This window comes from Erwinia typographi, from assembly GCF_000773975.1.
Taxonomy (GTDB): domain Bacteria; phylum Pseudomonadota; class Gammaproteobacteria; order Enterobacterales; family Enterobacteriaceae; genus Erwinia; species Erwinia typographi.
This window is the reverse complement of the sequence record NZ_JRUQ01000076.1, coordinates 1-56191: the sequence shown is the minus strand read 5'-3', so window position 1 is coordinate 56191 and position 56191 is coordinate 1. Positions and strand designations below refer to the sequence as shown.

Below are 56191 nucleotides of genomic sequence, written 5' to 3'. Positions count from 1 at the left end.
CGTCCAGGTAGCGATATATAACTGATAGTCAATGCTGCCGTAAGTCATGGTCACCGGCATGCCGACATAGGGATTGATTTCAGAAAGAAAGTCACTCGCCAGCACGCTGTAACCTGACGATGAGCTGACGTTAAATGTCGTCGGAGCAATGATCTCAACTGTCGCCCCTTCCACCCATGAATCCGGCAATGCTTCGTCATCTTCGTCGGTATCATCGTCATCGTCAGTATCAAGCCCGGTAAAGGACACACTGGCCCCGGACACCGTCATGCTGTCAGCAATGATGTCATCCGCTTCCGGCGCGGTCTGCGCCATATCCAGCCCTGATCCTGACGAAGTTCCGCCGACTTCAGTTGACGAAAACCAGTTTTCGCTGCGCTCATCACCGGAAACACTGGCTCCTGGCTGATACACGGTATAACTGAAACCGGGCAGCGACGACACAGGCGTATCGCCAACCCTGATATCACCATCGGTAAACGCAAATTTCCCCATCCCAATAGAGATCAGCATACTGACACGCATAATCGTTGGATCAGTGGCATCAAACCGGGTAACCGGCGATACCACGTAATCCGGGTACAGGCGCGTGCGGCCGAACACCTCACGTATCGCATCACCAAGTTTAGCGGTGTTGGCCTCTGCCGGATTAAGATCAAGGCTTTTACCAGTGGAGGATGTGTAAGAGCCAGCGTCCAGACTCGACAGCATGAAAACAGAATAGGCGGCGGCGGCCACTGCGACAGAAACGGCGACCCAGGCCGCAATCTCAAGCCCTGTGCCGTAAGGGACAGGATAGATACGCACGTCACTGACAGGCGAAATATGGCAGTCGAACCAGGCTGAAGGCGGTATATTTTTGCCGTCAACATCAATACTGATGGGATGAGTCCGGTCAGGGTGAAATTCCCTCACATTTTTTGACAGCCAGCCCTGAAGGGTTGTCTCGCCATGCTGATGAACCTCCAGTGGCTCACCCGGCAGGCGGGATGGATAGATTCTTATTGTCACCGCCAGAACTCCACTTTAACGAATCGTCGCCTGAAACGGGAAAGCGGCAGGAACGTCACATTAGTTCCCGGATTGCATTCAGCAACATGCAACAGGCCGTTAATTTCCACCACAATACCCACATGCGTAACTGCTGAGCCGGAATAACAGGCAACACCTGCCCCGGCCCCTGGATCACAGCGTTCAAGTGAAAGCATCAGTTTCCTGGCTTCCCGATCCAGTCCGTTGCCATCTTTTGTCACGCCGGAAAAATCCGGCCATTCCAGAAGTTCAAGGTCGCGGCGTATTTCGTTAACGATGCCGAAACAGTCGAGCTCCGGGTATGCGCGTCCGCCCTTCAGCCAGGTGACTGAACGGTATTTATCCGGGTTGAACACGGGAGACTCCTTAGCTGATATATCTGAGTCCGGGGTAATATGGCAGGGTGTAACGGTAGCGCGGCCACGCGGTATCGAGAATATTCATATAGCCCGCCTTTATCTGCACCTGTAATGCAGTCCATGAGCCAGATTTAACCGCCAGCGTATACGGCGTCGACGCCGGTGCTGTCAGGTCAGTGGAAATGTAGTTGCGGTACTTAAGAGTAGCGCTGCTGAGTTTGTCCAGCGCATTCCTGATAGCGGTCGACACCTCACCATCAATATTGCTGATGGCAAACTGCAAATCCTGAGTACCGTCGCTGTTTCTGGCGGGCAGAGCAATATCAATGGCGCATGCAGTAAACGTCACAGTATCGCCGGCTTCAGTCATTGCGGTAATATCCTCGTACCCTTTGCAGAGATAATGGATGTCATCGCCGATATTGATCTGCAATGTTTCGATTATAATCTCATTACCTGATGAGGCGTAAAGCCGGTTAAGCACCGTCATGATTTAGGCCACTCCCTGTTTATTGCCAGATCAACAATATCGCCGTTAACCACATAGTCAGGGAAATCAGTCCATTCTTCGGGAATCAAAGGACGTTGCCACAGTTCAAGCGTGGCTGTGTATTGCCAGAATTTACCCGCCAACAGCATTGGACCATCATAAATATCAGTGAACCGGCATTTATAAAGTTCAACACCGAGAGGTGTTTTTACTTTCATATAAAACCATGATTCACCATCAGTCAGTCGATCTCTGAACCAAGCTTCAAAATACTGAGCCATTCCCGGTTTTTTAAAAAACCACTTTACCGCCACCTGCGTTGGGACAGAAGTATACAATCGCCTCTGTCTTGCCCGACCTGATGTTAAATCAGTTCGAAGAAATGGACTGACTGGTTTAAATGACAGATCTGACTGAAGAGGCAGGGGGAGATAATCATGGGGATAGTAAATATCAGACATTTATCCCTCCAAAAAAAGCCCATATAGATTGAACTGCCCCCGCAGTGATAGATGCGGGGGTTATTGAGGTTTCCCAAGCAAACCTAAAGCATATTGGCCAGGAAATTTAACGAAACTCGGCAACTCGTTGACCTGACACCCTTGCCAGAGATGACAAATTACCGTTTAAAACTCACGGGACAATGTCAAATATCCATTAAATCGGACAGAGCACTCATCGTTATTTAACAGGCTGGAAACAATATAAACATTGCTAGCGCCTTTCACGTTGGTATAGGTGTACTTCGCCGTCAGGTTCATTGCGCCGTTATCATGGTAAATGCCGTAGTAATCTTTGACCGAAAGACCATTGCCGTTTTTTGCGTCAAGCTGCGCGAACTGACGTGCTAACGCATCGGAAACAGGAGAAAGATTCAATACTTCAACCGTCGTTTTACCATGCTCGATTCCCTTAACCCCATCTTTAGTCACTACAGATAAAAGCATCTCTTCCGCATAATGGCCTCGCGCGGCGCATTCGTTACTTGTTGCTTCAACAGCGTGGCCAGCGAACGGCAAAATGACCAGCGTTAATCCATAAGGCCGAATCACCGTACCACCTCAAGGATTGCACCGCGATCTTTGCTGACCAGTAAACGTGTTGATGGCCCCATGATAATGCAACCTTCGGAAGCAAAACCTTTGATACCGTGACGCTTATCACCGTGCATCCTGAATGTACGCATATCACGAGCATAAGAGCTACCGCTGATGTGATTCAGCGTAATTGTTAGTGGACCTTTGCTCGTTCCAGTACTGCCGATTTTCCACATGCCACGAGGGATAGGCCCCATTCCGCGAACCTGTTCACGATCAGGATTATTTTTATTTGTTAGTATACCGGAATAACCTGTTTCGATTAATTTCCCATCGAGATATAACTCGCCCGTACTTTGCTTGTAAAGCCATTTTGCCACGATATTCTCCTTATGCTGTTTTCCGATCGTTCCAGCTATCGGTGTGTTTAATATTTCCATCTGTATAATGCCAGTCTATTTTTTCATAACACAGCCCGACATGCTCTATGTGTCCGTGCTTTACAAAGTCCGGATCTTTGGTGTCGTACATTACAGTTACAACATGGCACACCTTCACATTTTCTAGCGTCGTAACGAAATATTCTTCTTCTTGGCCGTTGTAGTTGATGCGGTAGAACTTAAACACCGCTTTAGCCAGCGTTTTCCCTGTTGTGAGTGCCTTATACAACAGCGGTGATGAGCAATCTGTCAACTTTTCAAATGTATACGCTTCATGTCGTCGCGTGCCTATCGCTGCACCTGTTGCATCGTCCGTTGGGATAAACAAATCATGCTGCATTCCGGTTAGTTCGATACTTCCTTCACGGCCCGATACATCGACAGAACCTTTTAATAACTTCCCTTCTTCTTCGAAAATCCACAGATATACTGGTATAGACATTCAACAAACTCCCTCATCATAAGAAGTGGGAAATTATCTTCTGCTCACCTGTTATTACGAAATATTGAATGATGTTTAATTGATGGAAATCAATAAAAACACACTTTCAAGTTACAATCAGCTCACACATCTTTTCCTCTGCGATCAAGTTGCTACTTGTTGAAGTAATCTGAATTCAATTGGGCTAAGGCCATTAAGGCGCAAACTGAGGCGTTCATGATAGTAGTCGTGGATATAGCCTAACTTTTTCTTCTTCCAGTGCTCCACCCTGCCGATAATGCTTTAGAAACTTTCCCTCTACCGGTAGCAATGTGTTCAGTTATCAGTTGATAAGTGTTTTTCCCCCCCTGCTCAACCGCGTCCTGCATCATCTGCAGGGTTCGCTGATCAGGATCACCATTAACCTGGATGGTGGGTGCATAATGGAAAGCATTTGCACTGGCCGATTCCTGTTGCTGATCACGCAGGTTCTGAAGCGTCGAATCCAGTTTCGCAGATGTCTGGGCTGTCACGACCCTTTCACCTTTTTTCAGAAGCCAGGTTCCAGTTTCTGGCACCGTATCAATACCGTCGTGCGCCATACCGGTCAGGGCTACCGACTGAATATTAGAAACGATACTTGCTGTCGCTGCTGCTACAGAAGCCATAGCCACCAGATTATAGGGAAAAGGATTCGCGGCGGCCTGAGCAATGCCCGTCTGAATGGCCACCATCGACTGAGCAATTGCGTACGCTTTATCGGCGATAAAGGCAGCTTTATAGATAGCTGATTTTTCACCGAAGGCCGTTCTGGTTATATCGACAACGGAATCCAGGCTGGACTGGATAGCCTCAGAGATGATTTTATTTTTCTGATCCTCAATGCTTTTCTCGGCCTGTGCGTGCTTCTTCTGCAATGCCTGCTCTTGTGTATCCCACTGCGCGTTGAGGTCAGCACGCTGCTGACGGTATTGAGCCAGTGAAGCGAGGTTGCTCTGATACCATTTTTCCAGCTCCGCTGATTGCTGATCCAGTTGCGACAGCTGGTTGGCATCCCCGGCAAAAGAACCGGATAATGCGCCACCTGCTTCGCTGGATTTCCTCACAGACCGCTGGATATCCCTGGGCATATCGGTGATCGACTTTTTCGCAACGTCGCGTGAAGTTTTATCGTAATCTGCCGGGGATATTCCGCCATCGGCCTTCAGACGGTCCAGTAAATCGAGCCGCTGCTTCGTCAGATTAAGCGTTTTCTCTTCCTTACCGCGCAAATCTTCCTGAAGTTTTGCCAGGGCCTGCTGCGCGACAATTTGATCACCCAGCTTCGCGTTAACTTCAGCCTGGGCGATGACCTTATCTTTACTGGCAAGCAGTGACTGCTCATCTTTGCTCAGGGTGCGATTTTTGGCGGCGTCCTCAAGAACATTAAATTTAGCCTCGGTTTCCCACAGGGCTTTACGCTGCTGGCTGATGGTGTCATTAATACCCGCATGCTCCTGCAGCACCTTCAACTGAGTTTGCAGTGCAAGCGTTTCAGCATTAACAGAATCAGCCGCCTTGTCCCCGGATGAAACGCTGTACCCTTTTTGTTTAGGGGTTTTAGGGTCCTTATATTTTTCCTCAATCCCTTTTTTGATCTGCGCGATTTCTTCATCGCTCAGCGACTGATTCAGCTTTTTTCGTTCCGCTATATACTGATTCAGTCGCTTATATTCAGCCGTTCTCTGCTGCTCTTTAGTCAGACCGGCAGCAGAGACAGATTGAAAGTGTTGCTGATTTAGCAACGAACTTTGCTCAAGCGTTGCCTGCTTCTGCTTTTCTTCCGTTTTCTGCTGTTCAGTATGCAGTTGATCAGTAAGGGAGGAGACCTGTTGACGGGCCAGATCACGGGCATTTTCAAGTCCAACACGCTGCTGGCCCTGTGCGCTGGTAGTCCTCAGAGCCTGATCAAGTTCATAGAGCTTGTCGGTGGCGTCAGCCAACTGAGACTGGAGCGATTTTGCCCGTCCAATATCCAGTAACGCATTCCACATGGACTTAAAAGCATCGCCAACTTTGTCAGCCGCAGTTTCCAGCGTCCCCATGTTGTTCTGGATATCACCAGCCATCGTCCTGAACCCCTGCGCCGCCACGCCATTGGCGTAACTCAAGGCATCCGTATACTTTCCGGCGTCCTGCAGGGATTTAACGTAATCCAGCTGCCGGGCTGTGACCTGTCCGTACTGCTGCGCCATCGCAGTAAGACCACTGGTGGGATCGGCAGTAATTTTGCCAAAAACCACTGCCAGCTCGGCAACTTTGGTGCCTGTTGCATCTGAAAGCGTTGCGATTGACTCAGCCACGCCCTGATAGTCATTCCCAAGGTTGGCGCCTGCCTGAGCCAATGCGGTAATCGCGGCAGTAGCACCGCTGAAAGAGCTGCCCCCTTTTTCCGCTGCCTCAGAAACAAACAACAAATTATTTGCTGTCTGTCCTGAGCGGAATCCCGTCATTACCAGCGCTTTATTGAACTCACTGGTTACAGCCTGACCTGTTGCAAAAGAGTAGGCCAGCGCACCTGCCGCCACGGTAAGCCCCACGACCCCAGCCATGGCCGGGTTGATGGCACCCAGTAATGCGCTGAACGTCGGGCGCAGCCCACCAAAGGAATCCTTAATCTGCCCGCCCTGTTGTAACAGGATCAACCAGGGACTTTGCCCACCCGCCAACTGAGTGGCAATATCGGTGAACTGTGCGGGCAGTGTACGCATTGCCTGCTTATACTGACCAACGGAAATCCCGGCCCGTTTTGCCGCCAGTTCCTGACGGAGGAATGCCTGCTCACCCAGATTACCGGCTGTGGTTTCATCCTTCCCCAGCCCGTTAAGTTGTTTGCGCGCGAAAGTCAGCTGTTCGTTGAATTTCGCGGCGTCTGCATCAAGGCTGACGACCAGATCACCGACTGCCTGCACCATAACGTATTCCTCCGGTAATACCTTCAGCGAGCAACATCAGTTGATCATCGCTCGGTTCAATATCTTTTTTATCAGGGTGCAGCAAACTGAAACTGGCAGGCGTCATATCGTTTTTGCACATCAGGGAAATCACCAGGTGACTGAGATTTGCGAAATGCGCATCCAGAAGATGATCGTTAAAATAATGGTCACGATAAAACAGTGACCATTCCTGAAGCTCAGTGGACGTCATGCCGGACAGCATTACCCGCCAGTCCGGGCGGCTGAACTCCCTGGCTAACCGCATCACGAACCTCAGTTCCCCGGCTAAGACTTTTCCGCAGTAACGGCCTCAGCGCCAGCCACGTTTTCGGTCTGTGGTTGTTCGTCCTGTTCCGGCGGCATCATCCCTGAAAGGGCTTTAATCTTGCGATCAGCCTCTCCGAGAGCGGTAACCGGCCAGGTGGCGAGGATTTCGTCATAAAGTTCCTGTACTGAAGGCCCTTTCCTTTCTGCGTGCCAGACCGACATAGCCACCAGCATGGCGCTGGCCCGGATACCCATGGCCACCAGCTCCGCATGCCGGATGCTGGGGTCACTGTCAGACTGAGAGGATTTTTTTTCTATCTCAGCCAGGTAGTTCAGATATTCGATGCGCTGAAGTGCCGACAACTCATAAAGCGTCAGATTTTCATCACTGAAGCTGAATTCTTCCGTTTTCAGAAACATGATTTCTCCTTAAGAGCCGGATTCAGACAGCTGAACTTCAGCCAGCAGCGGCTTGCCTTTGTTCGCAATTTTTACCGTACGGGTGATCACCTCATTTGCCGCCACAGCTTTACCCAGGCTACTCACCCAGCCGGTAAAAACATCCACCACGCCGTTGGGGTATTTAATTTTGTAAGGCTTGTCACTCCCTTCCTCAAACCACGTAATCAACGTCTGCTGACCTGTCTCGCCGGGTTTCCATGCCAGGGTAAAACTGGCTTCCCCCGCTGACTTTTGCCCTTGCGTGGTGGACGCCCAGTCAGCGTTATCATCATCAAGGAAAGAATCATCATAAGAATCAGCAGTCAGCTCTGCAGGCGTTAGGTCTTTAATTTGCGCCAGACGGGTCCAGTCATCATCGGATGTCGGGCTGGCGTATGCATCACCGGTTCCGGTATACATCCAGAGTGTGGTGCGTGCACCTTTAACGGGTACGGACGGATCAGTAGCAGCCATAATGTCCTCACAGGTAATAAGTCAGTGTGTGGCGGAGATCAGCAGATCCCCACGTTGCCATTTCATCGTCGCGCTGGTAGTCGTAACCATCCGCAACAATCATTTCGACCAGCGCCGACAGCGCAGGCATAGCTGAAAACGCCGGATAGATGTTGTTCTCCATCCAAGTATCCAGTGCAGAGTCAGGGCTGACAGCCTTCAGAAAAACTTCCACATGCAGCACAGCACGCCATTCATCTTCATCCAGCATGCCACCCGTAGGCTGTGCATCCGTGAGATAAACAGCCAGGGCGGGCAGTTCTTCCGCATTGAGTATTGCCGGACGACCGTCATACCAGCGCACAGAGGGGTCGGTGATGACCTCTTTGAGAGAATTGATGACGGCCTGCCGGATAAGGGTGTGTTTATTCATCGCTTAATGATGATCCTGAGCTGATTTTTAAGGGCGGAGGCCATTTCCCTGGGCATGTCACTTTCCATCAGCTTCGGAAGCTGATCTCTGAAAGCTGTTGTCAGTGGCACAGACATCGGGATTTTGACCACTTCAACCGGATAGCGGGCTTTGCCGGTACGCTGCAAAACATGCCATCGCCCGTTAGCCAGCCTCTGGATAAATGCATGTGGGAAGGAATAGCGGCCAATCTTCAGCACACTGTTTTCACCGCGCACGCGTCCGGCCCGCCGGGATAGCTGCACCCGGGCCGCGCCCAGCTTGATAGCAGGAAGATCGCCACGGTTAACGCGCAGGGTGGCGACGGGGTTTTTCACAGACGCTTTTTTCAGCTTCGAACGCTGCATGACCAGCTTTCTCTGTACGCGGGTTTCACGCGATACCACCGTGCTGCTCCGCCCGATTGCCCGGACAGCAATACGGTTAACGGCCTGCGAGGACGCGCGCGGAACGGCGGTCTTGCTGATGCTGTTCAGGTTTGCGATCGCCTGTTCCAGTCCCTTTATGCTCATTGATCATTCCAGCCATATTTGCGACTTACCGTTGAACTTAGCGTGACGAGTCACGCTGTATTCATCGCCATTAAATGTGACCACGTCGCCGGTCCGGGCACGGTAATCCGCATCAAACACAACCAGAGAAAGGCCATCCCCTCCGAGCGCGCCCATTTCAGGCAAAAAATGACTTTCAACCGCGATCATTTCTGTACCGTTAATGGTGACTTCACGCCCTAACCGGCTGGCAGTCACGGAATCCATACGTACGGCCAGCCGGTCAAAGGGGTTAGCTGCCACTTTCGGTAGCTTCCGTTGCTGCTGGTACCGCACCCACGTTGATTTTCACATTAACCACCGTGGTGCCAGCTGGCGCATCTTCCCAGGCAATACCGGCATAAATGCCACCTTCAGCGCTGGCCTGTGCGGTGCCGTCACTGATAAATACCGCTGCCCCTTGTGACAGGACATCCGCACTGATCTTTGGCAACTGGAAAACGCCATCAGTAAAGCCGTCTCCGGTGCCCTCCACGGCAATATCGGTGATGGCAATCGCCACAATATTACCGACCACTACGGCATCACCGCTGGTGATCACTTCTGAGCCCGCATTGGTAACGGGGATGGTATTGCCATTCTGAACAAAGTTCTTAGCCATCTTCTGGTCTCCATCCGGCCATCTGGCCGGATTTCAGATATAAAAAAAGCCCTTACGGGCGGTTAACTGCTGGAGGATAATCAGGAACCCTGCTCACCGGTTGACCTGACCAGACCACGCCAGTCAAGTGGGGAAACACCAGCATCAATGCGCACCTTGGTGGCAATACCGTCAGTGTTGAACCCCTCCTGCTGATCGATATAAGGCGCTTCCACACCATCCAGGTAGGCCACTTCGATGGTGTCCATACCCTGCGCCGCCGCCAGATACCACTGAACTGCACTTTTATCGTCCAGGCGTGGTTCGGCGATAATGGTAGCGAAGTTCTGGATCGGGTTGATGATACCGGCGTTGACGTCCGCCCCCTTCACGCTTGCAGATTTCACGGTCTGGCTTGCCATGGTTTCCAGTGCGGTTGGCACCAGCAGAAAAGCGGGGCGAATGTTCAGCGTGCGTCCGGTTGTTCCTTCTTTCTGCGTACGCATCAGCTGACGTGCCGCATCCAGTCCGCTCACATCAATGCCGCTGGAAGCCATGTTGCGGTGGTCAGAACTGAACAGAGCTTTCCCGTCTGACATTTTCGGGTTGCTGGTCAGAATGGTGTACACCAGATCGCCGATTGTCGCTTTTGCAGCGCGCCCCATTTTCAGCGGCACGTCCGTCAGCTGATTCAGGTCATCGTTAATGATTGCCTGTCGGGTAATGGAGAAGATTTCGCCGTAGGTTGCCAGGGCAATCGGCTCGCCCCGATCGGAGGTGGTGACGTACTTATATTCCGCCCCTTCCCGCACTTTACGGAGTGACGGGAAGCCGCCAAGACCAACACGATGCGCCGTTTTGAAGTCGGAAAGTTGGCCTTTTTTAGTCCACTGTTCAAAGGTCTCATCCGCCTCTTCCCAGCCCTGAAGAATAGACTTGTTGGCTACATCCAGCAGGATATTACCGAAATCTGAGGTACTGTGAGTCAGCGCCAGTCCCACCATCTGCATCGGATTATACGATGCCACCCCGATTCCCCGCTCGGTCAGGGACATGCGCGCATACTCACGCATCGACATAGCGTTGTAGGGGTTGCTGTTATCGCGGTTTTCATAACCTGCACGCGCCATCAGCGCCTGGCGAATACCGTCACCGGTAATATTGCCGTTACCTGCATGAATGTGATTCGCTGCCGCAGGGCGATTTGTCGGCGTGGACTCCTGACCCAGTGCGGCCAGCAGCTTATCCTTCGCCCGGTTAACATCGCATTCGATATCTTCGATACATTCAGCCTGAAGTGCCTGATGGCGACCGCCAAAACCGGCAAACAGATCACGGATACCGGTCACGCGAGCGCGTTGCTCGGCAATAACCTGTGCACGGATAGCATTTTCATCCGCAATTGCTGCCGGAGCCGGTTGTGGTACGGCAGGCGCGGGTTGTGGTGCTGGTTGAGGAGCCGGTGCCGCTGAGGCTTTCGGCGGAGTGATCATATGTTTAAGGTTACGTGGCATAGCGTTGAATTCCTCGATTCGTTTTGAATTTATGCGGGCCATCGCCTGCACTGCGGGGGTTAACTGATCGGCAAAGCCGTGCTCAATGCATTCCTGCGCCGTCATCCAGGTCTCTTCCCCCAGCATGTCAGCCAGTTCATCTGTGGTTTTTCCGGTCTTTTTGGCATAGGAAGGAATGAGCACCGTTTCTACCTTATCCAGCAGGTCGGCGTAATCACGCATATCGTTGGCATCACCACCGGTGACGCCCCATGGCTTGTGGATCATCATCATGGCATTTTCCGGCATGATGACCGGATTACCGACCATTGCGATCACGGAAGCCATTGACGCAGCAAGACCATCGATATAAACGGTTTTACTGGCTGAATGACCGTTCAGCAGGTTGTAGATTGCGATGCCGTCAAACACATCGCCGCCTGGTGAATGAATGTGAAGATTGATATGATCGAGGTCGCCAAGCGACTTCAGGCTCCCGGCAAACTGCCGCGCAGTAACGCCCCAGTAACCAATCTCATCGTAGATATAGATATCCGCCTGACGATCGCCGCTGGCTTTCATGCGAAACCAGCTGCGATCGCCGGATGATCCGCGCGGAGAACAGCGCGTATTACTCTTTTTCTTGCTGACCACTGGTCGCCCCTTTGTCATTTGCCGGATCGGTATCAAAGACCAGCCCCAGCTCTTTGTTTTCATCCACCTCCGCCTTACGGCGGCGCTTAATTTCGCCCGGATTCGCTCCGCGTGCGCGCACCCAGTCACTCTCGGTTGCGGAACCACCGCGGATCATGGTTCGCCAGGCGTTTGCCTCTTTCTGCGGGTCAATCCACGGCATTACCGGACCGCTGTAGACCGCATTCATCAGCGTTTCACGGGCAACATCAGCAGGCACCTTAATAACGCCGGAAATGATTGCCATATTCAGCCAACTGCGATACATCGGGCGCGTGACGGCCGCGACAAATGCATCCTGGAGGATGCTGTAACCTTCGAATGACTCCACCAGCTCCTGACGTTGCGAGCTGTAGCTGCCATCGTAATTACGGGAAATGCTTGAAAAACTGCTGCGACTTCCGGCGGCCACGGCCCGGAGCTGGCCGTTACGGAAAGACTCCAGGTTGGAATTGGGACGGTCAGACTTGATCATGCCGATATCTTCACCAGGAAGGAGCTTGTCAAACAGCATACCTGGCTGAATATCCAGTTCACGGGTGTCTTTCCCGTTCGCTTCGTCATACGACATCCCGTCACCTTTGCGGATGTACATACCCAGCGCCGCAGCGATGCGCGCTGCGGTCAGCTCTGAATCTTCGTACTCCTTCATGGCACTCAGACGGATCAGGATGCCGGAAAGCAGGCTGTTCCCCCGGACCTGATGAAGACGACGCATAAATTTGAGGTGAAGCATATTATCGGCATTGACCTGCTTCACATCGCCAAGCGCTATCCCGGTTGTGATGAGGTTTTTACAGACGGCATATTTCAACGGGCATCCCCAGTCGTTGAGGAAAACGCCCTGAACCAGGTTATTGCCCTGATCGCTGAGTTCAAGTGGCACGAAATCAGGCTCCAGCGCCTCTATCCAGAACGGGATGCCGTTTGAAGCCTCCAGACCGCTCGCATTACCCTGTACAAGCTGTGCAAACACTTCACCATCACGCAGCCAGGTACGCGCCATCAGGCGCTCAAGCACCGGACGGGTAAACTGGCCTGTCACATCGGGGTTAACCGACCATTCAGCCCAGGCGGTACGGATTTGCCTGGAAAGATCATCGGCCAGCAGGCCGGTTTTTAACATCGGCTGTGGGTCCACGACGATGCCCCGTGAACCAACAATCCTTTCTTCCAGCTTGTCGAGCAGGCCGATGACCAGATCATGGTTATTGTCCAGCCACCGGGCCTGTTCGCGAATGGAGCGGCCACCTGACTGGGTCAGCTGATTGGCGTTGCGGTTCTCGCGCTTTGCCCTGTGTGTGCGTGTCGGCATTGCCGCTTCGTAAGCCCGGATTTGCAGCCGGGACCTCAGTCGGGCAGCTTTCCAGCCAGGAGAAAGCAGGCCGATAGCGTTATCCAGTAATGTCATCGCCGAAACCTCGCCAGGCTATACTGTGGCCGACGGAGGCGGGCGTCGGTAAATTGCTGCAACCGGCGCTCCCACTTTTCCCGACCCGCAATAATTTTGTCCAGATTCTCCATCGTCATCGACTGGCCGTTAATTTCCACGGATTTACCGTCGAGCACGGCTATTTCCGCCTCAATATACTTTTGCAAAACACGTTCAATATCGGCCTGATTCACAGCCAGCCTCCGTTAGATGCGGGCGCCCACGCAGAAGGCGATGAAGCCTGGCGGGTTTCCGCTGGTTTTGATTCAGGTTCGGTTTGCCGGGACACCGGCTGAGATTGCCGGATTTTAGGGACAGAAGCTGATCGGTCTGGTGCACGCGCCCACTCTGGTGGCGCATCCCAGTTGATTCGATCGTATCCGCGCAAAATGACTACGGCATGGGCATACACCATAAGGTCAAACGCTTCGTTAGCCCCCTTGCCAGGTTTCTGCCACTTGCCATCTGTGCCGCGTTCTTCGTAAGTCAGTTCGTCGTAGAACCACTCACCCAGCCAGTCAGGAAAATGCACATAATTTGGGCCGGGCATGTCCCGCTGCAACGCATTGCTGATCCGATCTTTGAGAAGGTTGGTCTGCAAAAGATATAGCGGAACATCACCCCTGGCTTCAGCACGGCGACTGGGCCGATCAGTATTGTCAGGGAAGGTTTTTGTCACCAGCTTACTGCGGCTGGTACTGTCCCCCTTGAAGAGATAGACACGTTTGTGAACGCCGTCCCTGCGGCACTGACGCCAGAATTCGTACGCGTTGCCGGTAACACCATCCTCACCACCAGAATCGACGGCCATCGCCAACACCGGCAGTGTGACAGAAGGATCTGATGACATCGCCCAACGTTTATCCAGCACATCTGTTCGCAGCAGAGACCAGTCCTCCAGATATGCATCGGGGGAAATGGGTAGACTCTCTCCGTCCGGTCCACTGCGCAGTGAGTAGCGGATATTGTAACGGTCTACAATCCAGCGCTCGCCGTGCGCACCATATCCGGTCACCTGAACAACAAAACGTTTGTTTTTCCCACCCTGGACGTCTACCGTCGCGACCAGAAAATGCACACCGTCCGGTACAGTGCGACGGTTTACCGCCTCAGCGCGGGCCATCAGAGTTTCAGCTTTGCGGGTGTCCGTTGCGGAACGGGGCAGATAAGTTAATCCCCAGTCGGTATTGATGACCGCCTTCAGCGTTTCCTCACTACCGGTCATCTCATACTCAAGTTCGGCAGTCAGTAACTTGTAGGTCAGTTGCGCCCAGGTCTGATAGGCTGCAGCGGGACCTTCCATCCAGAACGATGCAATACGTGACCGCCGGGCCTCGCCTGTCCGGTTGCCAGCGGCGTCTATTTTTTCACCTTCACGTAACCAGACATGCGCTTTATTTAATTCACGCTTTTTGTCAGCAGTGATCATACCGTTGCAATGCGGGCAGCTAATATGCGCAGCCTCACTGGCTTTTACCGGGTCGGACTGGTCACGGTAGCCAGTCATTACTTCCATTGAGGGCTGAAAATATTCGCCACAGTGAGGACATGGCCAGTACAGGCGGCGGCGATCCCCGCGGTTATACAACGATGAAATCCCGGTTGCCGGCGGCGCTTCATGCGGTGACTGGCGCCGCCATTTAGTGTCAGATATTTCCCGCCCCGGGCTGCTCTCAACCAGCGTCATACCCGATGACATGAAGGTTGTTGTACGTTTGGAGGCCAGCGAAAAACCATCACCCTCCCCGTCTATGTCATCCGGCCAACGGTCATAGTCCGTGAGAGCAACAAACCGGTAATCCGATGATGACATGATGTTAATGGACGGCCAGCCAATTTTCAGGTAGTTCCCGGCCCGAAAGGTCCGGTCATGAACGTTATTATCGCTGGCGCGCGGACTGAGGCGTCTGGCAACTTCCGGGCTACAGCGAAACGCGCGATCCAGTCGTTTTTTGGAGTGCTCGCGCGCCTTTTCCTCTGTCATCTGTATCAGCAGAAAATCAGCCGGGTCACAAACTACAGAATAAATGATCCAGCCATCTATCAGCCCGAGGGTTTTGCCGGTTCGCGCAGGTCCGACAAACACAACTGCATCATAGTTACGTGATGCAAGGCAGTTCATTGGCTCTGTAATATAGGGTGTAAGTGTGGCATCCCAGGGCAGCGAACTACCGCCCCCCAGCGGTACACGCATATACCGGGAAACGGCTTCAGCTACTGGCATACGCCGGGGGGCTTTCAGGAGCTCTGACACATCACGCCGGATGGCGCTGGCAGACGCATAACTCATTGGTCTGAATCCTCTTCCTCACCCACACTGTTAACCTCACCGGCCAGCACATCGCGCATTTCATCAATGATATCCTGCGCTTCCGCTATCTGTTCCGGTAACCATCCCCGGTCTCGTTCCAGACGATCGGGCCAGGTATCCAGCACCTGAAGGACGGATTTCGCCATAGACGCCATCTCACGATGGACCTCATCAGCGGGAACGAGTTGCTTAAGGGTGGACTCCAGCTTCACCCGCTCATTTTCAGACTGAAACCAGTCTTTACGGGATTTGGGGTCCATCCGGGAAGGATCATGCAGGGACTCAGGTTCGTTAAATTCTTCAGAGACGAACAACGCAGGGCCGACATCTTTTAGCGCATACACCGGGTTACCTCTTACTGTGTCTGCCGCCGTGATGTTCGCGTCTATAAGTCTCTTCCTGACAGTTTTGCGGTCCATGCCAAACGCTTCAGCAATTTTCGCAACACTCCAGTTGTAAGCATCACCTATTTTGCTGATGTCTGACATTGCTCACCTCAACACACCAGCTGAATTTCCTCTTTTATGTTTCTTAACATAATGTTAGAGACTGGTCAGATGTCCCTTGCTCAGGTGCCTGTGGACACCTCGCCAACCACTTATTTGTTATAAATCATTAAGTTAACTCACTTGGTGGTGTCCACATGGAAAATGCAAAACTAGCCGTTTTCCGCGAGTGAGCCGCCCCGTGGTAGGGTCCACCTCAAAAGGGACCCGCAAATGATAATCATTATCATTTTCTCATCTCGACAGATGGAATTGATATCCATTCTCATTTGCGTAGCCGCCACGCCTTACGCCGCTCAACCCGTGCCGCATTATCTGGATGCCTCTCAATCGTACTGGTGTCGGCATGGTCGACCAGTGAGTAGCAGGGGTAGATGACGCTGGCACCATACGCATCTCCGACCGCATAGTCTGCGGCCTTGTCTGTGTTCCACTTCGCCAGGATGTCAACCAGTGCGGATTGTGGCGGGCTGTAGCACACCCCATGGATCAGCCGCGGCAGGGATATGCAGTCCCATCGGTGGCGGTCAGCCTCTATAAGTCGTTGCGCTATGTCAGACTGATACTGCGGTGGCCTGCCCGTACCGAGATAGAAGCTGATGAAGTCATCAGGGAATCGCTCAAGCCATTCAGCTGCCAGCACCCGAAAGCCAGCTACCGGCTGCGCATCATCCTCAATGATCACCACACGACATTGCTGCTGTGCAGCCCATTCAATCGCACGTCGGTGATTCCAGTTCGCTCCCCTGCTTTCATCATCAATCAGCATGTGTGCATCCAGCGCTCGGGCAAGTTGAACTGCGGCATAACTGCGGGTGTGATGGCCGACCACGCAGAAGGCCACATCATTTGTGTTTCCATCGCGCATATTCATCGGCCTTTTCACTCTTGAAGTGCGTGTTAACAGACGGGCCATAGATGAGCCTGTCAGCGAAACTTGAATACCCAATAAGCTGCGTGGCTCCCATATCACCAACGCCAGCCCGTCCGGTTTCCCATTTATGGATGAAATCAATGTGGTCGTCGAACCAGTAGCGCACCATCAGATGCGCAAAGCGCTGCACTGTGGCCCTGTCTCCACCAACAGTGCCGGGGTTAAGCAATGTCAGCTCAGGGTTATCACGGATGAAATCTTGTACCCTGGTATCCGGGTGATTGCGCTTTAGCCATTCATTGTTGACCGCCGCCTGCTCCTGCCCGATGTAAAGCCAGCCGGGGGCGATATCAAAAGGATCGCGCAACTGTTGCACGTCGGTCCCATCGACCACCCAGACCTTGCCAATATTCGGCTTATCCCGCAGCAACTGGTAAACGTGCAGCCAGCGCCCGAAGTATGGGTTGATTTTGTTTTCAACCTGTATGAATTCGACCTCAATACCGTTACCGGTCTTCATCTGCGGGTTGACCAGACGATCATGCATAACAATGAGGCGCCCGTGACGTACCGAGGTGGCCAGTGCGGAGATAAGAGAGACATCAGGCCTCATATTGCCGTTGCGCTGCGTATCTTCCATACCGGTAAGCAGTGTCGTGATGACGACGTTTTCAGCCTGACGGTATTCAACAAACTGGTCATCATCGAGCATGGTCATCCACAAATCACGGCCCTTTGACGCGTTGTGCTGCAAATCAGCAGCGGCGGCAACCGTCTTGTGCGTATTCTTCTCGTGGCGATCGCATTCGTAGAAAAGCTTTTCCGAGCCAGTTACGTCAGCATAGCGCCAGGTTGTCCAGCCACGGTTGTGGATGCGGTCAGAGAGATTAACGTGCTCACAACCATATTTTCCAAAAATGGTCCGCATACCGCCGACATCATCTATCACCCGGCGCTCATAATAGAGCACGGTTCCACCCGACGCGTGGCTTGCCGTATGCTGACTGTCGCTCCATATCTCGACAAGATTCCACGAGTGCGCCAGGTGCGGCTCAGGGCTCTCAATATATGGCTGCCACCATTTATCGACTACAGGCCAGCAGTCGTCATCAAACAGAAAAATATGCTCACAACCTGCATCCATGAGGGCGCTCAGAGAGGCGTTTTTGGCAGTCGCAATGCCCAGCGCTTCGTTGTGGCGAATAACCTTCACCCCACCAGAAGCGGATACCGGTGTGCGTGAACCGTCATCTACAACCACCAGCACAGCGCCCGCTGGTAAAAAACGAACGTGGTGTTCGAGAGCTCTGATCAGCATGTCGTTGCGATTATGGGTAGTTATCGCGACTCCAATTTTGGCCATGCTTTTACTTGCCGGAGCATATTCAACGCCATCAATGAAAACGCCCATTCAAAGAATCCTGCTAATAAGTGGGTATTGCGCCATCGGGCGCACGGCAAATTAGTTACGCATTATTGAGCCTTCTCGAAAGAAGGCTCTGGAATGCATCACAGGTATTTTTTCGCAATTGCGATCAGTTCGTCTTTGGCTGCTTCGCCCAACTTGGCTACACCGCTTTCTACGAATGCCAGGGCTGATTCAAAATCGGCAACTCCTGATTTAACTTCTTCGGCAGGATCGGCTGCTACCTCAGGTTCAACTACAGCCGCAGCGTCAGCCGCTGGTACGTCTTCTGCCTGTACTTCTTGAGTTTGATCTGTCATTTGCGTCTTCTCTTTTAAGTAGATAATCAGGCCTTTCAGCCAGTTAAGGAATTTTCGCATTGCGTGAAGCCTCTATCTTTCGGATGCCACGCAACTGATCGTTGCACTTCTCTATGTCGGTCAGCAGCAACTCATTCCACCGGACGGATGCTCCGTACGTTAATGGCTCACCTGGTGGCGGTGATGGCTGGCACAGCATTAGCAGACTGGCTGGTATCGGTGTTACTGGCACTTTTACGTACTGCGTTGTAACGGTCGAGCACCCTGTTATTTGCGCCAGCAGGCACAACAACAGCAGCACAAGCATCATCCGCAAGAGCAGTGCTGATGTCAGCCTGGGCTGCCTGTGAGTCCAGTGAGTTCGCTTGCTGATCATTGAGAGTTGCTCCTGCGATATCGTTAAAGAGGTTTACAGCAGTGATGACGTTGCCAGTGATGGCCTCAGCCTGGTTCTTTTCAGCCACGGCCTGCTTTGTCGCGCTCTCGGCTGCCAGTGCTTTGTTGTGGTAATGGCCTGCCAGCTTAGCCATGCCGACCAGAATCAGCAGCAGCGTCACTACAGCCACTGACCTCCAGTGGTCTTTGAACCAGGTAAACAGCAGAGCGGCTGTCATACCAGCACCGACTTAGCCAGCGCATAGCGGGCCTTCCGGTCATCCAGTCCGTTATCACCGCCGTTGATCAGCTTCGTCACGTTCTCAATGCTGCTGAGCCAGTTCATGCATCCTTTGGACACGAAAAACCATGCAGCGGAACGGGCTGCGTTCTGATCTTCTTCCAGTAGCTCAGGATTACTCACCAGATCAACCTTGATGGCATTGCCAGTGGTGCGGTAGTTATCCAGGAAAGTGGTCTGAATCAGGCCACCACCGCGATATTTCCAGCCATCACCCGGGCTGTTGTTACCGTACCGCTTCTGGTAGACCAGATTCGCTATCGCCCGCTGGCGTTCAATGGGGAGTGAATTTTCACCCGGCTTGCGGCCCAGCATCAGCGCCTGGTCTCGAGTCAGCCTCTTCGGAACGAAAGTCGCTATCAGCGCATTGACGCTGTAATTGAAACTCTCCCGTGAGGCGGTAAAGCCGTTGGACTCATGAGCGACCTGAGCAATAAACATCGCCTGAGCGGAAGGAAAGTTAATGCCGAATTCCTGCATTGCTGCGTCCATATGCGGGAACCAGCGCGCAGCTAATCCGGCGCTGATACCAGCCGCCCTCTGAAATTGTGATTGGTTCATTGTGGCCTCAGAGAATGAAACAGCCGCGCCACATTACCTCTGGCTCTGAACACGGCAGCGCAGATTATCAGGTTGATCGTGACCGACGCCCAATGGGCGTGGACATAGAAATCGAAGAAGTAGCGGAAAGGCACTGACGCATACGCAAGGATAATCAGGTATGCCAGCCATGAGGCCCACGGGTTATGCTGCCCGCCAGGCTTACGGAACGACATCAACCGCAACACGATCGCGCTGCACGTAATGACATTTGTCAGTACCAGAGGATCACTTATCACCATGAGTTCCCCCTCTCCAGCGCAGGAAAAGCGACAGAGGGTCCTGTTCACTGAAAAACGTCAGCGTCTTTATCGCCAGTGCTGACAGGATCACTGCGCCAAGCGCATCAAGTGGTTTATCGCTGTAGTGCGTGATGCTGGCGAGCATTGAACCCACCAGCCCTGCACCGTAAATACCAGCGAAATAAGAAACGACGAAATAAGCCGAACGCCGGATCAGCGTTAAATCTGCTGCCGTTGCAACGTAAAAAACGGCTCCGGCAAAAGCACCGAAAACAACACCGTAATCTGTACCGGTCAGGAGCCCAAAGAGACTGGCGCCAGTTAACGCGCTACCGGCTGCAACAGTTCCTGAAACTGGTTCGGACATTTCGCCACCTCATTGCTGTAGTATCCTCTCAACGATTGAGGGGCATAAAAATGGCCCACTAAGTGAGCCGATTAATTTCTTCCTGGGTCTGAATAAACCTTTCTTCTTCCAACTCAACACCAATGGCACTACGCCCATGCTTAACAGCAGCCTTAAGCGTCGCACCAGACCCCATAAAGAAGTCGGCAACAACATCGCCCGGGCGACTGCTGGCAATAATGATGTGTTCCATCAAAGCTGCTGGCTTTTCACACGGATGCTTACCGGGATAGCTTGCCACCGGTGGGAATTGCCAAACATCGGTATAAGGTACCTCAACCGACACACTGAACGGTCGCCGGAGATGCTCATACTGCTGGCGGAGATCATCGTATTGCATACGCAATTCACGATAGTCACGATCAAGTGCATCGAATTCTTCAACCAACCCGGTGTGGGATGTTCTCAGAGGTGAGCTGACTCTTGCCGCAGCGGCCTTTTCGGAAAAAAGCTCCTGCAGCCGTTCATACTGCTCCCGGTTCGGTAGCTGCCACTGAGAGCGTGAGAACCAGTGGCTGCACATCTGTGATCCCGTTGCCGCATTAATCTCTTTCGCTGAAATACCGAGCTGCTCGCGGGCATTTGCGAAATACTCAATTAACGGCGCCAGTACCTGGCCTTTCAGTTCAGCGCACTTGCTGGCGTAACCAGCCTGCCCCTTGGCAAAACCCTCTGCCCCGTAATGCTCTGCAAAGATGATCCGCTCAGTCGCTGGAAAGTACTGCCGCAGGCTCTCTTTGTTCTGCCGTTTCCACGGACCGCTGGGTTTAGCCCAGATGATATGGTTAAGCACGTTCATGCGCTGCCTGACCAGTAATTCTGTATCAGATGCCAGGCGGGAACCACAGAACAGGTAAAGACTGCCGGCGGGCTTCAGCACACGCCAGAATTCGGCCAGATACTCGTCCAGCCATGCCAGGTAATCACTGACGCTTTCCCACTGACGATCCCAGGCACAATTTTTTACCCGGTAATACGGCGGGTCAGTTGCGATCAGGTCAATGGAGTTATCAGGCAAGGTTTTGATAAATTGCAGTGAATCAGCATTCACCAGATTTATACTGTTTAAATTCACAGTATTTTTCATGGATCGTCAGGGCCTTATTTGATAGGCTCAGATCGCTTTGTGCACTAAAGCGGTGGGCCTTGGTTCGCCCGTGACTTCTACAACGGGCGAATGGCTGGGAAGATGCTACTAACATCCACCAGCCGCCCATTTCACAGCTAAGATATTCCCGGCAATGCCAGAAACGTTGGAATAGTGCTGCCCTCTCGCGGCAGCGGCGCCCATGCCCTTGGGATCATTTTCGGGTTCTTCTCTGCTCCCCCTCAGTTGTAACCGGTGCGTAACTAGCTTTTACGCTACTCTACCGGGACTGATTCCTTTATTAACCCTCACAACGGAGTGTCACTCCTGCTCGCCATCTCGCGACTCGGGGTCAGATCATTACACTGACGCTAGCGGCCTAAGCCTCTACGGTCTCACCGCTCTGCTTTCACATAATGCCCCCCCCCAAAACAACAAAACCCCGCCGAAGCGAGGTTTATCGTGATGATAAGTTGTTGTCGTTGTGACCATTCTTATCACGTTAGCAACGTTTATGCGTACGCAGTAATGTTGTTTTTTCCCAAAATGAGTTAATGTAATCACAACTTAGTCAATAAGACTTTGCTGTAAAAAATAAATTCATTATTTTACAATAAATTATGAAGGATTTCTTCAATGGCTGCACACAATCCAATCACTATTCATCATCAAATTATCCATGTAATGGACAAAGAACAGCATCAACCCCCCACGGTCAGTGAGTCTCCTGATGAAAAACCCATACAGGATGCTACAAGGAAACTCATTGAAGATCTGAATGAAAAGTATAAAGGTCGTGCAGGAAAGGGGTATGGTAAGTTCGAGGATGACCGGGATAGTTACCCGATGGGAAACATAGCTGAAGATTACTTCGTCGATAGAAGGGAAGATTTCTATGCGACAAGCATAAGAATGATCAGACACCTAGCAAGTCGTGCTAATGACGAAAAACTCTCAACCGGTGGATACGTAGTTATTTCACATTTTCAAATTGAAAATGTAGAGTATTTGTTGGTTGCCATCGTAACATCGACTACTGGAACAACAGTACAAAATTTTGATGTCATTAACAGTGAATATCTTGATATTGCCAAACTTCGTGTGGCAGGCAGAATTGACTTAACCGGATGGGCTTCAGGAAAAGAAAGATATATTAGTTTTTTGAAAGGACAAAATAATGTTGCAACTTACTTCAAAAAATTCCTAGGTTGTAATGACATACTCATCGCGAAGATAGAAACCGAAAAGCTCAGAGATGCCTTGAGAGAATTTGCAAGCAGTCAGGGTCTAGAAAGTGAGGCTAAAGAAGATTTTCTCAACAGAGCTCACTCACAGTTAAAAGAACTAAACAAAAGCGGTACCCCCTTTGAGCCTTCAGCCTTTGCAAATGAGCTATGGCCAGCAGCACCAGGAGATCTTCTCGCCTTACTTGCTGATGATGAACTCCAATTATCTGAAGGTTTTGTTCCCGATGGGAATGTAATCAGAGACTTAGTTAGCTTCAAGGGAAAATCAAAACATTGGGCATTGAAATTTGATAGGGCTGCTCTGTCAGATGGCTCGGTAGAGTATGATAAAGAGAATGATCGGTTAATTTTGCGAGAAATCCCTGATATACTCAGGGAAGAACTCTTAGCAGAATGTGGCGAAGATGATGATGACGAGTAAAAAATTTATAGAATTAGTTGCAGTCTATAAAAAAGTGGTTCTAAAACCCTCCTCTATGGAGGGTAGTCTTTATCTTTCTGATGAGTCGGAATGCAATAATCTTAAAGAATTATTGACAGCCAAAGACAGATTCGGAATAACCCTAGAACAAGGAACCATTGCATCGGGAAATACAGTTTTAATATCGATAACACATCCAATCACTAGGCTTGGTAGAGTTTACCCTACAGTCTCAGATTTTCTTGAAAATAACAAAAATAGAATAAGAGAACCAAATGAGTATTTTATACTTGATGAAAAATACTATTGTAAAGATACAATCACCCCTTCAGCAATTCAGTCATACCGTTGTGTTTTGAGACTATTATCCCTACTAAAACAGAGTGCTGCACTTCTTGATGAGAGTAATTATGAGTTAGTATACTTTGATAAGGAAGTATTTAAAATAATAATAAATTACGACATTAATGACCTGAAAAAAATAAATATTACCACAGTCGATACATTTATTTCATCTTTTACAGATGATACCCATAGAGATCAGAAGTTAAGCATACTTGCCAATGCAGTTAAATTTGCTGCTGACTCTCAATCAAAAGAAAGTGCTTTTTCAAAAATATTATCGGACATTGAAAACATTATTAATAGCTTTAAAAAAGGATATAATTTATTTTCCTCTGGTTTTTCCTATGAGAAAATAATTGATCAACTGAGAGCAGCTAAAGTCGAAGAAATGGGTAAAATTCATAAAACATTTTCTGACATTCAAAATCAGGTGTTAGGTCTGCCATTGGCTACTGTAATAGTTGCAACGCAGATGAAGGAATCAATTGACTGGAGCGTGCAATCATTGATAAACACATCTATTTTGCTTGGAGCAATAATCTTTGTCGCTCTCATTAGCTTGGCATTATTTAATCAATGGCAAACATTAAAAGCTATAAAAGAAGAAATAAAATACAAAAAAAACCAAGCGCAAACCACTTACAAATCAATATACTCTGACATTGAATCCACATTTTCACATTTAACAACAAGAATCATGATACAATATTTTGCGTTTATAGTCATAGGGCTAGCCGTTTTTATTGGTTTAGTGTTAACTTTTAAATTTTATTTCCAACTAACACCATACGCACTTCAATACCTAAAAAATTTGTGGCCTTTCTAATGGGCCATAAGGCCCATTTTTCAACCCATTTCTAATTTTACATCTAACATGCAAAGAACCCCGCTTAGAAACCCTTCAGCTGTTTGCATCTCTTTTCTAATCGTTCCATCAGCACATTTACGGCGACGGGCGATCGTCCTGAGGGATATGTTATATCGGTAATGTGCAACCACCAACTCGTACTCTTCCGGCTTGTACTTCTTCAACTTTGCAATGCAGCTATCGATAATAACCCCGTCATTATCAGTGCATGACGGACGTAGATTAGACTCAGCTGGTAGCAATCCTTTGAATCCTGCTGCTATGGGTGAGTAGTCGACACCTGCGCCCTCAGACGCTGCCCATCCACCCCAGCATTCCAGAATGTATTTAATATTACGCATCTTAGTCTCCACGATTATTCTTGCCTGTTGCAATGACGCCTAATGCCAGGGCTCTGTCGAGCATACGCAGCAGCAGTTCAGGTTGGGTGCCATATTTTGCTTCAAACGCTCGCATATCAGCATGAAGTGCATCGTGATGAGCTCTGCACAGCGGTATCACGAATAAGTCATGTGCTTTGGTTCCCGTTCCCCCCTGCCCATAGCCGATCAGGTGGTGAGGATCGTCAGCTGGTTTGCCGCAACAAAGACAGGGCTGTGACTTAACCCAACGGGTGTATTTCTCGTTGATCCAGCGGCGCCGCTTTGGCCTCAACAGGAAAGTTTCCGGCGTCTCCGGGTCTATCCTGAGCTCCAGCACCTGCTTTGCCGCTTCCTGAATGATCTCCGTCGCCACGCGCATCGGGTGAATTGCAGCCTCTTTTAACGTTCCGGTTTCGACCACTGCTGCAGGCAGTTTCAAAACCCGCCGCGCCGGGGCATCCGGCATCTGTTGAATGACATTCCGCAGTGTCGCCCACCAGCACAGCTCAGGAAGGGTAAGTTGGTGACCTTCAGGTAAGGCCAGATCAATGCGTGCGGAATTAATAACCCACTGTGCGGCATTTACCCGCCCCAGCTCATCAAGGCGCGATAACGTTGTTTCCCGGAGTTGATTGTCGTGATGCTCGCAAAGGCAAACAGCGCTTTCCTCCGTTCTCAGCACGGTATGGTACTGGCTGTTATAACCGTCTCCCCCGCTCCACTGGCAATGTGCAAGTTCCTGAACCCAGTGAGCCAGGTTGTCTCGCCCACCTGCTGCCGCTATAACCTGCTGAGACGAAAAGAAAGGAGCCAGGGCCGGATCGTCTGCCAGCGGTTGATCTGCGTCAGATACCAGCCCGGAGGGCAGCACTCGCATAAATTCAGGTTCGCTGCTAATCAGTACACGGCGGCCGCCGCTGAACATAGGTAGGAGTTCACGGCCGGGTTTGAACACGACGATCCCCGCTCGGGGGGCGACATCCGGTGTTAATAATGCTCTCATGCTGTACCACTCTGTTGCAGATGCTCAGCCCAAATCCCCGCCACCCACTTAACCCCCTTAGGAGTAAAGCGGGCCTGGGTGAATGCGTAGCTGTTGGCGTTAGCGGTACCGGTCTTGATTTCGAAACGACCAGCCTCAGTGTGACGGTGATGTGGCGTAAGCATATTGTTCAGCCGGTACATGATGTGACGGTCCAGCAGGAAGAGACGAAATTCAGCCTCTCTGGCATTCAGCAACTTTGCCACCTGGCGGAACGTCATAGACCCTCTGGCCTCCACATACTGATCGACGAATTCAACCTTCGGCGCCGCGATCAGAAGCTGGTTTTCGAGCTTAACTTTCTGCTCGGCCAGATCTGCGGCTAACCGCAATGCTTCAGGCAGCGACTGAGGCACAACACTCCCCTGCTCAAGCTCCTGCCAGCGATCCACCACAGCGGCGGTAAACTCAGGTGAAAGGCGGGCAACCAGTACCAGGCAGTCCCGTTTTTTAAACCAGTACTCCTCATACCACTGCCCGTTCTGCTCGTGCTGGTAGGGGGTGTGCGCCAACGGCGCGCTTAAAATTCCACCAGCCGCCAGACGTTCGGCTGAGCGTTTAACGTCGCCGTGTTTGCTCTGGACCAGTTTTGCGATCTCTCGCGATGACATTGACGCCGCTGGCGCATGGTGTTGCGGACATACCTGAACGACATTCATAAACTGCTGCATACGTTCTCCACTTTTCACTGGCCGGCGGCTGCACCCGTTTCGGCCACTTTGATAAATTCCTGTCCCGTTACCCTGCACTGACTAAAGAACCGCGACTAAATCCCTGGCTGCTGCCCGCGTACTGCCCTTGCATGAGACTGAGCGGCGGCCACTGACGTGATGAATTTTAAAGCCGTGCTGCTCATAGAGGTCTGTGATACGCGGTGCAGTCGAATTGCTGATTACTATGCGGGCGCCGCGCTGATGTGCCGCAACGCAGGACTCCGCCAGCGCGATCTGGTCTTCCCATGTAAAGCCACCAGCAACGTAAGCGGTGAAACCGCTGGTGCCGGGTAGCGGATCATAAGGCGGATCGCAGTAAACAACATCGCCAGCACCGGCCAGCGCCAGGGTGCGACGAAATCCGGCATTCATGAACACACAGTTATGAGCCATGTCTGAAAACGCATTGATCTCATCTTCCGGGAAGTAAGGCGCGCGGTATTTCCCATACCCAACATTGAACTGGTGGTTCTGGTTGTAACGCATCAGTCCGTTAAAACAGTGGCGATTGAGATAGAGGAATGACGCTGCACGCTCTGTTGCACCGATAAGGTGGGCATTAAATTCCGCCTTAATGGCCTCGTAGCCTTCTGGGGAATTCAGGCGTCCAAACATAAGCCTGGCGGCGCTGACAACTGCCTCAGGCACCACAGCCAGCATCTGGTAAAGGTTGATCAGATCAGCGTTAACATCAGCCAGCAAAAAGTCGGCGTGCTTATCTGAATTGAGGAACACCGAGCCGCCGCCGACGAACGGCTCTATTAACCGCTTACCTTCAGGGATCAGGCTGTCCAGTTCATGCAGCAGCGAATACTTCCCACCAGCCCATTTCAAAAATGGTCGTTTCCAGTTGCGCGGCGCTGGCTTCTCTGCCGGTAGAGCAGCTGCAATACGCTCCCCGATCCAGCGCATAACCGGTACAGCCATGCTGTTGCCGATCGCACGATAGCGCGGCCCGTCTGGGCATTCGCTTACATCTTTGCCGCGCCAGGCGATCAAAGTATGGTTATCAGGGAATCCCATCTGCCGTTCATTCTCCACTGGCATCAGATGCCTGACTCGGCCGTCTTCCGTAACAATGTAAGTTTCTCTGTCATCGAGAGAGCCTGCCCCTCTTGCTGTGAGACAAACAGGCACGGGCGTCTGCTTTGTCGGGGGATTAGTCCGGCACACGCGATCGGACTCAAAAAGTATTTCTGCGGGATCGATGTCTGTTCGAGCACTTGCAACAAGGAGAATGCGTGGGCGTCGCTGGGCCACTCCGAAGTATTGTGCATCAAAGGTTCGCCAGGCCACTCTGCGCTGTCTTCCAATAACAGCACCACGCTTTGACCAGACTGGAATGTGCTTACAGGCTTCCTTATTCCAGCGCCAGAACTTTTCACTGACTCCGATTGCAGGTCGTGGACCAGGTTCGAACTCTTCAGATTCTCCAGCCAGTCCAGCAAGAAAGCACCCGAACGCGTTATCTTTCGAGGAGAATACCCCTGTGACATTTTCCCAGACGAAGATTGCAGGCGATTCTCCGCGTTCACAGCGCTTATTGTCGATGACATCAGCTAATTCCACATATGAAAGTGTTAATTGCCCTCTCGGGTCCAGGAGCCCCTTGCGAAGACCGCCTATTGAATATGACTGGCATGGGGTTCCGCCCACCAGCACATCCGGCGCTTCAACTTCACCACGGCTAACCGCGGCTGAAATAGCGGTCATGTCGCCGAGGTTTTTCACCTCAGGCCAGCGTTCAGCCAGAACGGCGCTGGGAAACGTTTCAATCTCAGAGAACCAGGCGGCTTTCCAGCCAAGGGGCTCCCACGCAACACTCGCGGCTTCAATGCCACTGCATACTGATCCGTATCTCATTGGCTCACGACCTCCATCGCCAGAGTGAGTACCAGCAGCGCTATCAGCACTACAGCCGTGCGGATGCCGTGATAGAAAATTTCATTCCGGGTAAAGTGATCCTTGAATTTCTGTTGCATCAGTCCCTCCACAGATCGATGGCTGGCACCGAAACCGAGTTGATAGTAGATACCTCTGACGAAATGCCAACGCATCCAAGGCGTATGCAGTACTCACGGCGGTCAGTTGCCTTGTCGCGGGCCTCTTCGTTTCTCGTTGAATCCATTGCCAGCAACCATTCGCGGGCAGCCCGGCGCCAGTAACCTCGCGATTCCAGTTCAACCGCTTTGGCCCTGTGCGCTTCGTACTGAGCACCCAGGAGAATGCGATCGGACTCAAGCGGTAGCCGGTAGAAAAACGGGTGTCCCTGGCGGGCATAGCGAATAACGACTTCCTGTGTTTGCAGTTCGGTCATCAGCGGCTGGATCAGGCGGCGAGGGATGTCTGCACCGCTGGCGATCTGCGCTGAGGTGCACCCAGGGTTTTGACGGATATACTCGATAGCCATTTCACGAATATTCATGCTGCTTTCCCTCCAGACAAGCGCTCACAGCAGTCCTTCCAGATGCTGTTCCAGCGGCTGACAGCGAAACTGGCGTTCATCGACCGCACACCTGCCTTACTGGCCTCAGCCCTCACAGTTTCCTCAAGCTGACTGGGATTTCTGACGGGTTTGGCGCTACCGATGAAACGTCGCCATGCTGCGTCACGCTCGGTGTGATCCGCTGGCGCCCGCCCCACGGTCTCGCCATTATCTTTGACCCACTTCCCATCGACACATGCCGGACGGCCATGAGCCAGCCAGCGCTGAGCGCCAGTCAGATATCCCTGGAATTTCGACGGCTGGAAAATCGTGGTAGGTCGCAGGTAACCGGCCATTTCCAAATCGTTGGCCCATTTGGCATTCAGGTAATCCGTGGTCAGGATCAGCTCGTCAGTGGTAAACCCTTCGGCTAATCTGGCCCGGATGTTCTCCAGCGACGATTTGCTGACCTGGTACCGGGAGCCGGTCGCCTGGTTCAGGTGTGCGAGAACCTGCTTTGCAAAATCAGTCAGAACCACTTCAGGGTCGGTCTGCGCAGCAGGCTGACAAGAAGTCTTTTTATCTGACGGATCTGTTATTGGATCTATTAACGGATCGGGGTCAATGGTTGACCCCTCCCCTACCAAATTTTGACCCCCTGATGTGCCGTTATTTGACCCATCAATATTTGAGGCGTCAGAATTTGAGGGGTTAATATTTGGTGGGTCAATTTTTGAGGGGTCAGAATTTGACGCCTTCCTTTTTTTCTTCCTTGCGGCTTCTGCAAACAGCTCCAGCTTCTCAACATCGATCTGATACCCATTCGACGCATTGCGACCACCTAACTTACGCTCAATAACCTGAAGCCAGCCCGCCTGCTCAAGCTCCCTGATCGCAGCCCTGACGGTAGTTTTGCTTTTGGCGCCCACCTGCTCTCTGATAGTGTCGACAGCAGGCCAGCTGTAGCCCTCGTCGTTGCTGTAATCAGCGAGTCTGGCAAGCACCGCTATGCGGGAGAGGGTCATTCCAGACGGCCCGCAACCTTCCCATACCAGGCCGTGCAGTTTGCTACTCATACAACCCTCTCATATTTCTTTTTCCAGTCCCGACGCGGGCAGACGCATTCGTATTCATAGCCCTGCCTGCGGAAGATGATCCGCTGATTGACGGTATCAATGCCGATGGTTTCAACCAGGATGCCGTGATAACGCTCCCGGTAATTTGCGACCCATGGTTCAATTTTTTCCTGTTCAATCACAGCCTCCCTGCCGCAATAAAGCGGTCTGGCAAGAAGTCAGAGCCCTCCACTCTTCCCGGCCATCGTTGTTCATGGCTGAGAATGCGCCTACCACTCCAACCTCAGGCTGGTAGTTGTGGCTTCCGTCCTGGCAACGTACGATCTCCACATACCGGAACGGAGAGTTACCCACCAGCGGCAGGCACCTGAATTGCTTAGCTGGTCTGTATCGGTTTAAACTGTTCATGCGTAAAAGTTCTCCACTGAATTGACACGCCAAGGCGCCCGGAGCTGCACACTCGCGGGCGTCACTTTTTTTTGCGGCCAAATAACGTAACAATGGCGCGGATCTCTTCTTCTCTGGCGGCAAGGTGGCGCCGGTGATGCTCGTAGATTTCATCCGCTTCATGTTGCTCAATCACTCCATCTTCCAGCGCCTGTTCGATAATCTGATCAACCTGCCCCCGGGCAGCAGCTGTACGCATCGCCCTGCTGAACAAGTCAACGCGGTCAAGATCCTCAAGGTTTGGCACGTCCACCAGCAGCGCACCGCGGCGTTTAGCAAAATAATCAGCCAGCGCAGACGTTCCCGAAATGTCCTCCATCGCTTCCAGTTCCACTACCTCAAAGAAACGACAACCGTTCTTCTCATACAGGTTGTTGTTGAACTGAGTCATTGTCATACCCAGTGCGCCAGCCATGGCCTCTCGACCGCCAGGGCATGTCTTGCACATCGCTTTCACGACTTCTTTTAAGCTTTGCTCTACCACGTTGTATGTCCTTTGGTAGTTTCAATTAAGCTGCGCATTCGTTAGGGTTTTGCGTATCAACAGATACTAACGAACCAAGGATCTCTTCGGTGGTCACCTTCCCATCGGTGGCGTCAACCAGAGCCGGAATGTACTGCGAGCGAATTCCACCACCGCAGAGCCATTTGCTTACTGCTGATTGGTTTACTCCCACCTTTCGTGCCAGCTCCTTTTGAGATCCGACGATGGTGATAGCTTTTTGAATGACGATGTTCATTGCCGTCCCCTATGACTTAAAGAAACACAAATATCACCCATGTAATAGACAAAGTCAATTACATGGAGAATTTGACTGGTAATTACTTAGGTAATAGCTTCCATATCATGAAAACATTATCTGAAAGACTTAAGTTGGCTATGCACCAATCAGGGCATACCTCACAAAGCGACCTCGCGAAACTAGCGGGCGTGAATCAATCGATCATTTCGAAAATTCTTACAGGTAAGAACGAGACATCGAAGTATTCTGGAAAGTTGGCGGCCGCATTAGGTATCAGTGCTGACTGGTTGATAAATGGCGCAGGCTCAATGGAAGGAAGTGATGTTCCTATACAAAAGATTGACGCATCACGTTTGGTACCCGTATGGGATGAGAAGGGTGATACTGGGGATGTTGTTTCATGGCATGAAAGCGTCCCTAACAGCTATCGCATTTATTTAATGAAGAAAAACACAGGGATAGAGAAAGCTCCAGAAGGCGCTCTTGTTCTGGTAAATCCATCATTAAAGCCAGGAAACAATGAACTAGTTGTGACCAATATCCGAGGATCTATATCGGCCTATCGCTTTTTAGAAGGCGGGGCGGGGCTGGGGTTCTTAGGTGTTGACGATTCAAGAATTCCTCCATTCGAAATATCTGACGAATCCTGCATTGAGGGAGTCGCCGAGCAGATCTTGATTGGCAGGCTACGATAATATACAACTTCTGAGTCGTCTATGGAGGTGGTCTGATAGTGTCCACCCTCTGTTCTTGTGTGCAAAAGCCCCATAATCCCCCACCCCATTTTTTCGTGCTTTCAATACCAAACACCAATCTCGAGCAATTACACTGTATGGATGTATAGTAGTTTAATATTCATCTACAATAAAATAGATTTTTTGTCTTTCTGCAAGACCTGACATTATTCCCCATGTAATAATATTTAACGCCATATATTGACTTTACCTATTCCCCAAGTCATAGTCTATTCCATCAACAGCGAACAGGCAGGACGCCCACGAAGTAGCCGCCGGTGGCATATGAATGACCGGATGATTCGCAACAAGGGTTTTCGGGAGGGGTTGCGGTTTGGTGTGACTACTAAGCCAGCGCGCTCACCTGGTGAACACGGTCCCGTACAACCCACGGGCACCAGCTATGAAACACCGTAGGGTTACCGACTAGTCATCGGTACCCCGCCCGAAAACCCCTGCTCCAAACCACTGCCGTCTGAGGTGGAGAAGCTACCAGGCCTGATATTGCTGTGTGAGTGTAGTCTTGGCGGTTACCGGGTCTTCAACCAACCAACACCAGGGGAGAGCGAAGATAATGTTCTACCGGTACCCGCCCTTTTTAATCGCAACGGAAAGGGCACTGAGTTCGTGTGGCAGGTATAGCGCCTCATTAGCTGTCCAGGCAGTGCCCTCCCCCTTGCGTCCGCATATGGTTATGGCCGGGCAGATCCTCCCGGTGCAGGTTCAAATCCTGCCGGCGCATTAATTATTTGTGAAGCAAATACCGCGGCAAGCGCCGCCTTTCAGAGGATATTGCCATGAGCAATGATCGCATGACCGTAGTACCTGAATTCCTGGGCGAACTGGATGCCGGCGTGTTCGAAAACAAAATCGCTGCCGCGCTGAATACTACCGCCCTGGGTGTTTTGAATAATGGGACTAAAGGCAAAGTCGTCCTGACTTTCGATTTTGAACGCATGGGTAATTCTGTCGAAGAGAAGCGCGTCAAAATCAAACACAGATTGCAGTACATCACCCCCACCCCACGCGGTAAGGCATCTGAAGAAGACACCACCGAAACCCCAATGTGGGTTAACCGCGGCGGTAAACTCACGATCCTCCAGGAAGACCAGGGGCAGCTGTTCGGGATTAAAGGCGAAACGGACGGAAAGCTTAAAGCGGCTCAGTGAACCGCGTCCGATTAATTCACTGTTACCAACCTAATCCAATTATTAATTAAGGAATTTATATGTCTCAGTTAGATAGCGGTACTTTCAAGCAAGTCAGGGATTTGATTATGTCAGGCTATCACCTTGCTGATATTCAGAAGCTGCCTTGCCCTACCGCTCTGATCCCGGAAAATACCCATGTTGAAAGTCTGGAGGTATTTTCACTGGAGCGTTTCCGTTTCCGTGGTGCGATGGAAACAACCAGTATTGATGATTTTGTCCGCTATTCTGTTGGCTACGCCAGCGGTGACGAGCCGGCACGCTGTTTTATCGACGCAGATAACATGCTCGCACGTTCGATCTTTAATATCGGTACCCTGGAGAATCCGGGGCATGCCGACAACGTATCAACCATCAAGCTTAAAAAGACCGCCCCGTTCCGCGCAGTGCTGGCCATTGACGGTAACAGGCTCAGCCAAAAGCAAATCGCAGAGTGGCTGGAAGACTGGTCCGAATATCTGACCGCTTTTGATGCAGACGGCAAGATCATAGACATTTCCAAAGCCGCTCAGGCCGTTCGTCGCATCACTATCCAGCAGGCTACTCAGCAGGATCATGAAGACGGCGATTTCAGCGGTAGAAAATCCCTCATGCAAAGCGTTGAGGCGACCAGTAAGGACGTTATGCCGGTAGCATTTGAGTTTAAATGTGTGCCGTATGAAGGGCTTACTGAACGCCGTTTCAGTCTGCGCAACAGTCTGATCACCGGAGACGAACCGCGATTTGTTCTGCGGATTGTTCAGCTCGAAGCCCAGGAAGAAGCGATCGCTAACGAGTTCCGCGACCTGCTGATTGAAAAATTTGACGATGAACCAGTTTTAACCTTTATCGGTAACTTTAAAGCGTAATTGCACAGCCTTAATTGCCCTGCCAGTCGGGGCAATTAGTGAAGCGTAATTTCGTTAATTATTGCCAGCAATGGCAAGGGATTCGTGCAACCAACATCCTGCGCCAGTGCAGTGGCGCGCTTATTAAGTGGAGAACAATATGTCGTGGATCACCACAGTAACCGGCAAGCATTTTAATTTTGTGCAAATTGACCAGAACAGCATTTGTATTGAAGATATCGCTGTCGCTCTGTCAAATATCTGTAGGTTTACTGGCCACCTGCCAAATTTCTACAGCGTCGCCCAGCATTCCGTACTGGTTAGTCAACTGGTTCCGCCAGAATTTGCACTGGAAGCTTTGATGCATGATGCGGCTGAAGCCTACTGCAGCGACATCAACTCGCCACTAAAAGCGCTGCTGCCAGACTACCAGGCTGTTTTAGGCAACGTCGAGCATGCCATCGCCGATAAATTCAACCTTCCACCAGTTATGTCCGCACCGGTCAAACGTGCCGATCTGATCATGCTGGCGACTGAGCGCCGGGAATTCGGTCTGGATGACGGAACACCATGGCCGATTCTGGACGGCATTGACCCTGCATCGTTCGTGATCTTCCCACTTCATCCGATGCAAGCGCGCGTGCAGTTCCTCCAACGCTTTAATGACCTGCGGGGAATCGCGGTATGAACAATTTAATGATCGACTTGGAAACCATGGGCAATAAACCGAACGCTCCTATCGTGGCGATCGGCGCTGTTTTCTTCGAACCATCCACCGGCAAAACTGGCGCCGAGTTCTCAGCTACCGTGTCGCTTTCCAGTGAAATGGCGCTGGGTGCAGTTCCTGACCCTGACACTATCGAATGGTGGATGCGTCAGTCGAATGAGGCGCGGGAAGCTCTACGCACCAACCAGATTGGCATCCTTAAAGCTCTTGAATAGCTGACACAATTCGTGAAGAGAAATAAAGCTGGAGCTTGCCAGGTCTGGGGTAATGGTGCCGCATTCGACAACGTAATCCTGCGCGCCGCTTACCAGCGTATCGGTCAGCCTGCTTTCTGGTTGTTCATTCGGGACCGCGATGTCAGAACGATGGTCGAGCTTGGACGCCAGATAGGTTTTGATCCCAAACGCGATATTCCATTTGAGGGCGAGCGTCATAACGCTCTGGCCGATGCTATTCACCAGGCAAAGTACGTTTTCGCTATCTGGCAGAAGATAATCCCAACCACCAGCGCAGAATTACTGAATGCTGAGATCGATAATCGCGCAGCTATGGCCACCAGCGATAAGGAAACCATTCGCCAGCTCCAGCAGCAGGTGAACGCCCTGGCGGTAGAATGCGGGATCATGCGCCAGTTGCTACCGGATTATGTTTCTGTACCGGCCACTGATGCCGCCCTCCGCAACGGTGAGCAGGGAGGAGAATGATGGACGCGTCTGCAAAAAAGAAATATCTGTCAAAAATCCAGAAGCTAATGCGATTGGCTGAAAGTACCAGCAGCCCAGCAGAAGCGGCTAACGCTCTGTCCAAAGCACAAGCGTTCATGAAAGAGCACGGGCTGAGCGAATCAGAGGTGGTGTTTTCGGAGATTAATACCAGCCAAAGCAAAATATCTCCAAGCGATGCTGAAAGACTGCCTCGCTATATGGGCTTTCTTATTATGACCATCGAAAAAGCTTTTGCAGTTAAATGCCTAGTGAGCTGGCGATTAACTCCAAGTTTTAAGCGTAAACGGGTCGTTAAGTTCTACGGCCTCGATGGCAGGGATATTGCTGCCGCGTACATCTTTGATGTTTTAACACGCCAAATCAAGCAGTCCAGAAAAGACTTTCAGGACAGGCATTGCGGCCGTTTTTCCCCAAAAAATAAGGCAGCACTAGCTGACCAGTTTTGTGAAGGGTGGGCATCTGGGGCTTATCACGCCGTGAAGGCGCTTGTGATCAGTGATGACCAGACTTCAAAGATGAATGCTTACGCTGCAAAGTTGCGTGATGAGGGTGTTAGCGAGGCAAAAAGCCGTAAATCAAAAGGCTCAGGCGAGTCTTCACACGCTGCGTATCTCGGTTACAAAGAAGGGATGCATGCGAAGGTATTCCATGGGGTTGAAGGGGATAGCAATAGCCCTGCCCTGATCGGTATGGAGAACGGCCATGCATGAGCGCCTCGTTTCTGTACCTGCCCGCCTGACTGCTGAGAACGGTGCTAAGGCTGCGCTGATGGGTGAGTTCAAAGTTGAATATGAAATGTGCTGCTTTCAGTGTGACGGCGCAGGTTGCGATGAATGTAATGATCGTGGCTCTTGGGTTGAGCGGCACATCATCCCCTGGGACACCGTCAAGGAAATTTATTCCGCCGCTATCACTCATTTCGAAAGTGCCGGGGGTTCCTCATGAACCAGCGCCCATACGACAAAACTCTACCGCTGTCACAGCAGCCGTGGCTGTTTACCAGTCCGGGGAAATCGAGGTGCAGATGATCCACTACCACGGCGGGCCAATAACGCCTGATACATGTGCTCTGCGTGCATGGCGCGGCAGGCATGCGTTCATCTCGTTTGCCCATCCCGCGCAAATTAATCTCGCCTCTGAGGTCTGCCAGTCATTCGCGCTGGATAACGGTGCGTTCACTGCGTGGAAGGCAGCTGGCCGCAACAAAATCGACTGGCGCGATTATTACGATTTCGTGGCGCGCTGGAAAAATCACCCTGGGTTTGATTTCGCAATTATCCCGGACGTTATAGACGGCGGTGAGGCGGAGAACGAGGCGCTACTGGATGAGTGGCCGCACGGTGATTTCTACGGTGTTCCTGTCTGGCACATGAATGAAAGCGACGATCGGTTCATTCGTCTCTGCCATGAATACCCACGGGTAGCGATTGGCAGCTGCGGAGAATATGACGTTAAACGGCCAAATCTGGCAGTCACCAGGATGAAGGACCTAATTCGCCACGTTACAGACGGACACGGACAGCCAGTGACAAAATTCCACGGCCTGCGGATGCTCAACCCACTGATATTCACACAACTGCCGCTGGCCAGTGCAGACAGCACCAACGTTGCGAGGAACATCGGAATCGATAAAGCGTGGTCTGGCGCTTATGCGCCCGCGTCAAAGGAAACACGGGCCGCCGTTCTTGTTGAACGTATCGAATCACATAACAGCCCTGGAACGCTGAATTATTGCGAAAAAAGAGACCGTATCTCCCTGCAATTACCGTTAGAAGTTTGAGGAGCCAGCATGACAATTACCACTGAACAATTAAACAATCTACGCGGGCTGATTAAATTCGCCCTCCCATTGCCGTGGAAGTGGTGGACAAGCAACAGTCACACCAGATTAACGAGCGCTGAAGGTAAAGATGGCGATGTCATTCATGCGTTTAAAGCGGTTGATGGCCATACATGCGTAAATGTTTCATCGGATAACATGAAACTGATTGCAAGCGCTGTTAACGCACTGCCTGACCTGCTGGCCCACATCGACGCCCAGGCGGCGCGGATTGCTGAGCTGGAGAACGACGAGTTACGCCAGCGCCTGGCTAATGCTGAGCACCAGCTTTACATGAAAGACCTGGCTATTCACAACGTTAAGGCAAGTCGACGTGCGCAATTCAGGGCGCGGCAGGCCGCAGAAAAAGAGCTGGCGGCGCTTCGGGAGCAGAGGCCAGTTTACTGGCAATTTATGTCAGTGAATGGTGATTGGTTAGGCATTAGCGAATCCGGGAGAGATGCAGCGGTTAAGGAAGGATGTGAAGTGCGCCCGCTCTTTAGCCAGCCAGTGCCAGCCGCCCCGGTTGCTGTGCCGGATGACGCTATCAGAGAGGAAATCTACTGCTTAGCCAACCATATCGCAGGCGCTAAAGGTGGCATGCCGGATGAATGGCAACCATGGGCTGAAGATGTTGAGGATAGTCTGCGTAAGTTGCAGCGCCTCAACAGCGGGAGTGAACCAACTGCTGCGCCGGACGATTTAGTGATGCAGATTAGGCGATTAGTCCACGCGCTGAAAAATGCCAAACCTGACCATAGCTTAGTGAAGTCAGTGCCGGACTACATGCGCAGAAAAGGCTACTGGAAGGTAACCGACTGCTTACGCGAAAGCGGGACGGTGAGCGATGAGTAGTAACGATACCAAAATCATTGTCAACGAACCCAAGGGGGAATGTTAATGGCTACTCGATTTATTGGCTTGAAAGAGATGTGCCAGTTAACAGGAAAAAGCCATCCGACACTATGGAGGATGTGGGCTAAGAAAAAAGAATTCCCCGCGCCACAGCGTAGTAGAAGCGGATCATTTCTTGGCTGGCCGGAGAGTGTTTACGAGAAATGGGTTTCTGAGCAGAAAGCCTAACAGCACCCGTTAGAGCACCTATCTTTTTAAGGACACCCGCAGAAATGCGGGTAACTTATTGATTATATTGGTACGCCCTACAGGATTCGAACCTGTGACCTACGGCTTAGAAGGCCGGTGCTCTATCCAACTGAGCTAAGGGCGCATAGTGAACTGAGGCGAATTATACGGAGCGCACCTGCTGAGTCAACGATTTATCAGGCGGACGCGCTCTGTTGCTGCACTATTGAACAGTAACAACCGAAACTGTGCCTGACAGCAGCGCCCGCTTCTGACAAAATAGGCGCCAATCCCCGTTTCAACTCAACACAGATGGATCCCCTCTCTGATGGTAGCAAAGATTATTGACGGTAAAACGATTGCGCAGCAGGTGCGGCAAGAGGTTGCTGAAAAAGTACAGCAGCGCCTGGCGGCTGGAAAGCGTGCCCCTGGCCTGGCGGTCGTTCTGGTCGGTGAGAACCCGGCCTCGCAAATTTATGTCGGCAGCAAGCGTCGCGCCTGTGAAGAAGTGGGCTTTATCTCACGCTCTTACGATCTGCCCGCCTCCACCAGCGAAGCCGATCTACTTGAGCTGATCGACAGGCTGAACCACGACAGCGAAATCGACGGAATTCTTGTGCAACTGCCGTTACCGGCAGGTATCGATAATGTGAAGGTACTTGAAAGCATCTCTCCAGCTAAAGACGTCGATGGCTTCCACCCTTATAACGTCGGCCGTCTTTGCCAGCGTGCGCCCAAGCTGCGCCCCTGTACGCCGCGTGGCATCGTGACCCTGCTTGAGCGCTATGGCATCGATACCTTCGGGATGAATGCCGTAGTGGTCGGCGCCTCGAACATTGTAGGCCGTCCGATGAGCATGGAGCTGCTGCTGGCAGGCTGCACCACCACCGTTACGCATCGCTTCACCAAAGATCTGCGCTTCCATGTGGAACATGCGGACCTGCTGGTGGTGGCCGTTGGCAAGCCCGGCTTTATTCCTGGCGACTGGATTAAGCCAGGCGCAGTGGTTATTGACGTTGGGATCAACCGGCTGGAAAGCGGAAAGGTAGTCGGAGATGTGAATTTTGCCGACGCCTCTGAGCGCGCCTCCTATATCACCCCAGTACCGGGCGGCGTCGGCCCGATGACCGTAGCGACGCTGATTCAGAATACCCTGTACGCGTGCGAAGAATTTCATGATGGAGCAGCGGAATAATGGCCACTTTTTCTTTAGGTAAACACCCGCATGTGGACCTGTGCGATCTGCTGAAGCTGGAAGGTCTGGTAGAAAGCGGCGCAAGAGCCAAAACGCTGATTGCGGAAGGTCAGGTCACCGTCGATGGCGCAGTGGAGACCCGCAAGCGCTGCAAGATCGTAACCGGCCAAACCGTGGTGTTTGACGGTAACAGCATCACCGTCGTCGAGTAATATCCCGCTTTGCCCTGCCCGTTCGGGTGGGGCTTTTACACCACCACCGTCTCCCCGTTTTTTTGCGCCAGCTGGTAATGGCTGAGCTCACAGTGTCTGCCAATCTGCTCCGCCAGACGAGGCGAATGGCTGGTTACCCAAATTTGGCTGTAGCGGCTGGCCTCGGCAATCAGCAGCGCCAGCGCAGGCAGTAAATCGGGATGCAGGCTGTTTTCCGGCTCGTTGATCGCCATAAACGTGGGCGGCCTTGGGCTGAGCAGCGCGACGACCAGGCAGAGAAAACGCAGCGTGCCGTCGGAAAGCTCGGCTGCCTCAAGAGGACGCAGAATGCCTTCGCGCTGCATCATCATTTGAAAACGACCGCCCTGCTCTTCAACAAAGAACTCACTGCCGGGAAAGGCTTCCGCCAGCACCGAGTAAAGCAGTTCCGTGTGCCCACGCTCGCGCAGGGTTTCAAACGCGGCCGCCAGATTGTGACCGTCGTGAGCCAGAACTGGCGCGCGTATGCCAACCTGCGGCGCACGGATCGGCGAACCGGGCCAGACGGCAAACTCGTGATAGAAGCGCCATTTGCGCAGGTTCTCGCGCACCTGGGAGACTTCAGGATAAAGATGGGGGTCGGAGAGCTGGGAAAAAACGGACTCTTCTTCATGCAGTGAAGAGGGATAAGCGATCCGATCGCCCTGAATATTATTCAGGAAAGCCGCCTGATTTTTACGTTCAAGCAGTAAAGAAGAGGGACGGCGGCGCTGGCCGCTGAGCCAGACGTTCTCCGTTTTGACCAGGGGGTCGAGATTGAACAGGCTGATCAGCGGTTCAGGAAAACCGATCTCCAGCTGGTAATCGTAGTCATCCATCTCGACGCCAAGCACCATTCGCTTGCCGTTGCGACGAGTCTCCCCTCGCTTCGGCTCACCTGCCCACATCGTTTTCTGAATACCCCCCTCTTCGGCCAGCGCAGCAGACAGCCGCCCGCTTACCGCTTCATGCAGCAGGCGCACCGCTTTGTACAGATTGGATTTGCCGCAGCCGTTTGGCCCGCTGATCACGTTAAGCGGTGACAGCTCAAGTTCCACATCGCGGATTGAGCGAAAGCCTGCCAGAGAAAGCCGCTGAATGGTCATCATCTTCTCCTGCACCAATGCAAACAGGGGCTTGCGCCCCTGTCGGTAATACCTTAACTCACGCGGAGATCACCCGCGACGCCAGCTGGTTCCCTGCGGGCCATCTTCCAGCACGATGCCCATCGCCACCAGTTTGTCGCGCGCCATATCTGCCTGCGCCCAGTTTTTCTCTTTACGGGCGTCCAGTCGCAGCCTGATCAGCGCTTCGATTTCCGCCACCTCATTATCGTTGCTCTGAGCGCCGTTTTGCAGGAAGACTTCAGGGTCCTGCTCAAGCAGCCCCAGCACGCCTGCCAGCGCACGCAGCTTCGCGGCGAGGCCGTTGGCGGCCGTCATGTCTTCAGCCTTCAGACGGTTCACTTCGCGCGCCATATCAAACAGCGCCGAGTACGCTTCCGGCGTGTTGAAATCGTCATCCATTGCCTCACGGAAGCGGGTTTCAAACGCTTCGCCGCCAGCGGGTTCGGCATGGCTATCGGTGTTGCGCAGCGCGGTGTAAAGACGCTCCAGCGCCGAGCGAGCCTGCTTAAGGTTATCTTCGCCATAGTTCAACTGGCTACGATAGTGACCCGACATCAGGAAATAGCGCACCGTTTCCGCATCGAAATGCGCCAGCACGTCGCGCACGGTGAAGAAGTTGTTCAGCGACTTGGACATCTTCTCGCGGTCAATCATCACCATGCCGGAATGCATCCAGTAGTTCACGTACGGGCCATCGTGCGCGCAGGAAGACTGGGCAATTTCGTTCTCATGATGCGGGAACATCAGATCGGAACCGCCGCCGTGAATATCAAAGTGCTCACCCAGCTGTTTGCAGTTCATGGCTGAACACTCGATATGCCAGCCCGGACGGCCCGCGCCCCACGGAGACGGCCAGCTCGGCTCGTCAGGTTTCGACATTTTCCACAGCACGAAGTCCATGGAGTTGCGCTTGACGTCAGCCTCAACCTCCACGCGCGCCCCGGCCTGCAACTGCTCCAAATCCTGGCGGGACAGCTGGCCGTAGCTGGGATCGCTTGGCACAGAAAACATCACGTCGCCGTTGCTGGCGACGTAAGCATGATCGCGATCGATCAGCTTGCTGACGATTTCGAGGATCTCGCTGATATGGCGAGTAGCGCGCGGCTCCAGATCCGGCGGCAGGATGTTCAGCGCGGCGAAATCTTTGTGCATTTCCGCAATCATGCGGTTAGTCAGTTGCTCTACCGTTTCGCCATTTTCATTCGCACGTTTGATGATCTTGTCGTCAATGTCGGTGATATTCCGCACATATTTCAGCGAATAGCCGAGATAACGCAGATAGCGCGCCACCACGTCAAAGGCGACGAAAGTTCTGCCATGACCAATATGACACAGGTCGTAAACGGTGATGCCACACACGTACATGCCGATCTGACCAGCATTAATAGGTTTAAATTCCTCTTTTTGGCGACTCAGGGTATTAAAAATCTTTAGCATGGAAGCATTCCGTTTTGACGTGTGCGGGTTAAAACCAGTGAAAAGCCTATTCTGACGTATTGTTAACGGAAGTGCCACGCAAAGCAAGGTTATGCCCGCCGGCGTTTATGCAGCGGTGCTGACTCGTCATCACATTTTGTGATATAAAAGCCGTCTGTTAATAGCGTGCTGGCGTCCCAGGGCCGCCAGCACCGCCTTACTCTTTCACCCTTCCAACCTTTACAGGATGAGAACATGGTCACTTTCCAGACAAATCATGGCGATATCGTTATCAAAACCTTCGATGACAAAGCGCCAGCTACCGTTGCAAACTTCCTGGATTATTGCCGTGAAGGTTTTTACGACAACACTATTTTCCACCGTGTTATTAACGGCTTTATGATCCAGGGCGGCGGTTTTAAGCCCGGTATGCAGCAGAAAGATACCAAAGACGAAATCCGTAACGAAGCGAACAACGGCCTGAAAAACACCAGGGGCACGCTGGCAATGGCCCGTACCCAGGCACCTCACTCCGCTACCGCCCAGTTCTTCATTAACGTTGCGGACAACGACTTCCTCAACTTCCGTGACGAAAGCCTACAGGGCTGGGGCTACTGCGTGTTCGCCGAAGTGGTTGAAGGTATGGACGTGGTTGAGAAAATCAAAGCGGTTGCCACCGGCCGCAGCGGCATGCACCAGGACGTACCTAAAGACGACGTTCTGATCCAGAAAGTCACCGTCAGCGAATAATGCCTCACGCGCTATTTATCGCAGATATCCATCTGTGTGAAGATGAACCGGCAATAACTGCCGGTTTTCTTGCTTTTTTACGCCGTGATGCGCTTCAGGCCGAGGCGCTCTATATCCTTGGCGATCTTTTCGAAGCCTGGATTGGTGATGACGATCCGAATCCGCTGCATGCAGAAATTGCTGCGGCCCTGCGGCAGCTTCAGCAACAGGGCATCCCCTGCTATTTCATCCACGGTAACCGCGACTTCCTGCTCGGTAAGCGTTTCGCTGCGGCCAGCGGCATGACGCTGCTGCCGGAAGAGCAGGTGCCTGAGCTGTACGGCAAGCGGATCCTGATCATGCATGGCGACACGCTTTGTACTGACGATCGGGGCTATCAGCGCTTCCGGCATAAGGTGCATCAACCCTGGCTGCAAAAGCTGTTCCTTGCCCTGCCGTTGTTTCTCCGCCAGCGGATTGCGCTCAGGATGCGCGCGGGCAGCAAGCACGCCAACAGCAGCAAAGACGTCGCTATTATGGACGTGAATGCGCAGGCGGTCACCGCCGCGATGACGCGTCATCAGGTGCAGTATCTGATCCATGGCCATACCCATCGCCCGGCCATTCATCAGCTTGAGGTGAATGGGCTGCCGGGTGAACGGCTGGTGCTCGGTGCCTGGCATCACGAAGGGTCGATGATCCGGGTCAGCGACAGCGAAACATCGCTTATTTATTTCCCTTTCTGAAACTGGAAAAAATGCCGCAAATGCCCTGCTGATGCCTGGGCAAACGTTTTCCTTGCTGCGGAGTCATGCTATTCTCTTTGCCCTTCCCATCTGACCGCCTGGGCAGTCAGATGACGTTTGTACAATCACAGGAGTCAGACCCGCATGTCATCCAACGCCGCACCGGCCCGCATTGCTATTGTTATGGGTTCCAAAAGTGACTGGGCAACCATGCAATTTGCCGCGGACATTCTCACCAGCCTGGCAGTGCCCTTCCGGTGCGAAGTGGTTTCGGCGCACCGTACCCCGGACAAGCTGTTCAGCTTTGCCGAGCAGGCGGCGGATAGCGGCATTCAGGTGATCATTGCAGGCGCAGGCGGGGCAGCCCATCTTCCGGGGATGCTGGCGGCGAAAACGTTAGTGCCGGTACTTGGCGTACCGGTGCAGAGCGCGGCATTGAGCGGCGTAGACAGCCTGTACTCTATTGTGCAGATGCCACGCGGCATTCCAGTAGGCACCCTGGCGATTGGTAAAGCCGGCGCGGCCAATGCTGCGCTGCTGGCGGCGCAGATCCTCGCTATTCACGATGCTGGGCTGTCTGCCCGTCTCGCGGAATGGCGTCAGGCTCAGACCAATGAAGTACTGAACAACCCGGACCCACGGGAGGAAGCATGAAGCCGGTCTGCGTATTAGGAAATGGTCAGCTGGGCCGGATGCTGCGTCAGGCGGGTGAGCCGCTGGGCATCGCCGTTTATCCGGTAGGCCTGGATGCGGAGCCGGAAGCGCTGCCGATTCAGCAAAGCGTGATCACCGCAGAAATCGAGCGCTGGCCGGAAACCGCACTGACGCGTGAGCTGGCGAACCACACCGCTTTCGTCAACCGCGATATCTTTCCACGCCTGGCCGATCGCCTGACGCAGAAGCAGCTACTGGACCAGCTGGGCCTGGCGACCGCGCCGTGGCAACTGCTGGCAGAGACGGCAGAATGGCCGCAGGTATTTGCTACGCTCGGCGAGCTGGCAATCGTTAAGCGGCGCACCGGTGGCTATGACGGCCGCGGGCAGTGGCGCCTGCGCGCCAACGAAACCTCAGCGTTACCCGCTGACTGCTACGGCGAATGCATTGTCGAGCAGGGCATCAACTTTTCTGGCGAGGTCTCGCTGGTCGGCGCTCGTGCTCACGATGGCAGCACCGTCTTTTATCCCCTGACCCATAACCTGCATCAGGACGGCATTCTCCGCACCAGCGTGGCTTTCCCCACTCCTGACGCCGCCCAACAGCAGCAGGCTGAAGCGATGCTGTCAGCCATCATGCACGAACTGAAGTACGTCGGCGTGATGGCGATGGAGTGTTTCGTAGTACCGGAAGGTCTGCTGATTAATGAGCTGGCTCCGCGCGTGCACAATAGCGGACACTGGACCCAGAACGGCGCGTCCATCAGCCAGTTCGAGCTGCATCTGCGGGCAATCCTCGATCTGCCGCTCCCCAGGCCGGTGGTCAGCACGCCTTCGGTGATGGTTAACCTGATCGGCACCGCCGTCAACCAGGCCTGGCTTAATCAGCCGCTGGTACATCTGCACTGGTATGAAAAAGAAGTGCGGCCAGGGCGTAAAGTTGGTCACCTGAACCTGTCGGATGTCAGCCAGCCTGCGCTACAGGCCGCGCTGAATGCGCTGGTTCCACAACTGCCGGAAGAGTACGCCAGCGGCATCGCCTGGGCGGTGGCTAAACTCGGCACCTGAAAAAAGACAGTGCTTAACTGTACTTAAGTATGGCTATCATTCTACGATCAAAAAACGTATCTTACTGGCTGACAAGAACATAAATATTGCTTAGTTATTAGTTAATTATTTTTTGATTGCCAACACCAAGGGAACCAGTTTTCATCGAACAGAGTAAAGAAAGGTAAAAATTATTTACCTCTTAGTCTGCTAAGTGCGTGCTGGTTCACCCTTACTCTTGACCTCCATCCCTTCTCCTCCCTTTGCTTCCCTGTGTTTTTCAGAGTCTGGCCAACTGCTGCATTTTCCTGCCAACCGTGCGATCGGGGGGTTAGGCGAACGAATCAAGATATGATAAAGTCGCGCATCGATGAAGGAAGCGCTAATTACCCAGGGAGATAATGACATGGCCAAATTATTTTTTGATAATCAAGCTATTAATACGTCAGTGAAGGAGTACCTGGAAAGGAAACTGGCCCAGTTCAACAACATTAAATATGCCTATGCCATTATGAGCAAAAGAAATCCGGCGGATTTCTCTATTATCTCTAACCGGCAGGAGTGGTTTAAGGTCTATATTGAGAACAACTTCCAGTTTATCGACCCGGTATTGATTACCGCGCTCTACCGACTGACCCCCTTCTCATGGGATGAAAACCTGATGCTGAATAAAGGCGTCAAGGTGCCTAAATTATTTGATATGGCGCGAAATCACGACATCATCAACGGCTATACCTTCGTGCTGCACGACCACAACAATAATCTTGTTGTACTGTCTATCATGCTGGATAAACACTGCGATGATAATATCGAAGAGCAGATTCAGATTAATAAAGACAAGCTGCAAATGCTGTTGATTACCACCCACGAAAAGCTGACGCAGCTCTATCAGGATCAGGTGAGAAGCGCCGATTTTGAAGAGATGAACACCCGCGAAATTTTCTCCAACCGTGAAAACGAGATCATTTATTGGGCCAGCGTGGGGAAATCCTATCAGGAAATTGCCCTGATCCTGGGAATCAAACTCACCACGGTAAAATATCATATGGGTAACGCCGTGAAGAAGCTTGGCGTGACCAATGCCAGGCACGCCATCCGGCTGGGGATCGAGCTAAACCTGATCCGCCCGGTGCTTCCTGACGGGGAATGAGAGCGGCCAGCTCTCCAGCTCGCATCCCGTTACCGGAACTTTTGCCCTGACCAGCGCCATCAGCGTTTGCTGGTTCACCCGATCTACCGGCATAAAGATCAGATAGATATTCTGATCTTTTTCCGACGTCCCCTGTTCCACCACCTCAATCTTCCAGCCTGATTTGCGAAAGATCAGGTACATCGGATGACTGACAATGGCATAAATTCCTTCATAGCCATAATGCCTGGCATAATTGATCATCGAAAGAAACAGCAGCGCGCTGACCGGCTGTTGACGAAGCTCCAGCGCCTGCACGCGATCTTTATCAATAAATAACCGGCTGGCTTCGACGAAATTTCCTTGCGGGAGATCAATATTTTTAAACCAGGACTTAAATGTCCCGGTGATCATGTTGGGATATTTGATTTCAATAAATCGCAGGCTGCAAATGCATGACTCTTGATAAACGCCAAAAATATAGGTGGTTCGCGGGTTATCGTACTCGTCCGACTCCATATTATTCTCGGCGTTTACCAACCAGTTAAGCCGATCCTTAAACACTTTCTTGCGCAGGGTAAAAAGCTCTTTCGATTTCAATTCAGACAGAAAACTATAATTCACATCGAGCAAGTGCAGCATAAACACTCCATCCATAGCTAAACATTGCGCTAATAATACCCTTATCATTAACCCGCCACAAAGCACTATCCCTTCCCGGCTGTGCATTGGGCAAAAAAGAAAGGAATGATAAATGACGCGGGCTGGCGCAATGCCAGCCGGTATTATTATGTGGCGTTAAATCCCCGGAACAGGGCTTTACCTTTGAGCAGGCGGACGCCAAGCCAGCCGCCACAGACCGAGAGCAGCAGCGCGCCGGTCAGCGGCAGCGCAAGCCACAGCAGGAAATCAGGCTCCCACGGGAAGTCGAAGACTTTGCGCTGTAACCCCCACAGTGCCGCTTCCGCACCAATGGTGGCAGCAACGCCTGAGACGACACCCAGCAGCGCAAACTCACACCACAGGGTGCCGCGCAGCAGTTTTCTGCTGGCGCCCAGCGTGCGGTAAACCACCAGTTCCTGGCTGCGCTGACGCATTCCCACCTGAATCTGAGCCAGCAGCAGCAGCACGCCGCAGGCGGTAACCAGCACGACCATGATCTCCAGCGCCTGGCTGACCTGCGCCAGCACCTGAGCTATCTGGCGCAAAATGCTGCCGATATCCAGCAGGCTGAGCGTCGGAAACGTTCTGTTCAGCTGAGTCAGCAGCGGGTTATTTCCCTCAAGGCGAAAGCTGGTCAGCCAGGTTTGCGGCTGATCGTCCAGCGCGCCGGGTGGAAAGATAAAGAAGAAGTTTGGCTTCAGACTCTCCCAGTCCACCTTGCGCAGGCTGGTAATTTTTGCCGAAAATGTCTGGGTATCGCCGGTAAAGGTCAGCGTATCGCCCAGCTTCACGGCCAGCCTTCCGGCCAGCTCCTCCTCCATCGAGACCTCGCCCTTTTTCGGCGGCCAGTTCCCCGCCGTCAGCGGGTTATGGTCCGGCAGCTGTGCTTGCCAGGTCAGGTTGAGCTCACGGTTCAACGCGCTATCCAGAGCCGGATCGGCTGGCTTCTGGTTAATTTCCGTCAGCCTGACCCTGGCAACAGGAAAGAAGGTTTGCGGCGCTACGTGATTCTTCTCAAGGAAGGTTTTCACCTGCGGCACCTGATCCTGAGTCATATTGAGCAGGAAGTAGTTCGGGCTGCCGGGAGGAAGCTGCTGCTGCCAACGGTCAAGCAGGTCGCCGCGCATCACCAGCAGCAGCGCCAGTAGCATAAACGACAGCGAGAAAGCCGCCAGCTGGCTGAGCGTGGTCCACGGCTGGCGCAGCAGGCGGTTGATCGCCAGCCTGAAGGCGAGATGACGTACATTGAGGCGGCGAAGCGCTATCAGGCCTCCCCAGCCAATGGCGCCCAGCAGTGCAGACAGCAGAACAATGCCGCCAACCAGCGCCCAAAGCAGTTTGCTGCCGCCAACCAGTAACGCCAGCAGTGCAACCACCACCAGCGCCATCGCCGGTAAATAAAACTTCAGCGGCCAGACGCCGGCAACCACATCACGGCGCAGCACGCGCAGCGGTTGCGTAGCGAGCAGCAGACGATAAGGCCGTAGCCCGACCAGCAGCGAGATAACAAACAGCGAGCCAACCGCCCACAGCCACGGCCAGGCGCTGGCCGCAGGCAGCTCGCCCGGCAAGACGGGCTTCAGCATCCGCAGCAGCAGCACCTCGAAGCCCATGCCAATGGCTCCGCCACAGACTGCCGCCAGCAGCAGCACCGCCAGCCACTGGCCGATAATCAGCTTTCTTAAGGCGGCACGGTTGGCCCCAAGCGTTTTCAGCACGGCAACCAGATCGTAGCGGCTTCGGCAGTAGTGGCTCATCGCTACCGCCACTGCCGCAATGGCGAGCATCAGCGTCAGCAGTGCCGAGAGCAGCAGGAACTGCTGAGCACGCACCATCGATTTGCCCAGTGCATCCTGCGAGTTTTCCACGCTGATCCAGCGCTGATCGGCTTTGATATGGGTGGCAATAAAGCGGTCATAGCGGCTGAGCTGTTCCGGCGTTCCGGCGAATTTATAACGCCACGTTACGCGGCTGCCGGGCTGGATCGCGCCGGTTTTCCCCACGTCGGCCAGATTCATTAGCAGCCGGGGCGCGGTCTGAAAGGGGTTAAAGCCCGCATCAGGCTCCTGAATCACCTCACCGGAAATACGCAAGGTGGTGTCGCCAACCTCCAGCTCCGCGCCAGCTTTAAGATTCAGCAGCGCCAATAGCCGGGGGGCAGCCAGTACGGTGCCAGCAGCAGGTTTTAATCCTGCCGGTTCCGTTGCCAGCGTGCCAAACATTGGATACAGATCGTCGACAGCCTTCACCGAGGCCAGCTGCGGCGTGTCTTGCGCAAACGTCATGGTCATAAACGTCAGCTGGCGACCAATCTGCAAGCCTTCTTTTTTCGCCTCATCCAGCCACGCCTGTGGCACTTCGCCAGCGCTTTGCAGCGTCCGGTCGCCCGCCATAAAATCGCGGCTTTGCTGGGTCAGCCCCTTCTCCATCCGGTCACTGAGCGATCCCAGCGCCAGCACGCAGGCGACGGCCAGCGTCAGTGCCAGCCAGACAATCAGTAGCGAGGGGGATTTCCATTCACGCCAGAACCAGCGCCAGATCATGCTTCCTCCCACAGCTTGCCGTCGCGCACCCGCAGACGACGATCGCAGCGGGCCGCCAGTTGCTCATCATGGGTAACAAGAATCAGCGTGGTAGCGAGATCGCGGTTCATGGAGAACAGCAGATCGGCAATACGATCGCCCGTTTTGCGATCCAGATTGCCCGTAGGCTCATCGGCGAACAGCAGCGCGGGCCTGCCGTTAAACGCTCTTGCCAGCGCCACGCGCTGCTGCTCTCCGCCCGACAACTGCGAAGGCAAATGGCTCAGTCGCCCGGCCAGCCCTAGCTGGGTCAGCAGTGCCTGCGCCTGTTCACGGCTCTGACGGTCGCTCTCGCCGCGCAGCAGAGCCGGAAGCTGCACGTTTTCTAACGCATTGAGGGTAGGCACCAGCATGAAGGATTGAAAAACAAACCCTACGCTTTTCGCCCGCAGTTCGGCACGCTGCTCCTCATCCATCTGATGAAGCGGCGAGCCGAGGAGAAACACCTCTCCCTCAGAGCCGTCATCCAGCCCGGCCAGAATGCCCAGCAGCGTGGATTTGCCGGAGCCGGACTCACCAATCAACGCAATAGTTTCAGCAGGTTTGACAACCAGCTCAACTCCGGTAAGGATGGAAAGCTGATGCTCACCCTGACCGACGGACTTACTAAGACGATGAACTTCAACAATGTTTTCCGCTGGCATTACCCTTTCCTGTTGTTACTGGTGATGATGACGCACCTGGCGGCGGCGGCAGAGACCCTGCTGGTGCTGGGCGACAGCCTCAGCGCGGGTTACCGAATGTCCGCTACGGCGGCATGGCCTGCGTTACTCAATGATAAATGGCAGAAAACGCCCGCTATCATTAACGGTAGCATAAGCGGCGATACGGCAACGCAGGGACTTGCGCGCCTGCCCTCGCTGCTGAAACAGCATCAACCTCGTTGGGTGCTGATCGAGCTGGGAGGCAATGACGGTTTACGGGGATTTCCGCCGAAAAATATTGAGCAGGATCTCAGTAAAATTATTACTCAGGTGAAAGCGGCCAACGCGCAGCCTTTACTGATGCAAATTCGTATTCCGGCCAACTATGGTCGCCGTTATACCAAGTCCTTCAGTGATATTTATCCGAAGCTGGCAAAAGAATTCTCCATTCCACTGGTGCCCTTTTTCATGGAGCAGGTCTATCTCAAGCCGGAGTGGATGCAGCAGGATGGGATCCACCCGAATCCCAATGCCCAGCCCTTTATTGCCGGACTGATGGCTAAAGAGCTGGCTCCACTAGTTAAGCACGAGTAAACCCACTTTAGGGGGCCTGGCGGGTAAAGTTATGAAAATGATAACTTTACTTTTCAGGACGTGCCGTTAAGCCATTCCAGCAGCAGGGAAGAGGTGACAAGTACGCCAGCATTGGCCCGGTAGGCGCTAAAAAGCGTCGAAGTGGCCGAAATCTGATGATTAAAATAGTCATTTTCCGCGGTCAGTAAATCCAGCAGCGACCGCTTACCCAACGAAGACCACTGCTCGTAAAACATCTTACGCACGCTGTCAGAGGTGATCGCCAGCTTTGCATACTCCTGTGCCCGACTCAGCAACGCGTCGCGGTCAAAAAGATATTCATTCAATTGATAAACAAGTTCGCGCAGCTGGGTCTCATATTTCATCTGACTAACGGTAATACGTCCGGCGGCCGCTTTCTGCATGGCGCTGGCGGAGCCGCCGGTAAACAGGTTCCAGGAAACTTCCACCCCGGTGTACCAGGCATTTTCCTGGCCAATGCTGTTTTTAGCGGTATTTTTTGAGACAACCCAGTTAAGAGTCGGATAGCGGGCGGCCTTTGCCGCACTTTCAGACGCCACTTCGCTGGCAATTTCGGCTTTTGCCAGCCGAAGCAGAACATGATCTTCCAGCCCGGAAAAAGCCGCCGCTTTACTGATACTGTTTTCCTCCCAGCGCAAACAGGCCGGAAGCGTGATGTCACGACCGGTAAGGCGGGACAGCTTAAGCTGGACAGTACGAATACGGCTCTCCATGCGCTGAACTTCGGTTTGAGCTTGCAGCAGCTTCGCCTGCGCCTGCACCAGCTCACTCTTACGCCCCCGATCGTGTAAGGTAATTTCGCCCATCATGGCAACCAGCTGCGCCATGCGTATTTCCCAGCGACGGGCAATCTCTACCTCCTGCTGGTACTCCTGTAGCTCCATAAGCGAGGTCAGCGTGACGGCAGCCACCTGATTACGCTGTGCGTTCTCACTCTCCTGCGCCACTTCAAGACTCTTCCCGGCGCGTTCAATGCTGCTGGCAATTTTGCCGAAGTCATAGAGCGTGGTAACCATATTAAGCGACGCGCTGGTATCAGAAGGAGAAGACTGATTCTTGTTCTCAATGCCGTGGCCAAAATTCCGTATCGGCGTGCCCAATCCTGCTCTTAGCTGAGGCCAGCGCTGGCCTTTTTCAGCCTCCATGGAAAACTGGGCGCTGGAAACCCCGGCGGCGGCGCCTTTCAACTCCGAGCTGTAGACCAGCGCGTCACTAATAGTGTTTTTTAACCAGGCTTTGCTATCGCTGGCAGTGGAACAGTGCGCCGCATCGCTGCCGGGCAAAGCGGCACAGGCAGCTACTGAACAGAACAATCCGCCGCAAAAAAGGGGGACCTTAAGGTAAGGCTTAAAAATGCGCATCTGTATATCCTTATCTTTCCCGAAAGGCTTCCCTGGCTTTCAGTACGGGTTTAAGCAAATAGTCGAGAATCGATTTTTCGCCCGTTTTAATTTCAATGCTGGCTATCATGCCGGGTAGAATGGGGAACTCTTTTTCTTTCACCTTAAGTGAGGTATTAACAGTCCGAACGTATACCCGGTAGTAGGTCGCGTCCGGGCGTCCCTGACGTAATTTATCTTCATCTTTTAAGGTGTCGGCACTGATCTGCTCGAGCCGGCCCTCAAGCCCGCCATAAATTGCGTAATCATAGGCGCTGATCTTCACCGTAACCGGCTGTCCGGGGCGAAGGAATGCAACGTCCTGCGGGCTGATTTTTGCCTCTATCAGCAGGCTGTCGTCCAGCGGAGTCAGGGTCATTATTTCTGCCCCGGCCTGAATAATGCCGCCGGTGGTGGTCACCCGAATGTTGTTAACCGTCCCTTTTACTGGAGCGGTTAACGTGGTGCGACGAACCGCATCCTCGCGGGCAATCACATTTTCCCTGGTTTGCCACAGTTCACTTTCCAGTCGGTTAAGATCGGCATTCGCTTCCGCACGGAACCGGCTCTTGCGCTCCATTATTTGCAGATTGAAATCGTGCTTCTGGCGTTTCATTCTCAGCAGCTCAACTTCGGACATCAACCCTTTCTTCATCAGCGGCTCTGACAAATTAATTTCATGCTCTACCAGTTTCAGGCTCTTTTGCAGCGAGAGGATACTCTCCGCCAGCGCCTGTTTTCGCGCCTGCCAGACCTGGGTTTCATTATTGACGATAGAGTCTACGCCGCGAACCTCCTCAGGGAATGACAGCGGCAAATCGTACGTCTCCGCCCGCAGTCGGGCGATGGTGCCCTCCAGCCCCAGAATTTTAGAGCGCCCTTCCCGATACCACGCATCCGCACGGAGCGGGTCCAGTCTGAGCAGCACCGCGCCCTGCTCCACGACATCGCCTTCCCGAACCAGCAGCGCTTGCAGCGTACCGCCTTCAAGGCTCTGTATTACCTGACCGCGCTGCGCTGGGATGATGCTCCCCTCGCCACGCACAATTTCTTCGACCCGCGCAAAGTTGGCCCAAACCAGCAGCAGGATGATAAAAATAATCATCAGCCAGAGCACCACCAGGCTGTAATGGCTTTTCTGGTTAAGCAAAGCCTGCTGCAGGTCGCGTATATAGGGAAGATCTGCCGCTTTAACCTCGCCCTGAGTATTTTCTTTCTGCCCGAGGCTGCCGTCCTCGCTTAAGGCGATGTCGGCGGCCTGTTTAGTATTCCGTTCCATAACGTGCTTTCATCCTGAAAGTGGCAAATTAGCGTTTGTTCCCTGCCTGCAGCGAGGCGATAACCTCATCTTTTGGCCCGTTGGCGACCACTTTCCCGTTGTCCAGTACGATCAGCCTGTCAACCAGGCCCAGCAAGGAATGGCGGTGAGTGACCAGAACCAGCGTTTCGTGAGTAAGAGATTTTTGCAGATGCTCAACAAACATTTTTTCCGTTTGCGTGTCCATGGCGCTGGTCGGCTCGTCCATCAGCAAAATTTGAGGCTTCAGCAGCAGGCTTCGCGCCAGTGAGACCAGCTGTTTTTGTCCACCTGATAATCCCTGGCCCCTTTCGCCTACCGGCATGGCATAGCCACTGGGATGACGTGCGGCAATGCGCTCCACGCCGGTCACCCGAGCTACGTGAAGAAAGTCTTCGGTAGTCACACCCGGATCGCCCAGCGTAATGTTGTCGCGCAGGGTTCCACTGAATAAACGGCTCTCCTGCCCCACGTATCCCGCTAAACTGCGCCAGTCTGCCGGATCAATCTGGCTGGCATCGAGGTTATTCAGGGTGACTTTGCCAGCCGTTGGCTGATAGAGCATCGCCATAATCTTGAGCAGCGTCGATTTGCCACTCCCTATATTGCCCAGAATAGCCACCCGCTCTCCGGCCCGGATAGTGAGCGCGATTGACTTTAAAACCTGAGGCATCATGATCATTCCGCTTGCCGGATAAGAAAAACCGACCGCCTCAAGGGTCAAATCGCCTTTCGTCTCGGGCAGCGCAATGTAATTCACCTCAGGATTCCGTTCGACGGGCATCTCCATCAGGCGGTTCAGCGAACCTAACGCCGCTCTCGCCTGCTGAAAGCGCACCGCCAGTCCGACCACCGACGCCAGCGGCGAGAGTGAGCGTCCGGCCAGAATAACCGTACCAATCATTGATCCCATCGTCAGTTCGCCCGCATGGATCAAATAGACGCCCCAGGTGACCATCGCCACCGTAGTCATTTGTTGAACAAATGAAACAAAAGTGACGATAGCCGAAGACCAGGCCTTCGCCTTGATAGAGGACGCGGCGGCCAGCGCGCTGTACTCTTCCCAGCGCATTTGCATACTGCCCTCGCCCCGCACCGCTTTGAGGGTTTCCAGTCCTTCGATGGTTTCGATCAACACGCCCTGCTTCAGCGAAATTTCACGCAGATTTTCCTGCATACTTTTTGCCAGCGGCCACTGGATGCAGAAGCTGGCAATAATGACCACCAGGATAGCGCACAGCAGAACCCATGCCAGCGGCCCGCCAATCAGGTAAATAACGCCAACAAATAGCAGGCAGAACGGCAAATCCGCCAGCGTAGTCAGGGTGGCCGAAGTCATAAAATCGCGGACTGATTCAAACTCCCGTAGCTGGTTAGCAAAAGAGCCGGAAGACTGGGGCCTGTTCTCAAGGCGGATGGCCAGCAGTTGCTGAAACAATCGGCTGCCGAGTAAGAGATCGGCTTTTTTACCGGCGGTGTCCAGCAGCCTTGCGCGGATCAAGCGGGTAAAAAACTCCATCACGATGGCGACGACTACGCCAATGGCGAGAGACCAGAGCGTCACGTAAGCCTGAGTTGGCACAACCCGGTCATAGACGTTCATGGTAAAAAAAGTGGAGGCCAGGGTAAGAATATTGGCCAGCAGCGTGGCGAGTGCCGCGCTGAGATAATAGTGGCGATAGCGCCAGAGCGTAGTGAAAAGCCAGTGACCTTCTTTCCCTGCGGGGGGAAGATCCAGCAGCGCAACGGGCGGCTGCCTCTTCGGCGGTACTGAACTTAGCAGGACATAGCCTGAGTGAACCGCAGACATCTCTGTCGCGGTGACCTGCTGTGGATGCCCCTGATTTTCAGGGGAAAACACGGTATAAACGGCCTGTTCACCCTTTCCCTTCCGGGCGGTAATCACCCAGGCATTCCCGTCCAGACAGGTAATAATGGTAGGCAGCAGGCTGACATGCAGTGAGTCTACTTCACGCTTTGCCCATCCGGCTTTCAGTTGAATCTGCTCCAGCATTCTTACGGCCAACTGTGGAGAAAGTCTTGCTTCGCGTGGCTGGCCGGCATAAAGCACCGCACGGCTGCAATTTTTTGCGTGGTGATGGGCAAGCCATTTAATCGCCCAAAAAAGCGGATCGTGCGCCTCATCAGCATCAGAGGAGGAGAACTCCATGTCTATTCCTTTAGTGTTGTTAATCCATGAGAAATCAAAAATCCCCGATCGCGCCTTTTCTCAGAGACGCATCGCAATAAAGAAACGCTAACACCTGCAATAAGCCAGGCGCTAGCGTTTGAGTTTCTGCCCGGCATACCTCTGCCGCCGGGCAGCATTTTATTATGCCGTCAGACTAAATAGCTGCGCCTAAT

Annotated in this window: 65 protein-coding genes, 1 tRNA gene and 2 pseudogenes (1 of these 68 cut by a window edge); 19 read left to right on the top strand and 49 right to left on the bottom strand. The window is 52.8% G+C overall.

What is annotated here, in order from left to right:
• The 30 genes and pseudogenes from gpJ to NG99_RS23680 form a co-directional block, all read right to left on the bottom strand.
• On the bottom strand, positions 1-1011 hold part of the coding region annotated (gene gpJ, locus NG99_RS23815) for a TipJ family phage tail tip protein (RefSeq protein WP_034898515.1) (this coding region is incomplete at its 3' end). 1013 nt of the annotated region lie to the left of the window's left edge; 1011 of 2024 annotated nt are visible.
• On the bottom strand, positions 1008-1388 hold the full coding sequence (locus NG99_RS23810) for a hypothetical protein (protein ID WP_034898513.1): 381 nt from the start codon (positions 1386-1388) through the stop codon (positions 1008-1010). The genes gpJ and NG99_RS23810, both read right to left, overlap by 4 nt.
• 10 nt (positions 1389-1398) lie before the next feature.
• Positions 1399-1881 (bottom strand): DUF1833 family protein, encoded by a 483-nt coding sequence (locus NG99_RS23805; RefSeq protein WP_034898512.1) that lies wholly within the window; start codon positions 1879-1881, stop codon positions 1399-1401.
• Positions 1878-2342 (bottom strand): hypothetical protein, encoded by a 465-nt coding sequence (locus NG99_RS23800; protein WP_034898510.1) that lies wholly within the window; start codon positions 2340-2342, stop codon positions 1878-1880. The genes NG99_RS23805 and NG99_RS23800 overlap by 4 nt, the downstream gene beginning before the upstream one ends.
• 165 nt (positions 2343-2507) lie before the next feature.
• A complete protein-coding gene (locus tag NG99_RS27740) occupies positions 2508-2933 on the bottom strand; it encodes a hypothetical protein (protein WP_052130854.1) in 426 nt (141 codons plus the stop codon).
• Positions 2930-3298: a DUF2778 domain-containing protein gene (locus NG99_RS23790; RefSeq protein ID WP_034898508.1), complete on the bottom strand. Its 369-nt coding sequence runs from the start codon at positions 3296-3298 to the stop codon at positions 2930-2932. The genes NG99_RS27740 and NG99_RS23790 overlap by 4 nt, the downstream gene beginning before the upstream one ends.
• A 10-nt stretch (positions 3299-3308) precedes the next feature.
• A complete protein-coding gene (locus tag NG99_RS23785) occupies positions 3309-3800 on the bottom strand; it encodes an Hcp family type VI secretion system effector (protein WP_034898506.1) in 492 nt (163 codons plus the stop codon).
• A gap of 144 nt (positions 3801-3944) precedes the next feature.
• Positions 3945-4067: an IS3 family transposase gene (locus NG99_RS30430; protein WP_408606434.1), complete on the bottom strand. Its 123-nt coding sequence runs from the start codon at positions 4065-4067 to the stop codon at positions 3945-3947.
• A complete protein-coding gene (locus NG99_RS23780; protein WP_052130853.1) occupies positions 4040-6733 on the bottom strand; it encodes a phage tail length tape measure family protein in 2694 nt (897 codons plus the stop codon). The genes NG99_RS30430 and NG99_RS23780 overlap by 28 nt, the downstream gene beginning before the upstream one ends.
• Positions 6714-7022 (bottom strand): phage tail assembly protein T, encoded by a 309-nt coding sequence (locus NG99_RS23775; protein WP_269745693.1) that lies wholly within the window; start codon positions 7020-7022, stop codon positions 6714-6716. Before NG99_RS23775 ends, NG99_RS23780 begins: the two co-directional genes overlap by 20 nt.
• A gap of 17 nt (positions 7023-7039) precedes the next feature.
• Positions 7040-7441 (bottom strand): phage tail assembly chaperone G, encoded by a 402-nt coding sequence (gpG, locus tag NG99_RS23770; protein ID WP_034898503.1) that lies wholly within the window; start codon positions 7439-7441, stop codon positions 7040-7042.
• A gap of 36 nt (positions 7442-7477) precedes the next feature.
• Positions 7478-7936, bottom strand: a pseudogene (locus tag NG99_RS23765) (phage tail tube protein); the annotation flags it as partial.
• Positions 7937-7943: 7 nt separating this feature from the next.
• Entirely contained in the window at positions 7944-8348 is a 405-nt protein-coding gene (gpU, locus tag NG99_RS23760; protein WP_034898501.1) for a phage tail terminator protein, read from the bottom strand.
• Positions 8345-8899 (bottom strand): phage tail protein, encoded by a 555-nt coding sequence (locus tag NG99_RS23755; RefSeq protein WP_034898499.1) that lies wholly within the window; start codon positions 8897-8899, stop codon positions 8345-8347. The genes gpU and NG99_RS23755 overlap by 4 nt, the downstream gene beginning before the upstream one ends.
• Positions 8900-8902: 3 nt before the next feature.
• A complete protein-coding gene (locus NG99_RS23750; protein ID WP_269745692.1) occupies positions 8903-9181 on the bottom strand; it encodes a DNA breaking-rejoining protein in 279 nt (92 codons plus the stop codon).
• Positions 9171-9539 (bottom strand): DUF2190 family protein, encoded by a 369-nt coding sequence (locus NG99_RS23745; RefSeq protein ID WP_052130852.1) that lies wholly within the window; start codon positions 9537-9539, stop codon positions 9171-9173. The genes NG99_RS23750 and NG99_RS23745 overlap by 11 nt, the downstream gene beginning before the upstream one ends.
• An 80-nt stretch (positions 9540-9619) precedes the next feature.
• On the bottom strand, positions 9620-11683 hold the full coding sequence (locus NG99_RS23740) for a ClpP-like prohead protease/major capsid protein fusion protein (protein ID WP_084110619.1): 2064 nt from the start codon (positions 11681-11683) through the stop codon (positions 9620-9622).
• On the bottom strand, positions 11643-13115 hold the full coding sequence (locus tag NG99_RS23735; RefSeq protein WP_034898497.1) for a phage portal protein: 1473 nt from the start codon (positions 13113-13115) through the stop codon (positions 11643-11645). Before NG99_RS23735 ends, NG99_RS23740 begins: the two co-directional genes overlap by 41 nt.
• Entirely contained in the window at positions 13112-13330 is a 219-nt protein-coding gene (locus NG99_RS23730; protein WP_034898494.1) for a hypothetical protein, read from the bottom strand. Before NG99_RS23730 ends, NG99_RS23735 begins: the two co-directional genes overlap by 4 nt.
• Positions 13327-15426: a phage terminase large subunit family protein gene (locus NG99_RS23725; protein ID WP_034898492.1), complete on the bottom strand. Its 2100-nt coding sequence runs from the start codon at positions 15424-15426 to the stop codon at positions 13327-13329. Before NG99_RS23725 ends, NG99_RS23730 begins: the two co-directional genes overlap by 4 nt.
• Positions 15423-15935, bottom strand: coding sequence for a DUF1441 family protein (locus tag NG99_RS23720; RefSeq protein WP_034898491.1), 513 nt, complete (start codon positions 15933-15935; stop codon positions 15423-15425). Before NG99_RS23720 ends, NG99_RS23725 begins: the two co-directional genes overlap by 4 nt.
• 283 nt (positions 15936-16218) lie before the next feature.
• On the bottom strand, positions 16219-16821 hold the full coding sequence (locus NG99_RS23715) for a hypothetical protein (protein ID WP_034898489.1): 603 nt from the start codon (positions 16819-16821) through the stop codon (positions 16219-16221).
• Positions 16799-18238, bottom strand: a complete 1440-nt coding sequence (locus tag NG99_RS23710) for a glycosyltransferase family 2 protein (RefSeq protein WP_034898487.1) — start codon at positions 18236-18238, stop codon at positions 16799-16801. Before NG99_RS23710 ends, NG99_RS23715 begins: the two co-directional genes overlap by 23 nt.
• 98 nt (positions 18239-18336) lie before the next feature.
• On the bottom strand, positions 18337-18612 hold the full coding sequence (locus tag NG99_RS23705; protein ID WP_034898485.1) for a hypothetical protein: 276 nt from the start codon (positions 18610-18612) through the stop codon (positions 18337-18339).
• Positions 18596-18784: an Rz1-like lysis system protein LysC gene (gene lysC, locus NG99_RS30520; protein ID WP_456297744.1), complete on the bottom strand. Its 189-nt coding sequence runs from the start codon at positions 18782-18784 to the stop codon at positions 18596-18598. The genes NG99_RS23705 and lysC overlap by 17 nt, the downstream gene beginning before the upstream one ends.
• On the bottom strand, positions 18720-19118 hold the full coding sequence (locus NG99_RS29475) for a hypothetical protein (protein ID WP_157032689.1): 399 nt from the start codon (positions 19116-19118) through the stop codon (positions 18720-18722). Before NG99_RS29475 ends, lysC begins: the two co-directional genes overlap by 65 nt.
• Before the next feature lie 44 nt (positions 19119-19162).
• On the bottom strand, positions 19163-19789 hold the full coding sequence (locus tag NG99_RS23695) for a glycoside hydrolase family 19 protein (RefSeq protein WP_034898482.1): 627 nt from the start codon (positions 19787-19789) through the stop codon (positions 19163-19165).
• Positions 19786-20070, bottom strand: a complete 285-nt coding sequence (locus tag NG99_RS23690; protein WP_034898480.1) for a phage holin family protein — start codon at positions 20068-20070, stop codon at positions 19786-19788. Before NG99_RS23690 ends, NG99_RS23695 begins: the two co-directional genes overlap by 4 nt.
• Positions 20057-20437, bottom strand: a complete 381-nt coding sequence (locus tag NG99_RS23685) for a phage holin family protein (protein ID WP_034898477.1) — start codon at positions 20435-20437, stop codon at positions 20057-20059. The genes NG99_RS23690 and NG99_RS23685 overlap by 14 nt, the downstream gene beginning before the upstream one ends.
• A gap of 58 nt (positions 20438-20495) precedes the next feature.
• Positions 20496-21563: a DNA-methyltransferase gene (locus NG99_RS23680; protein WP_034898475.1), complete on the bottom strand. Its 1068-nt coding sequence runs from the start codon at positions 21561-21563 to the stop codon at positions 20496-20498.
• A gap of 636 nt (positions 21564-22199) precedes the next feature.
• On the opposite strand from NG99_RS23680, the gene NG99_RS23675 reads away from it, so the two are divergent.
• Entirely contained in the window at positions 22200-23231 is a 1032-nt protein-coding gene (locus NG99_RS23675) for a nucleoid-associated protein (protein WP_034898473.1), read from the top strand.
• On the top strand, positions 23215-24402 hold the full coding sequence (locus NG99_RS23670; protein ID WP_084110616.1) for a hypothetical protein: 1188 nt from the start codon (positions 23215-23217) through the stop codon (positions 24400-24402). Before NG99_RS23675 ends, NG99_RS23670 begins: the two co-directional genes overlap by 17 nt.
• A gap of 20 nt (positions 24403-24422) precedes the next feature.
• Here NG99_RS23670 and NG99_RS23665 read toward each other — a convergent pair whose 3' ends face one another.
• The 10 genes from NG99_RS23665 to NG99_RS23625 form a co-directional block, all read right to left on the bottom strand.
• Complete coding sequence (locus tag NG99_RS23665; protein WP_034898472.1) at positions 24423-24785, bottom strand: antiterminator Q family protein; 363 nt, start codon at positions 24783-24785, stop codon at positions 24423-24425.
• A 1-nt stretch (position 24786) separates the two neighbouring features.
• Positions 24787-25809: a DUF968 domain-containing protein gene (locus tag NG99_RS23660; protein WP_034898470.1), complete on the bottom strand. Its 1023-nt coding sequence runs from the start codon at positions 25807-25809 to the stop codon at positions 24787-24789.
• Positions 25806-26519, bottom strand: coding sequence for a phage antirepressor KilAC domain-containing protein (locus NG99_RS23655; protein WP_034898468.1), 714 nt, complete (start codon positions 26517-26519; stop codon positions 25806-25808). Before NG99_RS23655 ends, NG99_RS23660 begins: the two co-directional genes overlap by 4 nt.
• Positions 26520-26600: 81 nt before the next feature.
• The gene (locus NG99_RS23650; protein WP_034898466.1) at positions 26601-28424 is read right to left on the bottom strand and encodes a Dam family site-specific DNA-(adenine-N6)-methyltransferase; all 1824 of its coding nucleotides are present in this window, start codon (positions 28422-28424) and stop codon (positions 26601-26603) included.
• The gene (locus tag NG99_RS30240; RefSeq protein ID WP_269745691.1) at positions 28421-28543 is read right to left on the bottom strand and encodes a hypothetical protein; all 123 of its coding nucleotides are present in this window, start codon (positions 28541-28543) and stop codon (positions 28421-28423) included. Before NG99_RS30240 ends, NG99_RS23650 begins: the two co-directional genes overlap by 4 nt.
• Positions 28543-28986, bottom strand: a complete 444-nt coding sequence (locus tag NG99_RS23645; RefSeq protein WP_034898463.1) for a PerC family transcriptional regulator — start codon at positions 28984-28986, stop codon at positions 28543-28545. The genes NG99_RS30240 and NG99_RS23645 overlap by 1 nt, the downstream gene beginning before the upstream one ends.
• Positions 28983-30062 (bottom strand): conserved phage C-terminal domain-containing protein, encoded by a 1080-nt coding sequence (locus NG99_RS23640; protein WP_034898460.1) that lies wholly within the window; start codon positions 30060-30062, stop codon positions 28983-28985. The genes NG99_RS23645 and NG99_RS23640 overlap by 4 nt, the downstream gene beginning before the upstream one ends.
• Positions 30059-30244 (bottom strand): DUF4222 domain-containing protein, encoded by a 186-nt coding sequence (locus NG99_RS23635; protein WP_034898458.1) that lies wholly within the window; start codon positions 30242-30244, stop codon positions 30059-30061. The genes NG99_RS23640 and NG99_RS23635 overlap by 4 nt, the downstream gene beginning before the upstream one ends.
• 287 nt (positions 30245-30531) lie before the next feature.
• A complete protein-coding gene (locus tag NG99_RS23630; protein ID WP_034898456.1) occupies positions 30532-30993 on the bottom strand; it encodes a YmfL family putative regulatory protein in 462 nt (153 codons plus the stop codon).
• A gap of 25 nt (positions 30994-31018) precedes the next feature.
• The gene (locus tag NG99_RS23625; RefSeq protein WP_034898454.1) at positions 31019-31249 is read right to left on the bottom strand and encodes a transcriptional regulator; all 231 of its coding nucleotides are present in this window, start codon (positions 31247-31249) and stop codon (positions 31019-31021) included.
• A 62-nt stretch (positions 31250-31311) separates the two neighbouring features.
• Between NG99_RS23625 and NG99_RS23620 the strand changes: the two genes are divergently transcribed.
• The 9 genes and pseudogenes from NG99_RS23620 to NG99_RS28555 all read left to right on the top strand — a co-directional run bounded on the left by NG99_RS23620 (position 31312) and on the right by NG99_RS28555 (position 38375).
• Positions 31312-31947 carry a helix-turn-helix domain-containing protein gene (locus NG99_RS23620; RefSeq protein ID WP_084110615.1) on the top strand — a complete coding sequence of 212 codons (636 nt, stop codon included), beginning with the start codon at positions 31312-31314 and terminating at the stop codon, positions 31945-31947.
• Positions 31948-32783: 836 nt separating this feature from the next.
• Complete coding sequence (locus NG99_RS23615) at positions 32784-33155, top strand: hypothetical protein (RefSeq protein WP_034898450.1); 372 nt, start codon at positions 32784-32786, stop codon at positions 33153-33155.
• A gap of 59 nt (positions 33156-33214) precedes the next feature.
• On the top strand, positions 33215-34042 hold the full coding sequence (locus tag NG99_RS23610; protein ID WP_034898448.1) for a YfdQ family protein: 828 nt from the start codon (positions 33215-33217) through the stop codon (positions 34040-34042).
• Positions 34043-34181: 139 nt separating this feature from the next.
• A complete protein-coding gene (locus tag NG99_RS23605) occupies positions 34182-34709 on the top strand; it encodes a hypothetical protein (RefSeq protein WP_034898445.1) in 528 nt (175 codons plus the stop codon).
• A pseudogene (locus tag NG99_RS28955) lies at positions 34706-35266 on the top strand (3'-5' exonuclease); the annotation flags it as partial. The gene NG99_RS23605 and the pseudogene NG99_RS28955, both read left to right, overlap by 4 nt.
• Positions 35267-35448: 182 nt before the next feature.
• Complete coding sequence (locus tag NG99_RS23595; protein WP_052130850.1) at positions 35449-36183, top strand: DUF2786 domain-containing protein; 735 nt, start codon at positions 35449-35451, stop codon at positions 36181-36183.
• A 314-nt stretch (positions 36184-36497) separates the two neighbouring features.
• Positions 36498-37253 carry a hypothetical protein gene (locus NG99_RS23585; RefSeq protein ID WP_034898520.1) on the top strand — a complete coding sequence of 252 codons (756 nt, stop codon included), beginning with the start codon at positions 36498-36500 and terminating at the stop codon, positions 37251-37253.
• 9 nt (positions 37254-37262) lie between these two features.
• Positions 37263-38147 (top strand): hypothetical protein, encoded by an 885-nt coding sequence (locus tag NG99_RS27730; RefSeq protein ID WP_052130849.1) that lies wholly within the window; start codon positions 37263-37265, stop codon positions 38145-38147.
• Between the two features lie 45 nt (positions 38148-38192).
• Positions 38193-38375, top strand: a complete 183-nt coding sequence (locus tag NG99_RS28555; RefSeq protein ID WP_072017656.1) for a helix-turn-helix transcriptional regulator — start codon at positions 38193-38195, stop codon at positions 38373-38375.
• Between the two features lie 68 nt (positions 38376-38443).
• Here NG99_RS28555 and NG99_RS23570 read toward each other — a convergent pair.
• A tRNA-Arg gene (locus NG99_RS23570) sits at positions 38444-38520 on the bottom strand.
• A gap of 183 nt (positions 38521-38703) precedes the next feature.
• On the opposite strand from NG99_RS23570, the gene folD reads away from it, so the two are divergent.
• Positions 38704-39570 carry a bifunctional methylenetetrahydrofolate dehydrogenase/methenyltetrahydrofolate cyclohydrolase FolD gene (gene folD, locus NG99_RS23565; protein ID WP_034898441.1) on the top strand — a complete coding sequence of 289 codons (867 nt, stop codon included), beginning with the start codon at positions 38704-38706 and terminating at the stop codon, positions 39568-39570.
• Positions 39570-39782, top strand: a complete 213-nt coding sequence (gene ybcJ, locus NG99_RS23560) for a ribosome-associated protein YbcJ (protein ID WP_034898440.1) — start codon at positions 39570-39572, stop codon at positions 39780-39782. The genes folD and ybcJ overlap by 1 nt, the downstream gene beginning before the upstream one ends.
• A 35-nt stretch (positions 39783-39817) precedes the next feature.
• Here ybcJ and NG99_RS23555 read toward each other — a convergent pair whose 3' ends face one another.
• Complete coding sequence (locus NG99_RS23555) at positions 39818-40906, bottom strand: AAA family ATPase (RefSeq protein ID WP_034898437.1); 1089 nt, start codon at positions 40904-40906, stop codon at positions 39818-39820.
• Between the two features lie 69 nt (positions 40907-40975).
• Positions 40976-42364, bottom strand: coding sequence for a cysteine--tRNA ligase (gene cysS / locus NG99_RS23550; RefSeq protein ID WP_034898435.1), 1389 nt, complete (start codon positions 42362-42364; stop codon positions 40976-40978).
• Positions 42365-42598: 234 nt separating this feature from the next.
• Here cysS and ppiB point away from each other — a divergent pair, with 234 nt between their 5' ends.
• The 5 genes from ppiB (at position 42599) to NG99_RS23525 (ending at position 46668) form a co-directional block, all read left to right on the top strand.
• A complete protein-coding gene (gene ppiB, locus NG99_RS23545) occupies positions 42599-43093 on the top strand; it encodes a peptidylprolyl isomerase B (protein WP_034898432.1) in 495 nt (164 codons plus the stop codon).
• A complete protein-coding gene (lpxH, locus tag NG99_RS23540; RefSeq protein ID WP_034898430.1) occupies positions 43093-43818 on the top strand; it encodes a UDP-2,3-diacylglucosamine diphosphatase in 726 nt (241 codons plus the stop codon). Before ppiB ends, lpxH begins: the two co-directional genes overlap by 1 nt.
• 144 nt (positions 43819-43962) lie before the next feature.
• A complete protein-coding gene (purE, locus tag NG99_RS23535) occupies positions 43963-44472 on the top strand; it encodes a 5-(carboxyamino)imidazole ribonucleotide mutase (protein ID WP_034898428.1) in 510 nt (169 codons plus the stop codon).
• A complete protein-coding gene (gene purK, locus NG99_RS23530; protein WP_034898426.1) occupies positions 44469-45539 on the top strand; it encodes a 5-(carboxyamino)imidazole ribonucleotide synthase in 1071 nt (356 codons plus the stop codon). Before purE ends, purK begins: the two co-directional genes overlap by 4 nt.
• 385 nt (positions 45540-45924) lie before the next feature.
• Positions 45925-46668 carry a helix-turn-helix transcriptional regulator gene (locus NG99_RS23525; RefSeq protein WP_034898424.1) on the top strand — a complete coding sequence of 248 codons (744 nt, stop codon included), beginning with the start codon at positions 45925-45927 and terminating at the stop codon, positions 46666-46668.
• On the opposite strand, the gene NG99_RS23520 is transcribed toward NG99_RS23525, so the two are convergent.
• From NG99_RS23520 to ybbA, 3 genes are all read right to left on the bottom strand, one after another.
• Positions 46630-47289 (bottom strand): acyl-homoserine-lactone synthase, encoded by a 660-nt coding sequence (locus tag NG99_RS23520; RefSeq protein WP_034898422.1) that lies wholly within the window; start codon positions 47287-47289, stop codon positions 46630-46632. The two genes, NG99_RS23525 and NG99_RS23520, sit on opposite strands and share 39 nt — an antisense overlap.
• Before the next feature lie 146 nt (positions 47290-47435).
• Complete coding sequence (gene ybbP, locus NG99_RS23515) at positions 47436-49853, bottom strand: putative ABC transporter permease subunit YbbP (protein WP_034898421.1); 2418 nt, start codon at positions 49851-49853, stop codon at positions 47436-47438.
• On the bottom strand, positions 49850-50536 hold the full coding sequence (gene ybbA, locus NG99_RS23510) for a putative ABC transporter ATP-binding protein YbbA (RefSeq protein WP_034898419.1): 687 nt from the start codon (positions 50534-50536) through the stop codon (positions 49850-49852). The genes ybbP and ybbA overlap by 4 nt, the downstream gene beginning before the upstream one ends.
• Between ybbA and tesA the strand changes: the two genes are divergently transcribed.
• On the top strand, positions 50507-51130 hold the full coding sequence (tesA, locus tag NG99_RS23505) for a multifunctional acyl-CoA thioesterase I/protease I/lysophospholipase L1 (protein ID WP_034898416.1): 624 nt from the start codon (positions 50507-50509) through the stop codon (positions 51128-51130). The two genes, ybbA and tesA, sit on opposite strands and share 30 nt — an antisense overlap.
• A 53-nt stretch (positions 51131-51183) precedes the next feature.
• Here tesA and NG99_RS23500 read toward each other — a convergent pair whose 3' ends face one another.
• Genes NG99_RS23500 through NG99_RS23490 form a run of 3 tightly spaced genes read right to left on the bottom strand, consistent with a single transcriptional unit; the run spans position 51184 to position 55997 of the window.
• Positions 51184-52512, bottom strand: coding sequence for a TolC family protein (locus NG99_RS23500; protein ID WP_034898414.1), 1329 nt, complete (start codon positions 52510-52512; stop codon positions 51184-51186).
• 10 nt (positions 52513-52522) lie between these two features.
• Positions 52523-53809 carry an HlyD family efflux transporter periplasmic adaptor subunit gene (locus NG99_RS23495; protein ID WP_084110614.1) on the bottom strand — a complete coding sequence of 429 codons (1287 nt, stop codon included), beginning with the start codon at positions 53807-53809 and terminating at the stop codon, positions 52523-52525.
• Between the two features lie 28 nt (positions 53810-53837).
• A complete protein-coding gene (locus tag NG99_RS23490) occupies positions 53838-55997 on the bottom strand; it encodes a type I secretion system permease/ATPase (RefSeq protein WP_052130848.1) in 2160 nt (719 codons plus the stop codon).
• Between the last annotated feature and the right edge of the window lie 194 nt (positions 55998-56191).

Coding starts and splice junctions, on each gene's coding strand:
- NG99_RS23655 (WP_034898468.1), bottom strand. CDS start 26,519: ATGCAGCAGTTTATGAATGTCGTTCAGGTATGTCCGCAACACCATGCG.
- NG99_RS23495 (WP_084110614.1), bottom strand. CDS start 53,809: ATGGAACGGAATACTAAACAGGCCGCCGACATCGCCTTAAGCGAGGAC.
- NG99_RS23555 (WP_034898437.1), bottom strand. CDS start 40,906: ATGACCATTCAGCGGCTTTCTCTGGCAGGCTTTCGCTCAATCCGCGAT.
- NG99_RS23650 (WP_034898466.1), bottom strand. CDS start 28,424: ATGAGATACGGATCAGTATGCAGTGGCATTGAAGCCGCGAGTGTTGCG.
- NG99_RS23645 (WP_034898463.1), bottom strand. CDS start 28,986: ATGAATATTCGTGAAATGGCTATCGAGTATATCCGTCAAAACCCTGGG.
- NG99_RS23660 (WP_034898470.1), bottom strand. CDS start 25,809: ATGAGAGCATTATTAACACCGGATGTCGCCCCCCGAGCGGGGATCGTC.
- NG99_RS23610 (WP_034898448.1), top strand. CDS start 33,215: ATGTCTCAGTTAGATAGCGGTACTTTCAAGCAAGTCAGGGATTTGATT.
- NG99_RS23710 (WP_034898487.1), bottom strand. CDS start 18,238: ATGGGCGTTTTCATTGATGGCGTTGAATATGCTCCGGCAAGTAAAAGC.
- NG99_RS23520 (WP_034898422.1), bottom strand. CDS start 47,289: ATGCTGCACTTGCTCGATGTGAATTATAGTTTTCTGTCTGAATTGAAA.
- NG99_RS23675 (WP_034898473.1), top strand. CDS start 22,200: ATGGCTGCACACAATCCAATCACTATTCATCATCAAATTATCCATGTA.
- NG99_RS23685 (WP_034898477.1), bottom strand. CDS start 20,437: ATGTCCGAACCAGTTTCAGGAACTGTTGCAGCCGGTAGCGCGTTAACT.
- NG99_RS23745 (WP_052130852.1), bottom strand. CDS start 9,539: ATGGCTAAGAACTTTGTTCAGAATGGCAATACCATCCCCGTTACCAAT.
- purE (WP_034898428.1), top strand. CDS start 43,963: ATGTCATCCAACGCCGCACCGGCCCGCATTGCTATTGTTATGGGTTCC.
- NG99_RS23725 (WP_034898492.1), bottom strand. CDS start 15,426: ATGAGTTATGCGTCTGCCAGCGCCATCCGGCGTGATGTGTCAGAGCTC.
- NG99_RS30240 (WP_269745691.1), bottom strand. CDS start 28,543: ATGCAACAGAAATTCAAGGATCACTTTACCCGGAATGAAATTTTCTAT.
- lpxH (WP_034898430.1), top strand. CDS start 43,093: ATGCCTCACGCGCTATTTATCGCAGATATCCATCTGTGTGAAGATGAA.
- cysS (WP_034898435.1), bottom strand. CDS start 42,364: ATGCTAAAGATTTTTAATACCCTGAGTCGCCAAAAAGAGGAATTTAAA.
- NG99_RS23735 (WP_034898497.1), bottom strand. CDS start 13,115: ATGACATTACTGGATAACGCTATCGGCCTGCTTTCTCCTGGCTGGAAA.
- gpU (WP_034898501.1), bottom strand. CDS start 8,348: ATGAATAAACACACCCTTATCCGGCAGGCCGTCATCAATTCTCTCAAA.
- NG99_RS23500 (WP_034898414.1), bottom strand. CDS start 52,512: ATGCGCATTTTTAAGCCTTACCTTAAGGTCCCCCTTTTTTGCGGCGGA.
- NG99_RS27730 (WP_052130849.1), top strand. CDS start 37,263: ATGACAATTACCACTGAACAATTAAACAATCTACGCGGGCTGATTAAA.
- ybcJ (WP_034898440.1), top strand. CDS start 39,570: ATGGCCACTTTTTCTTTAGGTAAACACCCGCATGTGGACCTGTGCGAT.
- NG99_RS23605 (WP_034898445.1), top strand. CDS start 34,182: ATGTCGTGGATCACCACAGTAACCGGCAAGCATTTTAATTTTGTGCAA.
- NG99_RS23670 (WP_084110616.1), top strand. CDS start 23,215: ATGATGATGACGAGTAAAAAATTTATAGAATTAGTTGCAGTCTATAAA.
- NG99_RS23785 (WP_034898506.1), bottom strand. CDS start 3,800: ATGTCTATACCAGTATATCTGTGGATTTTCGAAGAAGAAGGGAAGTTA.
- NG99_RS23780 (WP_052130853.1), bottom strand. CDS start 6,733: ATGGTGCAGGCAGTCGGTGATCTGGTCGTCAGCCTTGATGCAGACGCC.
- NG99_RS23715 (WP_034898489.1), bottom strand. CDS start 16,821: ATGCGCGATGGAAACACAAATGATGTGGCCTTCTGCGTGGTCGGCCAT.
- NG99_RS23680 (WP_034898475.1), bottom strand. CDS start 21,563: ATGAAAAATACTGTGAATTTAAACAGTATAAATCTGGTGAATGCTGAT.
- ybbA (WP_034898419.1), bottom strand. CDS start 50,536: ATGCCAGCGGAAAACATTGTTGAAGTTCATCGTCTTAGTAAGTCCGTC.
- ybbP (WP_034898421.1), bottom strand. CDS start 49,853: ATGATCTGGCGCTGGTTCTGGCGTGAATGGAAATCCCCCTCGCTACTG.
- NG99_RS23800 (WP_034898510.1), bottom strand. CDS start 2,342: ATGTCTGATATTTACTATCCCCATGATTATCTCCCCCTGCCTCTTCAG.
- NG99_RS23620 (WP_084110615.1), top strand. CDS start 31,312: ATGGAGAATTTGACTGGTAATTACTTAGGTAATAGCTTCCATATCATG.
- NG99_RS23690 (WP_034898480.1), bottom strand. CDS start 20,070: ATGGTGATAAGTGATCCTCTGGTACTGACAAATGTCATTACGTGCAGC.
- NG99_RS23615 (WP_034898450.1), top strand. CDS start 32,784: ATGAGCAATGATCGCATGACCGTAGTACCTGAATTCCTGGGCGAACTG.
- NG99_RS23755 (WP_034898499.1), bottom strand. CDS start 8,899: ATGAGCATAAAGGGACTGGAACAGGCGATCGCAAACCTGAACAGCATC.
- NG99_RS23490 (WP_052130848.1), bottom strand. CDS start 55,997: ATGGAGTTCTCCTCCTCTGATGCTGATGAGGCGCACGATCCGCTTTTT.
- NG99_RS23740 (WP_084110619.1), bottom strand. CDS start 11,683: ATGACAAAGGGGCGACCAGTGGTCAGCAAGAAAAAGAGTAATACGCGC.
- NG99_RS28555 (WP_072017656.1), top strand. CDS start 38,193: ATGGCTACTCGATTTATTGGCTTGAAAGAGATGTGCCAGTTAACAGGA.
- NG99_RS23665 (WP_034898472.1), bottom strand. CDS start 24,785: ATGCGTAATATTAAATACATTCTGGAATGCTGGGGTGGATGGGCAGCG.
- NG99_RS23525 (WP_034898424.1), top strand. CDS start 45,925: ATGGCCAAATTATTTTTTGATAATCAAGCTATTAATACGTCAGTGAAG.
- NG99_RS23705 (WP_034898485.1), bottom strand. CDS start 18,612: ATGCGAAAATTCCTTAACTGGCTGAAAGGCCTGATTATCTACTTAAAA.
- purK (WP_034898426.1), top strand. CDS start 44,469: ATGAAGCCGGTCTGCGTATTAGGAAATGGTCAGCTGGGCCGGATGCTG.
- NG99_RS23805 (WP_034898512.1), bottom strand. CDS start 1,881: ATGACGGTGCTTAACCGGCTTTACGCCTCATCAGGTAATGAGATTATA.
- gpG (WP_034898503.1), bottom strand. CDS start 7,441: ATGTTTCTGAAAACGGAAGAATTCAGCTTCAGTGATGAAAATCTGACG.
- NG99_RS23695 (WP_034898482.1), bottom strand. CDS start 19,789: ATGAACCAATCACAATTTCAGAGGGCGGCTGGTATCAGCGCCGGATTA.
- NG99_RS23595 (WP_052130850.1), top strand. CDS start 35,449: ATGATGGACGCGTCTGCAAAAAAGAAATATCTGTCAAAAATCCAGAAG.
- NG99_RS23720 (WP_034898491.1), bottom strand. CDS start 15,935: ATGTCAGACATCAGCAAAATAGGTGATGCTTACAACTGGAGTGTTGCG.
- NG99_RS23585 (WP_034898520.1), top strand. CDS start 36,498: ATGATCCACTACCACGGCGGGCCAATAACGCCTGATACATGTGCTCTG.
- folD (WP_034898441.1), top strand. CDS start 38,704: ATGGTAGCAAAGATTATTGACGGTAAAACGATTGCGCAGCAGGTGCGG.
- ppiB (WP_034898432.1), top strand. CDS start 42,599: ATGGTCACTTTCCAGACAAATCATGGCGATATCGTTATCAAAACCTTC.
- tesA (WP_034898416.1), top strand. CDS start 50,507: ATGAACTTCAACAATGTTTTCCGCTGGCATTACCCTTTCCTGTTGTTA.
- NG99_RS23640 (WP_034898460.1), bottom strand. CDS start 30,062: ATGAGTAGCAAACTGCACGGCCTGGTATGGGAAGGTTGCGGGCCGTCT.
- NG99_RS23625 (WP_034898454.1), bottom strand. CDS start 31,249: ATGAACATCGTCATTCAAAAAGCTATCACCATCGTCGGATCTCAAAAG.